Source organism: Neobacillus driksii (assembly GCF_013409995.1).
Taxonomy (GTDB): Bacteria; Bacillota; Bacilli; order Bacillales; family Cytobacillaceae; genus Neobacillus; species Neobacillus driksii.
The window spans coordinates 230686-288356 of record NZ_JACCBX010000007.1 but is presented as its reverse complement, the minus strand read 5'-3'; the positions used below and the strand labels follow the sequence as shown (position 1 = coordinate 288356).

General features: G+C 39.3%; 57 protein-coding genes, 1 pseudogene and 3 riboswitches (2 of these 61 only partly in view). Of the genes and pseudogenes, 11 read left to right on the top strand and 47 right to left on the bottom strand.

The genetic code is table 11. From position 1 onward, the window contains the following. The 3 genes from F4694_RS17570 to F4694_RS32275 all read right to left on the bottom strand — a co-directional run. Positions 1-262: the 5' end (the start) of a transglycosylase domain-containing protein gene (locus F4694_RS17570; RefSeq protein WP_218895728.1), read on the bottom strand. Its footprint begins 1829 nt before the window's first position; 262 of the gene's 2091 nt are visible here — the first part of the coding sequence; its start codon is at positions 260-262; its stop codon lies off the left edge, out of view. 194 nt (positions 263-456) lie between these two features. After that, positions 457-2163, bottom strand: a complete 1707-nt coding sequence (locus F4694_RS32850) for a carbohydrate-binding domain-containing protein (RefSeq protein WP_308806364.1) — start codon at positions 2161-2163, stop codon at positions 457-459. After that, entirely contained in the window at positions 2154-2435 is a 282-nt protein-coding gene (locus F4694_RS32275; protein WP_257029283.1) for a hypothetical protein, read from the bottom strand. Before F4694_RS32275 ends, F4694_RS32850 begins: the two co-directional genes overlap by 10 nt. 199 nt (positions 2436-2634) lie before the next feature. On the opposite strand from F4694_RS32275, the gene F4694_RS17560 reads away from it, so the two are divergent. Then, complete coding sequence (locus tag F4694_RS17560; protein WP_179600288.1) at positions 2635-3645, top strand: DUF3231 family protein; 1011 nt, start codon at positions 2635-2637, stop codon at positions 3643-3645. A 64-nt stretch (positions 3646-3709) separates the two neighbouring features. On the opposite strand, the gene F4694_RS17555 is transcribed toward F4694_RS17560, so the two are convergent. Next, on the bottom strand, positions 3710-3910 hold the full coding sequence (locus F4694_RS17555) for a Fur-regulated basic protein FbpA (protein ID WP_179600286.1): 201 nt from the start codon (positions 3908-3910) through the stop codon (positions 3710-3712). Between the two features lie 183 nt (positions 3911-4093). On the opposite strand from F4694_RS17555, the pseudogene F4694_RS17550 reads away from it, so the two are divergent. After that, positions 4094-5210: pseudogene (locus tag F4694_RS17550) on the top strand (AbrB family transcriptional regulator). A 21-nt stretch (positions 5211-5231) separates the two neighbouring features. Here F4694_RS17550 and queE read toward each other — a convergent pair. The 3 genes from queE to queC are packed head-to-tail and all read right to left on the bottom strand — an operon-like array spanning position 5232 to position 7117. Further along, positions 5232-5960 carry a 7-carboxy-7-deazaguanine synthase QueE gene (queE, locus tag F4694_RS17545; RefSeq protein WP_179600284.1) on the bottom strand — a complete coding sequence of 243 codons (729 nt, stop codon included), beginning with the start codon at positions 5958-5960 and terminating at the stop codon, positions 5232-5234. Continuing rightward, positions 5957-6436: a 6-carboxytetrahydropterin synthase QueD gene (queD, locus tag F4694_RS17540; protein WP_179600282.1), complete on the bottom strand. Its 480-nt coding sequence runs from the start codon at positions 6434-6436 to the stop codon at positions 5957-5959. The genes queE and queD overlap by 4 nt, the downstream gene beginning before the upstream one ends. A gap of 3 nt (positions 6437-6439) precedes the next feature. After that, complete coding sequence (gene queC / locus F4694_RS17535) at positions 6440-7117, bottom strand: 7-cyano-7-deazaguanine synthase QueC (protein ID WP_374757432.1); 678 nt, start codon at positions 7115-7117, stop codon at positions 6440-6442. A gap of 217 nt (positions 7118-7334) precedes the next feature. Next, positions 7335-7381, top strand: a riboswitch (PreQ1 riboswitch). A gap of 115 nt (positions 7382-7496) precedes the next feature. On the opposite strand from queC, the gene queF reads away from it, so the two are divergent. Then, positions 7497-7997, top strand: coding sequence for a preQ(1) synthase (gene queF, locus F4694_RS17530; RefSeq protein ID WP_179600278.1), 501 nt, complete (start codon positions 7497-7499; stop codon positions 7995-7997). Positions 7998-8104: 107 nt separating this feature from the next. Then, positions 8105-8635, top strand: coding sequence for a J domain-containing protein (locus F4694_RS17525; RefSeq protein WP_179600276.1), 531 nt, complete (start codon positions 8105-8107; stop codon positions 8633-8635). 169 nt (positions 8636-8804) lie between these two features. On the opposite strand, the gene F4694_RS17520 is transcribed toward F4694_RS17525, so the two are convergent. The 4 genes from F4694_RS17520 to F4694_RS17505 all read right to left on the bottom strand — a co-directional run bounded on the left by F4694_RS17520 (position 8805) and on the right by F4694_RS17505 (position 11893). After that, complete coding sequence (locus F4694_RS17520) at positions 8805-9230, bottom strand: OsmC family protein (RefSeq protein ID WP_179600274.1); 426 nt, start codon at positions 9228-9230, stop codon at positions 8805-8807. 92 nt (positions 9231-9322) lie between these two features. Then, positions 9323-10330 (bottom strand): aliphatic sulfonate ABC transporter substrate-binding protein, encoded by a 1008-nt coding sequence (locus F4694_RS17515; protein WP_179600272.1) that lies wholly within the window; start codon positions 10328-10330, stop codon positions 9323-9325. A gap of 26 nt (positions 10331-10356) precedes the next feature. After that, a complete protein-coding gene (locus F4694_RS17510) occupies positions 10357-11118 on the bottom strand; it encodes an ABC transporter permease (protein ID WP_179600270.1) in 762 nt (253 codons plus the stop codon). Beyond that, entirely contained in the window at positions 11051-11893 is an 843-nt protein-coding gene (locus F4694_RS17505) for an ABC transporter ATP-binding protein (RefSeq protein WP_179600268.1), read from the bottom strand. The genes F4694_RS17510 and F4694_RS17505 overlap by 68 nt, the downstream gene beginning before the upstream one ends. A 345-nt stretch (positions 11894-12238) precedes the next feature. Here F4694_RS17505 and F4694_RS17500 point away from each other — a divergent pair, with 345 nt between their 5' ends. Then, on the top strand, positions 12239-12424 hold the full coding sequence (locus F4694_RS17500; RefSeq protein ID WP_063252427.1) for a hypothetical protein: 186 nt from the start codon (positions 12239-12241) through the stop codon (positions 12422-12424). Between the two features lie 76 nt (positions 12425-12500). Here F4694_RS17500 and F4694_RS17495 read toward each other — a convergent pair whose 3' ends face one another. From F4694_RS17495 to F4694_RS17380, 24 genes are all read right to left on the bottom strand, one after another. Then, positions 12501-12776, bottom strand: coding sequence for an aspartyl-phosphate phosphatase Spo0E family protein (locus F4694_RS17495; RefSeq protein ID WP_179600266.1), 276 nt, complete (start codon positions 12774-12776; stop codon positions 12501-12503). Between the two features lie 385 nt (positions 12777-13161). After that, entirely contained in the window at positions 13162-14877 is a 1716-nt protein-coding gene (cysI, locus tag F4694_RS17490; RefSeq protein WP_179600264.1) for an assimilatory sulfite reductase (NADPH) hemoprotein subunit, read from the bottom strand. Between the two features lie 28 nt (positions 14878-14905). After that, positions 14906-16711: an assimilatory sulfite reductase (NADPH) flavoprotein subunit gene (locus F4694_RS17485; protein WP_179600262.1), complete on the bottom strand. Its 1806-nt coding sequence runs from the start codon at positions 16709-16711 to the stop codon at positions 14906-14908. 107 nt (positions 16712-16818) lie between these two features. Continuing rightward, the gene (locus F4694_RS17480; RefSeq protein WP_179600260.1) at positions 16819-17568 is read right to left on the bottom strand and encodes a sirohydrochlorin chelatase; all 750 of its coding nucleotides are present in this window, start codon (positions 17566-17568) and stop codon (positions 16819-16821) included. A 21-nt stretch (positions 17569-17589) separates the two neighbouring features. After that, on the bottom strand, positions 17590-18366 hold the full coding sequence (gene cobA / locus F4694_RS17475; protein WP_179600258.1) for a uroporphyrinogen-III C-methyltransferase: 777 nt from the start codon (positions 18364-18366) through the stop codon (positions 17590-17592). Positions 18367-18396: 30 nt separating this feature from the next. Further along, complete coding sequence (gene cysC / locus F4694_RS17470) at positions 18397-18996, bottom strand: adenylyl-sulfate kinase (protein ID WP_179600256.1); 600 nt, start codon at positions 18994-18996, stop codon at positions 18397-18399. A gap of 13 nt (positions 18997-19009) precedes the next feature. Then, positions 19010-20182, bottom strand: a complete 1173-nt coding sequence (gene sat, locus F4694_RS17465) for a sulfate adenylyltransferase (RefSeq protein ID WP_179600254.1) — start codon at positions 20180-20182, stop codon at positions 19010-19012. A 101-nt stretch (positions 20183-20283) separates the two neighbouring features. Further along, positions 20284-21342, bottom strand: a complete 1059-nt coding sequence (locus tag F4694_RS17460; RefSeq protein WP_179600252.1) for an inorganic phosphate transporter — start codon at positions 21340-21342, stop codon at positions 20284-20286. Between the two features lie 15 nt (positions 21343-21357). After that, entirely contained in the window at positions 21358-22074 is a 717-nt protein-coding gene (locus F4694_RS17455; RefSeq protein WP_179600250.1) for a phosphoadenylyl-sulfate reductase, read from the bottom strand. A 70-nt stretch (positions 22075-22144) separates the two neighbouring features. Then, positions 22145-22246, bottom strand: a riboswitch (SAM riboswitch). Between the two features lie 145 nt (positions 22247-22391). Continuing rightward, positions 22392-23438: an anthranilate phosphoribosyltransferase gene (locus F4694_RS17450; protein WP_179600248.1), complete on the bottom strand. Its 1047-nt coding sequence runs from the start codon at positions 23436-23438 to the stop codon at positions 22392-22394. Continuing rightward, complete coding sequence (cobA, locus tag F4694_RS17445) at positions 23422-24195, bottom strand: uroporphyrinogen-III C-methyltransferase (RefSeq protein WP_179600246.1); 774 nt, start codon at positions 24193-24195, stop codon at positions 23422-23424. Before cobA (F4694_RS17445) ends, F4694_RS17450 begins: the two co-directional genes overlap by 17 nt. Before the next feature lie 15 nt (positions 24196-24210). Next, positions 24211-25056, bottom strand: coding sequence for a formate/nitrite transporter family protein (locus tag F4694_RS17440; protein ID WP_179600244.1), 846 nt, complete (start codon positions 25054-25056; stop codon positions 24211-24213). Positions 25057-25175: 119 nt separating this feature from the next. Next, positions 25176-25499 carry a nitrite reductase small subunit NirD gene (gene nirD, locus F4694_RS17435; RefSeq protein WP_179600485.1) on the bottom strand — a complete coding sequence of 108 codons (324 nt, stop codon included), beginning with the start codon at positions 25497-25499 and terminating at the stop codon, positions 25176-25178. A 15-nt stretch (positions 25500-25514) separates the two neighbouring features. Next, complete coding sequence (nirB, locus tag F4694_RS17430; RefSeq protein WP_218895712.1) at positions 25515-27923, bottom strand: nitrite reductase large subunit NirB; 2409 nt, start codon at positions 27921-27923, stop codon at positions 25515-25517. 218 nt (positions 27924-28141) lie between these two features. Next, the gene (locus F4694_RS17425; RefSeq protein WP_179600243.1) at positions 28142-28342 is read right to left on the bottom strand and encodes a CLC_0170 family protein; all 201 of its coding nucleotides are present in this window, start codon (positions 28340-28342) and stop codon (positions 28142-28144) included. Positions 28343-28352: 10 nt separating this feature from the next. After that, a complete protein-coding gene (locus tag F4694_RS17420; RefSeq protein ID WP_179600241.1) occupies positions 28353-29570 on the bottom strand; it encodes a Ger(x)C family spore germination protein in 1218 nt (405 codons plus the stop codon). Then, complete coding sequence (locus F4694_RS17415; protein WP_179600239.1) at positions 29551-30663, bottom strand: GerAB/ArcD/ProY family transporter; 1113 nt, start codon at positions 30661-30663, stop codon at positions 29551-29553. The genes F4694_RS17420 and F4694_RS17415 overlap by 20 nt, the downstream gene beginning before the upstream one ends. Continuing rightward, positions 30611-32278 (bottom strand): spore germination protein, encoded by a 1668-nt coding sequence (locus tag F4694_RS17410; RefSeq protein ID WP_179600237.1) that lies wholly within the window; start codon positions 32276-32278, stop codon positions 30611-30613. Before F4694_RS17410 ends, F4694_RS17415 begins: the two co-directional genes overlap by 53 nt. Before the next feature lie 270 nt (positions 32279-32548). Next, positions 32549-33811 carry a Ger(x)C family spore germination protein gene (locus F4694_RS17405; protein WP_179600235.1) on the bottom strand — a complete coding sequence of 421 codons (1263 nt, stop codon included), beginning with the start codon at positions 33809-33811 and terminating at the stop codon, positions 32549-32551. Further along, complete coding sequence (locus F4694_RS17400) at positions 33808-34920, bottom strand: GerAB/ArcD/ProY family transporter (protein WP_308806363.1); 1113 nt, start codon at positions 34918-34920, stop codon at positions 33808-33810. Before F4694_RS17400 ends, F4694_RS17405 begins: the two co-directional genes overlap by 4 nt. Next, the gene (locus F4694_RS17395) at positions 34917-36455 is read right to left on the bottom strand and encodes a spore germination protein (RefSeq protein WP_179600231.1); all 1539 of its coding nucleotides are present in this window, start codon (positions 36453-36455) and stop codon (positions 34917-34919) included. Before F4694_RS17395 ends, F4694_RS17400 begins: the two co-directional genes overlap by 4 nt. A 201-nt stretch (positions 36456-36656) precedes the next feature. Beyond that, entirely contained in the window at positions 36657-37211 is a 555-nt protein-coding gene (locus F4694_RS17390; protein WP_179600229.1) for a competence protein ComK, read from the bottom strand. Between the two features lie 521 nt (positions 37212-37732). Next, positions 37733-38590, bottom strand: coding sequence for a gamma-glutamylcyclotransferase (locus F4694_RS32845; RefSeq protein ID WP_179600227.1), 858 nt, complete (start codon positions 38588-38590; stop codon positions 37733-37735). A gap of 182 nt (positions 38591-38772) precedes the next feature. After that, positions 38773-40143: an MATE family efflux transporter gene (locus F4694_RS17380; RefSeq protein WP_179600225.1), complete on the bottom strand. Its 1371-nt coding sequence runs from the start codon at positions 40141-40143 to the stop codon at positions 38773-38775. A gap of 196 nt (positions 40144-40339) precedes the next feature. On the opposite strand from F4694_RS17380, the gene F4694_RS17375 reads away from it, so the two are divergent. Next, complete coding sequence (locus F4694_RS17375) at positions 40340-41554, top strand: MFS transporter (RefSeq protein ID WP_179600223.1); 1215 nt, start codon at positions 40340-40342, stop codon at positions 41552-41554. Positions 41555-41626: 72 nt separating this feature from the next. After that, on the top strand, positions 41627-41821 hold the full coding sequence (locus F4694_RS17370; RefSeq protein WP_179600221.1) for a hypothetical protein: 195 nt from the start codon (positions 41627-41629) through the stop codon (positions 41819-41821). Positions 41822-41895: 74 nt separating this feature from the next. Here the strand turns inward: F4694_RS17370 and F4694_RS17365 are convergent, their stop codons facing one another. Next, entirely contained in the window at positions 41896-42702 is an 807-nt protein-coding gene (locus F4694_RS17365; protein WP_179600482.1) for a histidinol-phosphatase, read from the bottom strand. A 182-nt stretch (positions 42703-42884) separates the two neighbouring features. Between F4694_RS17365 and F4694_RS17360 the strand changes: the two genes are divergently transcribed. Further along, positions 42885-43319 (top strand): hypothetical protein, encoded by a 435-nt coding sequence (locus F4694_RS17360; protein ID WP_179600219.1) that lies wholly within the window; start codon positions 42885-42887, stop codon positions 43317-43319. Positions 43320-43349: 30 nt separating this feature from the next. Here F4694_RS17360 and F4694_RS17355 read toward each other — a convergent pair whose 3' ends face one another. Beyond that, entirely contained in the window at positions 43350-45176 is a 1827-nt protein-coding gene (locus F4694_RS17355; protein WP_179600217.1) for an APC family permease, read from the bottom strand. 138 nt (positions 45177-45314) lie between these two features. Next, positions 45315-45456: riboswitch (cyclic di-AMP (ydaO/yuaA leader) on the bottom strand. Between the two features lie 82 nt (positions 45457-45538). Between F4694_RS17355 and F4694_RS17350 the strand changes: the two genes are divergently transcribed. Beyond that, positions 45539-45667 (top strand): hypothetical protein, encoded by a 129-nt coding sequence (locus tag F4694_RS17350; protein ID WP_179600215.1) that lies wholly within the window; start codon positions 45539-45541, stop codon positions 45665-45667. 130 nt (positions 45668-45797) lie between these two features. Continuing rightward, positions 45798-47117, top strand: coding sequence for a YheC/YheD family protein (locus F4694_RS17345; RefSeq protein WP_179600213.1), 1320 nt, complete (start codon positions 45798-45800; stop codon positions 47115-47117). Positions 47118-47180: 63 nt separating this feature from the next. Here the strand turns inward: F4694_RS17345 and F4694_RS17340 are convergent, their stop codons facing one another. The 10 genes from F4694_RS17340 to F4694_RS17295 form a co-directional block, all read right to left on the bottom strand. Beyond that, a complete protein-coding gene (locus F4694_RS17340) occupies positions 47181-47387 on the bottom strand; it encodes an IS3 family transposase (RefSeq protein WP_179600211.1) in 207 nt (68 codons plus the stop codon). A gap of 63 nt (positions 47388-47450) precedes the next feature. Next, positions 47451-48092 (bottom strand): IS3 family transposase, encoded by a 642-nt coding sequence (locus F4694_RS17335; protein WP_179600480.1) that lies wholly within the window; start codon positions 48090-48092, stop codon positions 47451-47453. Beyond that, positions 47993-48529 carry a helix-turn-helix domain-containing protein gene (locus F4694_RS17330; RefSeq protein WP_257029282.1) on the bottom strand — a complete coding sequence of 179 codons (537 nt, stop codon included), beginning with the start codon at positions 48527-48529 and terminating at the stop codon, positions 47993-47995. Before F4694_RS17330 ends, F4694_RS17335 begins: the two co-directional genes overlap by 100 nt. A gap of 86 nt (positions 48530-48615) precedes the next feature. Beyond that, complete coding sequence (locus F4694_RS17325; protein WP_179600207.1) at positions 48616-48858, bottom strand: glutaredoxin family protein; 243 nt, start codon at positions 48856-48858, stop codon at positions 48616-48618. A 32-nt stretch (positions 48859-48890) separates the two neighbouring features. Next, the gene (locus tag F4694_RS17320; protein WP_179600205.1) at positions 48891-49376 is read right to left on the bottom strand and encodes a metallophosphoesterase family protein; all 486 of its coding nucleotides are present in this window, start codon (positions 49374-49376) and stop codon (positions 48891-48893) included. Between the two features lie 643 nt (positions 49377-50019). Beyond that, positions 50020-51357: a YjiH family protein gene (locus tag F4694_RS17315; RefSeq protein ID WP_179600203.1), complete on the bottom strand. Its 1338-nt coding sequence runs from the start codon at positions 51355-51357 to the stop codon at positions 50020-50022. Positions 51358-51497: 140 nt separating this feature from the next. After that, positions 51498-52505 (bottom strand): agmatinase family protein, encoded by a 1008-nt coding sequence (locus F4694_RS17310; protein ID WP_179600201.1) that lies wholly within the window; start codon positions 52503-52505, stop codon positions 51498-51500. After that, positions 52477-53775 (bottom strand): imidazolonepropionase, encoded by a 1299-nt coding sequence (gene hutI / locus F4694_RS17305; protein WP_179600199.1) that lies wholly within the window; start codon positions 53773-53775, stop codon positions 52477-52479. The genes F4694_RS17310 and hutI overlap by 29 nt, the downstream gene beginning before the upstream one ends. 13 nt (positions 53776-53788) lie before the next feature. Continuing rightward, positions 53789-55462: a urocanate hydratase gene (hutU, locus tag F4694_RS17300; RefSeq protein WP_179600197.1), complete on the bottom strand. Its 1674-nt coding sequence runs from the start codon at positions 55460-55462 to the stop codon at positions 53789-53791. Between the two features lie 199 nt (positions 55463-55661). Further along, entirely contained in the window at positions 55662-57143 is a 1482-nt protein-coding gene (locus F4694_RS17295) for a helix-turn-helix domain-containing protein (RefSeq protein ID WP_179600195.1), read from the bottom strand. Between the two features lie 185 nt (positions 57144-57328). Between F4694_RS17295 and F4694_RS17290 the strand changes: the two genes are divergently transcribed. Next, positions 57329-57671, top strand: the 5' portion of a protein-coding gene (locus F4694_RS17290) for a VWA-like domain-containing protein (RefSeq protein ID WP_179600193.1). 68 nt of this gene lie beyond the right edge of the window; the window shows 343 of its 411 coding nt (coding positions 1-343); the start codon lies at positions 57329-57331; the stop codon falls past the right edge of the window.

Below are 57671 nucleotides of genomic sequence, written 5' to 3'. Positions count from 1 at the left end.
TTTGCTTAATTCCTACACCTTCAAAACTCGAGTTGGAAATTTTGCTGGCTATCTCGCCATTTTGATCGTAAATAATCGTTGGCAGTGGTGCCGGCTTATTTAATTTACTAACATCACTCGTCCAGATAAAGATATTGACGACAAGTAAACCACATAAGGCAACTATGATTCCTGCTATAATCAATTTCTTAACTAAACTCTTATTTAAAAACTGGCTCCAATCCCGTTGTTTAGACGCCTTTCTTTGCTGTCTTTGTTCCATTCGTCCCACGTCTTTGACCACCTTTAATTCTACTAACTGCATTTATCTTTTTACATATTGCTCTATTTTAAAACGAAATTTATGAAAGTTAATGAGAAATAAGCCTTACATTCTGGTAGGACTAAAATATCATTATCAATAAAAAAAAGAGCATACCAATTATTATTGGCATGATCTTTTTTCGTTACCTTATGTTATTGATTAGTGGTTGGTGGTGTCTGGCTGCCATCTGGCGCTTCTCCTGTAGGAGGTGTTTGTCCACGATCAGGTCTTTGACCACCGCCTCTCATGCCTCCGCCTCCAGGACCGCCGCTGCTGCCGGTTGTCACACCGGATTCATTAAGCCACGTTACAGAGTCCAAAATCATAAATTCTACTACTTTGGTACCGCCAGTGTAATCTCCATCACTGTAAAGACCATCTGCCTCTTTACCTGTTGATGTTCCCCCTGAATAAAGCGTATAATCCTTATCCTTTTCGAGGTTTGGTGAGCTGATAAATACTGCTTGATAATCTTTCTCCGGTGCAAACGTTGCTACTGTGTTTCCATCGCTGTCTCCAAGATGAAGGAGTGTACCTGCTGCTTGTGTTTCAGGATAGGTCATAACCATAGCATTCTGGATTGATTGTTCTGAAGTAGCCTGTAACACCCCTGCACTACCTGCAGCAATCAAGAAACCACCCGCCATTTCAAAACTTTGATCGTAATCAAGTGAACCATTGCCATTGTCTGTCGGACCATTAACTAAAACCGTACCAGCAGTCATTTGGATTGAACCATTGGAATCGAGTCCATCACCTGCTGAGTTAACGGTAACAGTTCCACCTGAAATCGATAATAAATTGTCATCCGTTTCAGTGGATTGGAAGTCCATACCTGAACCGTCAATTCCGCCGCCAACATTGATCCCATCGTCGCTTGGAGTAACGTCAATTTCACCATCGGCTATACTTATGACTTTACTCTCAATTCCTTCATAGCTTTTGGTAATGTTTATTTTTCCACCTTTTGTAAGAACAGCTGTATCTCCATGTATACCATCATCTCCTGATGCCATCGTCATTTCACCGCCTGCAATGGTGACGCTATTGTTGCTGTGTATCGCATCATCAGAAGAATCAATCTTAAAGCGTCCCCCACCGATAGCCACATCTACCGTTGCTTTTAATCCTTTTGCACTTTCAGTTTCTGTTACTGGAGTGGTTGCCGTTGTGGTTTCATTACCAGTCGGTCTCATATCATATCCTTTCGTTGCTACCGTTTCTGGGCTGCCGCCACCAGAAGAAATGGTATAGTCTCCATCAGCAATTAATAAAGAGCTTTCAGCTTGGATTCCATCACTACTTGCTGTGATATCATACCTACAACCCTCAAGGGCTATATTTCCTTTCGACGAATCTTTATTATTTGAAGACTTGATTCCATCTCCGCCGGCCTCAATGGTAATCGTTCCTTCCTTAACTCCCACCACATCTCGGCCCATTAATCCATCATCTACTGAATCAATCTCAATGGTACCGCCTGTGATTCTTAATTCGTCTTTACTCGTTATTCCATTATTGTAATTTCCATGGACCGTTAGTTTACAAGTACCATTAATCGTTAGGTTGTCCTTACTATAAAGGGCTGCATTCGGCTTATCAGATGAATCCTCTAGCACATATTCGGTTCCATCCGATAGCGTATTATCCGTACCTTCCGGAAGAGATACAACGGTTTTTCCTGCATTTTTCACATAAATCGGAGCTTGATTGCTACTGTTTATTGAGGCACCATTTAATACGAGCTTAACAGTTCCCTTATCTTCTGCATCAACAATGATTTGACCGTCATCTAGATTACCGCTAATAACATATACTCCTGCAGCCCTTAGGGTAACAACATTATTCGTTACGAACACTGCTCATTAAAGCTAGCACTAGCTCCATTTAATTCAATATAAGTTGGATTTTCATTTTCCCAATCCGTGTAAAAATCGTCATCGCTATAGGAAATAGTTTCACCTATAACTGCACTAACCTCTTTATCTCCAATTGTACTTAACTCCTCCGTATTTACAGCTGCAATTGTACTAGATTCGTTCGTGGAATCTGTAGCTTTACTGCAGGAAAACAAAAGTGTTGAGCATAAAATGATTGAACCTGCTTTTAATAACATTGATTTTTTCTTCATCCTATTGTCTCCTTTTTTCATTTCTAACAAATCCGGGGTTTTGGTATCTCATGACCATGGATTCATTTTATAAAGGAAACCTTAAACAAACCCTAACAATAGAGCCCGATCAATGAGTAGGATTAAGTAAATTACTATACATATTTTTATTATTAAAGGAAATGATGGAAATAGGTATCCGCTAATTGGAGGTTATATAATGGAAGTAGACAAGAAAGTAATGATTACATCTGCAGAACTTGCTCAGCTTTGGTCTCAATACATGAATGACAGCGGCAGCGCTTGTGTTCTTACATTTTTTTTGGAAAAGGTGGAAGACCCAGAAATAAAACCTATTATTGAATTTGCATTACAATTATCTAAAAAACATATTGAAAAACTAACGGTCTTTTTTAATGAAGAGGATTATCCTGTCCCTTATGGTTTTAATGTAAATGAGGATGTTGATTTAGCCGCTCCGAAGTTATATTCAGACAGCTATGTTCTTCAATTTATCCACCAAATGTCAAAGATTGGTCTTACCACATATTCAGCCAGCGTGGCATCAGCGGTACGATCCGACATTACAGATTATTACATAGAATGTCTTTCTGAAACGATGCAATTGTACAAAGTTTCAAAGGATCTATTATTGGAGAAAGGCCTGTATGTAAGGTCGCCACATTTACCAATGGAGAAGGTGGAATTTGTCAATAAACAGGCCTTTCTTTGGGATGCAATCGGTGAAAAAAGACCATTAATCGTCGCAGAAGTAGGCAATCTATATGCAAACGTTCAGCGAAATATTCTAGGTGAAGCCACTCTAATTGGATTTAGCCAGGTGGCGAAGGACAAGGAAGTTATTCAATTTTTTCTAAGAGGGATTGACATTGGTAAGAAACATATAAAATTGTTTGGGAAAAAGTTGGCGGAATGTAATCTCCCCGTTCCGGCTAGCTTAGCTGCAGAAGTAACAACAAGTACATCCTATACATTTTCTGATAAATTGATGATGTTTTTTACGAGCGGGTTGATTGGATTAAGTATCGGTTATTACGGTACTGGTGTCGCTCAAAGTCCCCGGCTGGATTTGGGGGTCATGTATAACAGATTATCGTTAGAAATTCAATTGTATTCAGAGGATGGCGCTAATATCATGATCAATCATAAATGGATGGAACAACCGCCGATGGCTGCAGATCGTGGTGAGTTAGGGACCGAAAAAAAGTGAAATTGTATGTAAAAGGCCGGTCATGTAACCGGCCTTTCTTGTGTTTACCTAAGTATTTATGACTTTACTGTTGTAGTTGGTTATCTTGGTCCATCTTTCCTTTTGCAAGGCTGCTGGTTTCAATATATTTGTACTCTTCCTCTAAGTCACTTAAGGTCCATTCATACAGATGTCGATCTTCTTTTTTAAACACACCGACTTTAAGCAATTTATCTATAAGAAATTGCCTTCTTTGCTGGACTGCGGTTCGAAGAATGTTCTTCATACCATGTCACCTCCAGTTTTTTTAATGCTCCTAAGTTACCTATCCGATTGTAAACTTTTCCTGGGTGGGTGTGTGTCGATTTTTAGCATCTTTACCTACTCTTAAATTAAACTTCATCTTAACTTAATAAAAGATAATAAACTGTATTTTTATTAATGGTCTACGGTTTAGCCAATTTTTGATATGATAAATAAAAAGAAGTTAGCGGGGATGTTTTTGATAAGTCTTAATAAGAAAATAAATCGCTTTTACATAACACTGTTTATTGCCTCTCTTGGAGGTATTTTCTTTTCGCTTTTAGGAATCCCTATTCCTTGGATGCTCGGGCCGATGACAGCTGTTTTGATTTCTTCCAAATCAAGAGGATTTCAAGGATTGTGGCCAAGACAGATTCGGGACGCAGGCTTGGTGCTATTAGGGTATTCGATAGGATTATCACTTACAAAAACGGCTTTGATCCAAATTTTTGGAAAACTGCCCTTAATGCTTTTATTAACCATCATTCTTATAGCCTTTTGTTCTGGGATTGCTTTTTTTGTTTCTAAGCTTTCAGGTATTGGTTACCCTACCGTCCTCACTGGCAGTATTCCAGGAGGACTTTCTCAAATGATTACTTTTGCAGAAGAGGCAAAGGGGATTGATCTGACTGTTGTTACTTTTCTACAAGTAACACGTGTAATTATCATTATTTTCTCGGTTCCTTTTTTAATTAGTAGCCCAATATTTGATCATCTTTCAGGTAAACCCACTCTTGACCTTGCTGAAAACACTGGATTGTTTTTTCCTAACATCCTTCTATTTGTGGTAATATGTGTGATTTTTGCTTTCATAGGAAAAGCTGAATTTCCCTACACCATTTTTATTAGGACCAATTGTTGGAACTGGTATCTTGACCATTTCTGGTTTCCACGGTCCGGAACTGCCAACCATCCTATTAGATTTATCTCAATTCATGATTGGGAGCTACATTGGCTTAATGTTAAAACCAGAAAAGCTTGAGAATAAAACAAAAATCCTCTCACTGGCGATCGTTAGCGGAATTGTAATGGTTTTGGAATCATTAGGGATGAGCATGCTTCTTGTCCATTTTTACGATATCACACCTTCGACAAGCTTTTTAAGTTTAACTCCTGGAGGTGCAGATCAAATGGCTATTCTCGCACATGAAGTCCAAGCGGATTTATCCATGGTGGCGGGCTTTCAATTATTCCGGCTTCTATTTATCTTTTTTGCTGTACCTCCATTGCTAAGATGGATTTTTAAAAAGAATTTGTTAAAAAAAGAGGAAAAGCCCACCTAATCAATTAGGTGGGCTTTTCGATTATACACCGCGCTTATTACCCCAAAGCAGGGCATGTAGTTGAGGCAGTACTCTGACATTGTTTAGCTGACTGTCTTCGACTACCCGATTGACGAGCCACTCATATTTATTAAGCAGCTTTTGGATTAGTTCTTGATTATTACCATTCATAATATCGTCATTCCCTACCTGCAAATAAAAAGGTATGCCTTCATAACGCTTATGGACCATTCTTGCATATTCGAGATCAGTTTCATCGAAAATAACGACTTTTAAACTAACATTATTCTCAAACTGGTTTTCATCTAAATTTATAAAAATTGAATCTAATATTTCAAAATTTGTTTCCATGTTCGAGCTTGGAGGTTTTGGCGAGATAGTTAGTTCATCAATTTTTAAAAACCAATCCTGCCATCTGCTTCCCTGTGTTTCAATTCCAATCTTAATCTCATTTTCTGTTAATAAATCAATCAGTGAATCTAGATTTTTTAAAAGTGCAGGATTCCCCCCTGAGATGGTAACAAATGAGAAATTGTCCCCGCCAAGGGCTTTTAATTCTGTCCAAATTTCTTCTGCAGTCATCTGCCTAATATCATCTTTGGCGCTGCCATCCCACGTGAAGGCTGAATCACACCAGCTGCAGGAGTAATCGCAGCCGGCTGTTCGAACAAACATTGTTTTTTGTCCAACGACCATTCCTTCTCCTTGAATCGTTGGGCCAAAAATCTCTAATACGGGAATTCTGTTCATTCCTCCATCCACTCCCTTCTCGCTTCTGCATAGCTGGTAGGCGTTTCAAAAAGACGGACAAATTCTACTCTAGCTCCAATATAATGATCCTTGTTTTCCTCTTTAGCTAATGATTCTTGCATTTTTTCATAAATCCAGACGACGATATTTTCGGCAGTAGTATTCATAGGAGGAAGGGTTTCGTTTAAATAACGGTGATCAAGGTGAATTTCAATTTCATTTTTCCATATCTCCTTGATATCGCCAAAATCCATCATTAATCCTCTGTCATCTACATAGCCGCTAATCCCAAAGACCACTTTATAGGTATGTCCGTGAAGATTCTTGCATTTACCTTCATAGCAGTGCAGGTGATGGGACGCATCAAAAGTAAATTCCTTGCTGACTAATACGCGCTTATTATGATACTTGAGTTCTTTTCGCTGGATATCCTCATCTATTTTTTGCAATTTATCGACGATTCTAAAGCCGTACATCTCTTAAAACCTCCCACTTAGAAAGTCATCAAGTCCGCGTTTTCTTAACACACATGCCGGACATTCGCCGCAGCCGTCAGAAATAACACCATTATAGCAGGTTAATGTTTTCTCACGTACAAAATTAAATGCATCTAATTCATCCGCTAATGCCCATGTTTCCGCTTTATTCAGCCACATTAATGGGGTGTGGATTACAAAGTTATCATCCATGGAAAGATTTAAGGTTACATTTAATGATTTAATAAAAATATCGCGGCAATCTGGGTAGCCGCTGAAATCTGTTTCACAAACACCTGTGACTAAATGCTTGGCACCAACCTGACGGGCTAATACTCCTGCAAAGGTAAGGAACAATAGATTTCTTCCTGGAACAAACGTTGAAGGCAGTTCACCTTCTCCTCCTTCTTTCACTTCAATATCTGAGCGTGTTAATGCATTCGGTGCAAGCTGATTTAATAAAGACATATCTAAAATATGGTGTTTTACACCTAGTTCATTAGCTATATTTTTGGCACATTCAATTTCTAAACTATGCCGTTGATTGTAGTCGAAAGTGACGGCTTCCACCTCTTTAAATTGTTGTAATGCCCAAAATAAACAAGTAGTACTGTCCTGCCCGCCGCTAAATACGACAATGGCTTTTTCATCTTTTAACATGAGTAATGAAACTCCTTCCAAAATAGAAGAAGCAGTACCCCAAGATAGAAGTACTGCTTCTTCTTAGTTTTTTTAACGAGGGGTGCTAGAACCTCTGTTGTTTTCTGTTAGTATGATACCATAATAAAAGTAAAAGATTAATCTTTTAAATATTGGGATTATTTATTGTCCAATATTTTTCAATTGACGTTTGGCTGAGTGTCCTTTATCATATGGAGAAGATAATACCCGTACTTATACGGGAGAGGTTCATAGCTGATACCCTCTATAAAAAACTATGGATTCATGACTCTATGCCATGTCCATATGCGGACATGGCTTTTTGTTTTTATCCAACTAGTTTGTAATAGAATGATTGCTTGGGCTTTCTGAATATACATTTTGACTTGGAGGTTTTTTTATGTCAGGCCGCAGCCACGAAGAAGGATTAAAAGATTTAACACTACTAGGAAATCAAAATACACAATACTCATTTGAATATGCACCTGAGGTTTTGGAGGCAGTCGATAATCTTCACCCAGAGCGTGATTATTTCGTAAAATTTAATTGCCCGGAATTCACTAGTCTTTGTCCGCTTACCCATCAGCCCGATTTTGCAACGATGTATATCTCATACATTCCAGATAAAAAGATAGTTGAGAGTAAATCTCTAAAACTTTATTTATTCAGCTTCAGAAACCATGGTGATTTCCATGAGGATTGCGTTAATATTATTATGAACGATTTAATTAAACTTTTGGATCCCCGCTATATTGAGGTTTGGGGTAAGTTCACGCCACGTGGCGGTATTTCTATTGATCCATGGTGCAACTATGGCAAGCCAGGTACCAAGTTCGAAGAAATGGCCACTTTCCGTTTAATGAACCATGACCTTTATCCGGAAAAAGTCGATAATCGTTAATGAAAACTTTTTGCAACAAAAATTAAATAGTCTTGTAAACCTGTAACATTTTCCATGTGATACATTAGTTTAGTAGTTACTAGACGAATGTAGAATGAGTTGATTTCATGTTAAATGTCAAAGAGGTTACAGAACAGCTTCGAGCTGAGGGGATTACGGATAGTGAACAGGTTGTCATTCGTTGGATTCTCGATGGGAAAATTAAAGCCAGAAGAACAAAGCACCTAAATCTCGAATACTCCATAACTCCCGTTGATTTAGCGTCTTTTATTTTGGAAAAAAAGATAGAGAACAAAACCAAGCAGTTCGGAGTAGATTTTCTCAATTGGGAAAAAACGTTTCGTGACAATCAAAAATTGAAAGAAGAAATTGACCAGTTAAAAACGACAATTCGGATCGAACAAGCAAAAAATCGATCCTTAAAAAGAATGCTAAAAGCAGAATATGAGCTTACCGATACTCCGCCGTTGACCCTAACCTCGATATTAGGATTAGATCCTGGTGCAGATATGGATGTTGTTAGGAAAGAATACAAAAAATTATTAAAAGCCCTTCACCCTGACCGAGGCGGAGATGAACGGCTATTTAAAGTGTTTTATGAACATTATGAAAAGGTAAAGGATTCAGCAAAAAGCTGAATCCTTTTTTCATGAGTACCACTTTTTCTTTTTTATCCTTGATATGAGCTTCATGAACACTTTATGAGGTCCACTTTTTCTTTTTATCATTAATTTGGACCTCATAAACTCTTTATGAGGTCCATTATTATCCTGATTCGTGCTTCTTGAAATAACTAATATTAAAAACCTATAAGACTTGATTACTTTTGACTCCGTTAATCGAATAGCTTGCGACTATGTTTGCACTTAATGAATGGGACACGGAGCAGTATTTGTCTTTTGACAATTGGATGGCGCGGACTACCTTTTCTTCTGGCAGGTCCCCTTCTACTGAATAGTGAATATGAAAGTCGGTAAATTTCTTCGGTTCTGTATCCGCACGTGTTCCCTCTACTTCCATGGAAAAACCAGTTAACTCTAAACGCATTTTCTTCAAAATCATCACGATGTCAATTCCTGTGCAGCCTGCAAGCGAATAAAGGAGTAGCTCTGTCGGTCTAGGTCCACTATTTTGACCACCAACTTCTGGTGCAGCGTCCATTCTTAATTCGTGTCCTGAAGGTGTCGTTCCAGTGAAAGACATATCCCCTGTCCATGTAATTGTTGATTTCATTTCTACCATCCCTTTCCTCTATGTATTGCCACCCTTATTTTACCTTAAAAAAAGGTTTTGAACCCATAACCTGAGTCCAAAACCTTCCATTATTACTTCAATAATGATAAGTCGATTAAACCTTTAATGTCACTGCTTGGAATATATCCAGCTTCTTTGCTGATATCTGCCATTTCCTGAATGACTTTTTCGTTAACGTCTGTTGTGACAGCTAAACGTGAGAATGCTGCGTCTACTTCATCTTTATTTAACTCTTTACCTGTAAGATTTTTTAAGTGCTTCATGACAACTTCTTTGCTCTCTTCAGGATTGTCCTGAATAAATTTCACCGCTTTTTTATGAGCGTCTAAATATTGCTTTGCTAAGTCTTTGTTTTCCAAAAAGTCTGCTCTAGCAGCAACGACTGTATTGGTAGATTCCTTACCCCATGCAAATTTGTCCCAGTCTAAAAGGAGTTTACCATTTGCTTGGTTTTCAAGTACATATCCCCAAGGCTCTTGTGTAGCAGCTGCGTCAACTTGTTTTTGGATGAAAAGAGATGCTGTGTCAGCAGGAGCTGCTGCAAATAAATCAACTGTACCGCCGCTTGTTTTCGCTTTTAAATCTGCGTCTTTTAATGCTTTACGTAACATTACATCCTGCGTGCTTCCAATAACCGGAATCGCTACTTTTTTTCCATCTAAATCTTCTAATTTTTCAACTCCGCTGCCTTCTGCAGCCACTAGAACCGCTCCACCATTTACCGCACCTGAGATGAGGTGGTATTCTTTGTTTTTTACATAGAAGTTAAGTAATGGCCCTGGACCTACTGTACCAACATCTATTGCCTTAGTCGCCATAGCTTCCATAAATAATCCGCCATTTGCAACCGTTTTTGTTTCAATTTTTACATCTTTACCGAAAGCTTCCTCAAAATAGCCTTTTTCAAGTGCGACAATTGTTGCGATATGAGTTAGGTTCGGAAAATAACCAATCTTAACCGTTTTCGCCTCTCCGCTATTGCTTTTGCCTTCACCTTCGTTGGATGATTGGGCACAGCCGCTTAAAAGTCCAATAAATAAGATCGTGATAAATAGATAAAGCATCGATTTTTTTAACATTTTTTTCTCTCCTGGCTATTTTTTTATTAAACTCTTTTTCGAATACCCCATTTTATTTCTACATTACGTTCAAGTCTGGAAAAAACAACATTATCGACAATAGTCCCGATGATGGCAATGATAATCATGACAGAGATAACTAAATCCATTTGACCGAGAGAACGACCCATTTCAAGCAGCTGTCCAAGTCCTCCGCCGCCGCCAAGCAGTTCACCTGCCATTAAGGCGCGCCATGAAAATGCCCATGCAATCCGCAGCCCTGAAATGATTTGCGGTACAGATGCTGGAAGGATAACAGTTCGAAGGAAATGAAAACCACTGGAACCATAGACCTTTGCCACCCGCTGATAAAGCTGAGGGACATTCTTGAAACCGCTCGTTGCGTTAACCGTCATGGTCCACGTTGCTCCGATTGTAACAATAAAAAGAATCGAAAAATCATTTAAACCAAACCAGATAATCGCTAGTGGGAACCAAACAATACTTGGAATTGATTGAAGCGCCGTTACGACAAATCCCAATGTGTCTTCGACCAGTTTATATCGCCAAATGAAGTACCCTAATATTAATCCCACAACTATGGCTATCGTAAACCCAAGGAGGATACGCCCCATACTTTTACCGATTGCCAGCGTAATTTGACCACTCATTAAGCCGTTGAAAAGTGTTTCCAAAACCTGACTCAGGCTGGGAAACATAAAATCCGGAAGGCTGGAAAATCTAGATGTGACTTCCCATATCACCGCTATCGCCGCGATGAAGATGATCCGTCTTAAAGCTGTAGTCATCACCGATTTCCTCCTTCAAAACTTTTTCAATTTCTTCTTGCAATATAGACAAGATTCGTTGTTCAGTATTTAACGTCACACTATCAGGTGTAACCCCATCCTTCATGGTTGGAACAGGAATAATTTCCTTGATCCTTCCGGGACGTGTGGCAAAAACCACGACTTCTTCTGAAAGAAGGACCGCTTCTCTAATATTGTGGGTGATAAAAAAGATGGTAACTTTGGTCTTTCTCCAAATATCAAGCAGCTCTTTATGAAGTACCATTCTCGTTTGTTCATCTAATGCTGAAAAAGGCTCATCCATTAACAGGATGTCAGGCTCCATCACTAATGCTCTAGCGATGGAAACCCTTTGCTTCATGCCGCCAGATAATTCGTGTGGATAGGAATTTACATACTTACTGAGGTGAACCATTTTTAATACATCAAGAGCCTTCGCTTTTGCCTCTTCCTTTGGCATTTTTTTTAAATTTAGCCCATAGGTTACATTTTCTAAGACAGTCAGCCAAGGAAATAAACCTGCTTCTTGGAACACTACCACTCTTTCACGACCAGGTTTCGTTACCAAGTCTCCATTAACGCGAATTTCGCCGCTATCTGCTTTATCAAGTCCCGCCACAAGGTAGAGCAATGTAGACTTCCCACATCCAGATGGTCCAACAATTGAAACAAAACTTCCTTTTTTAACATTCAAATTTATTCCATCAAGTACTTTTACGTTTTCTTTTCTATCATTTACAAAACTCTTTTGAATCTTTTCTATCGTTAAGTACATCTATATTTCACCTCTTTTTTAAATCCCCAGTAAAACCATTGGTTTTATTATATTACAAACAGTTGTTAAGTCAACTATTATTCTTTCATTATGCTATTTATTTATTCCAGTATCAGTTCTATATATATTAACTGAATTTTCTTTAAATATTTTTCTACAAAGGTCTAACAACCCTAATGGATTCCCGTCGTTATTTGCTAGAACATTGCTTTTTCTAATAGATTCTGGTGATTCATGTAGACAAGTTTTTTATAGTCATGGCAGGAGAAACACTCTTCTACCTCAAACTATTAGAGTAGACGAAAAAAAATAGTCTATTGAATAAGTTGAAAGGTGGTCATAGCTATGAGCCAAGATATTACCCTACAACAAATTGCTGAAGGAGTACCAAAGACACTTTTAAATGCATCTGATAGAGACATTGAAGGCATTCAAAGAATTATTGAAGAAACAATCAAACTAAGAGAAGCGCATAGAAACCTGCAAAAAATGGTAAAAAGTTTTTCAACTTCTACGATTCAGCGAACCTAAACATAATAATCAAAAAAAAGACCCATCTTTTTAAATGGGTGGGTCTAAAATTACCTACTAAGGCATACATATGAACTTAAGAGAATCTATTACTTTTGTAAGGAAGCAACAGTCTATCAGGTCTCATTATCAATCTTTGAAAGTGAAAAATAAAGGTTAAAAGATCTTCTTGAAATGAGGTAGCTTTAAATCGGCCCTGCCTCGCTGTTAATTTTCTATGGTCATTAAGCAATTTGTCAAGCTCTTGGCTGCATACTATTGTTTCCTCACAAGACAGTCCTTTTTCCATACCTAATTCTATCATTTTAGCCCTTTTCTCATTTATTGCTTCTTCTAAATCTACTATACTCATAACAAAAACACACCTCTAAACAATATTAATTATCTAGTTGCTTTTATATGTTAGTCATGGAAAGTATTATAGCATGTATTTAAATCTATTAAATCATTTCGCTAAAACAAGTTAAATTATGACAAAACTAGACGATATTTAAAATTTCTGAATATTTTTACGAAAGGCCGCGTTCAATAAGTCTGTTGATTTGTGCTCCAGGCGCTTCGCTTTCCGCAGGCGGTTCGGGAAGCCTCCTCGGCGCTAAAGCGCCTGCGGGGTCTCCCCTGTCCCGTCCTCCTGCAGGAGTCTCGCTCCCTCCGCACAAATCAACAAGTTCTAAAATCATCATTTTCCTCGGACACAGCACAAAAAAAGAGACAGGATTTCTGTCTCTTTTCCGATATTACGCATGAAAATTTGTGCCATCTGTCGTAGCTTGGACGATTCCTGCACGAATAACGAAATCACCGAAGTGCTCGTCTTGGTTGCGTTCTTTCGCATATCGGGAAAGAACCACACGCAACTCACTTAAAATTTCTTCTTCACCAATGTTTTCTCGGTACATTTTACTTAAGCGGCTGCCATCATGGGCTGCTCCTAAGTACATATTGTATTTGCCTGGTGCCTTACCGATAAAGCCTATTTCTCCGAGTGCATGACGTGCACAGCCGTTCGGACATCCTGTCATCCGAATGGTTATCTCTTTATCTCGAAGACCGTTCTCATCCACAATATCTTCGATTTTGTCGATAAGACGTGGCAAATAACGTTCTGCTTCTGCCATTGCTAAACCGCATGTCGGCAGGGCAACACAGGCAATCGAGCTGCGACGGAGCGCTGAATAATGCTCACCATCTGTTAGACCATATTGTTCAATCAATTCATTAATCTTCTTCTTTTTCTGTGCTGATACATTGGCAATGATTATATTTTGATTGGATGTCAGACGGATATCACCTGTATGTATCTTGGCAATTTCCCGTAAGCCTGTCTTTAGCTTATAATCATCAAAATCTGCGACACGTCCACCTTCAACGAACAATGTTAAATGCCATTTTCCGCCAATGCCCTTTACCCAGCCATAACGATCGCCATTGTTATCAAAATGATAAGGTCTTGCTTCACCAAGACTCCAGCCTAGGCGTTCTTCTAGTTCTTCCTTTACTGTTTCAAGTCCTAAACGGTCGACAGTATACTTGAAACGAGCGTTTTTACGTTCTGAACGGTTTCCGTAATCACGTTGAATCGTAATCACTTTTTCTGCCACATCGTAGATTTGTTCTGGTTTAACGAAGCCTATTACCTTGGCAAGCTGCGGGTAGGTCTCTTTGTCTCCGTGAGTCATTCCCATTCCGCCGCCAATTGCTACGTTAAAGCCGACAAGCCTTTCGTTTTCAACAATCGCAATTAAACCTAGGTCCTGTGAGAAAACGTCAATATCATTTGATGGCGGTACTGCAATACCGATTTTAAATTTACGCGGCAGGTAAAGCGGTCCGTACATTGGTTCTTCTTCTACTTCCGGTGTTCCAGCGACTTTTTCCTCATCAAGCCAAATTTCATGATAAGCTCTTGTCCGTGGCAATAGGTCATTACTTAATTTTTTCGACCATTCATACACTTCTGAGTGAACCTCAGACTGATAAGGATTAGATGCACACATCACATTACGGTTTACATCACCGCAAGCGGCAATGGTGTCTAGAAGAGCAGCATGAATTTCCTGAATAGTGCTTTTCATATTCCATTTTAAGATGCCATGCATTTGAAATGTTTCACGAGTAGTTAACTTTAAGGTACCATTGCCATATTTTTCAGCTAAGTCATCCATGACAAGCCACTGCTCTGGAGTTGCTACACCACCAGGCATACGAACACGAAGCATAAACTGGTAAGCAGGCTCTAACTTTTGCTTTTGTCGCTCGTTGCGGAGGTCACGGTCATCCTGCAAGTAGCTGCCATGGTGCTTCATTAGGCGGTTATCATCGTCTGGAATTCCTGCACTGATTCGGTCGAGCATTACTTCCTTTAGTGTTCCGCGTAAAAAGTTACTTTCTCTTTTTATACGCTCTACATCACTTGGCGCGCCTTCAGGTGCCTTTAATTTTTGCTTCACCATTTAAGAAAAATCTCCTTCCACTACTGTATCAATATACATCGCGCTGGTATCGTTTTTGCTGCTGCATATCTGCTAAGTAGGCTTCTGCCTCTTCTCGGCTCAAGCTTCCTTCTTTTTCGATTATTCCAATAAGTGTTTGATGGACGTCATGTGCCATATGTTTCTCATCACCGCAAATGTATACGTGAGCACCCTCTTGAAGCCATTGGAACAATTCTTTGCTTTGTTCAAGCATACGGTGCTGAACATAAACTTTTTCAGCTGTATCACGTGAAAAAGCAACATCCATCCTAGTTAATACACCGTCTTTCAACCATTTTTGCCACTCTGTTTGATAAAGGAAATCTGTCACGAAATGCTGGTCTCCGAAGAACATCCAAGACTTACCTTCTGCTCCAGTTTCCTCGCGCTCTTGCATAAAGGAGCGGAATGGTGCTACACCTGTACCTGGTCCTACCATAATGATTGGTGTAACAGGATTCGCCGGGAGCTTAAAGTTTTCGTTATGTTGAATGTAGACTGGTACCGTGTCTCCTGGCTGTAATCGTTCTGCTGTAAAAATGGAGCAGACACCTTTGCGGTCACGACCATGAGCATTGTAACGGACAGCACCTATTGTTAAATGAACTTCATCTGGATTTGCATTTAAGCTGCTTGCAATTGAATATAAGCGTGCAGGCATTTTCCTAAGTATTGAAACAAACTCTTGAGGAGAGCTATTTACTGGTCCAAACTCACGAACTACATCAAGTAAATCATGTCCTTCAAGAAAGGATTTTACTTTTTCACTATCATTTAGAAGTTCCTGTAGTTCATTGTTTGCGGTAAGTTTTGCTGCTTTTTCAAGAAGCGGTTTTGTTAATGTTGTAATCTCATAATATGTTGTCAGCGCGTCTTTTAACGAAAGAACTTCGCCTTGTTTATTAATAGTTACACTTTCTTCTGGGCTCCATTTTAATTCTTCTAGAAGAAGGTCAACTAGTTCAGAATCATTTTCTGGATAGATTCCAAGCGCATCCCCTGGTTCGAAACTAAGGCCAGACCCTTCTAGCGATAACTCGAGATGGCGTGTTTCTTTATTTGATCCGCGGCCGTTTAAGTTGAGATTATCAAGCACTTCTGCTCTGAATGGGTTGGTTCTTGAAAAGGTCGATTCAACTGTTTGAGTTGCCGTACCCTGAGTTAGTGCAGGAATTCCACCCTTTGCTTCACCAAGGCTGCTGATGACTCCTTCCAGCCATTCTGCTGCTGGTTCATCGTAATCAAGATCACAGTCGAAACGTGGATAAAGTCTGGTTCCACCCAGTTCCTCTAGTCGAGCATCAAATTGTTTACCTGTTTGACAGAAGAATTCATATGAGCTATCTCCAAGCGATAACACTGAAAAGTTTAAGTCTTCAAGCTTCGGAGCTCTTTTGCCATGTAGAAACTCATGGAATGTCAGGGCATTATCCGGTGGATCGCCTTCTCCGTGGGTACTTACGATAATAAGTAGATTTTTTACTTTCTTAATATTGTTTGGCTTAAAATCACTCATGGCGGAAACAGTTACTTGGAATCCTTTTCCTTCAAGTGTCGTGCTTGCCTTTTTTGCTAAGCCTCGTGCATTACCTGTTTGTGATCCGTAAAGAATGGTCACTTCTTTTGAAGCTGTCCCCTCTGTAGTTCCCTGCTGGCTTGGCACCCCGAGGACTGAAGCCAATGGCGCAGATGCTGCACCCGCAAGATACCCACTCAACCAAACTTTTTGAGATTCAGTAAAAGTAGGTAAGAGACGATTTAGGAGTTCCGCCTGCTCCTGATTAAACGGACTGTTCATTACCTGAAGTTGCAACGTTATCCACCTCACTATGGAATATAAACTTTATCATACAGTAATTTTTTAGAGGCTGTTAGATTTAAATTAGTCTTTTTAATGACCCAGTTCTCTATTTATATGTTTTAGTTACCTAAATTCTTTTGTTTCTGCTCACCAACCGCACGTTCGATTACAATATCTTCTATTACGGTATGGTTGCTTAAAGCTGGAGTACAAAGAATCTCTTGACCTTCTTTTTGACGAGATCGCACGATTTTGTTCAATTCTGCAAGAAGGAGACCGGTAAATAGCATATAAGGAGCGACAATTACTCGGCCTTTAGCTCCTTCCGATATCGTCTCTAATCCCTCACTCAGCTTCGGTTCAGTGGCTGCAAAATAGCAAACAGTTACCTTTTCAGGTCCAAGCCGCCCCCCGATGCCATCTGCAATCTTAGCAAAGTTCACATGAACATCAGGGTCACTGCTGCCCACACCGACAATCAATAACCTGTCAGCGGGAAGCACTTCACCTGCTGAATCCTTAATTAACTCAGCGACCGCATCCAAAATAACTTCCTGCACGCCAAATGGATTCTTTATTTTGACCGGAATAGTAGGATATTTAGCCATTAAAGGTGACAAGGCTTCAGGGATATCCCGTTTTATGTGTCCCGCTGCCAAAAGAAACAGAGGAACGACATCGATTTCCGTTGCACCTTGTTCAACACATGTTTCAAAGCCTTCTTCAATCAGCGGCTCTGTCAACTCAAGGAAACTGACTTCCTGAATTGGTACATCAATTCGCTCCTTAACCTTGTTAATAAAGGCTTTAATTTCGACCGCACCTTTTTTTGAGCGCGTACCGTGGCCGATATAAAGAATTGCTTTCATACAATGTGCTCCCTTCAGTTGTTACCGGTTAGCTACTGGAATATTTGGTACAATTTCTTCTTGGAACCAATTTAATTTTTTGTGCAAACTAACAACCTCGCCAATTACGATCATACTCGGATTGGTAATTTGCTCTCTTTCCACCACTTCTTCAATATTTTCAAGTGTTCCTACCACAATCCTCTGGTCACGTAATGTCCCCCAATGAATCAGAGCAATTGGAGTCTGTGGTGATTTACCGTTTACGATTAAGTGTTTGGTTATCATCGGAAGATGGGCTATACCCATATACACACAGATCGTATCTACACCCTTCGCCAAATGTTCCCACTGATGTTCGGCACAGGCATCACCAGCCTGATGTCCGGTAATAAATGCGAAGCTTTTACTCAAGGAACGATGGGTAACAGGAATTCCTGCATATGCAGAAGCAGCAATTCCAGCTGTAATACCTGGAACGATTTCAAACGGAATATTATGCTTCGCACATTCCTCCGCTTCTTCGCCGCCACGTCCGAAAACAAAAGGGTCTCCTCCTTTTAAGCGAACAACCTGATACCCCTTTTTGGCATATTTCACTAGGAAACGATTAATGGTTTCCTGTTTCATTGTATGATAATGTGGAAGCTTGCCGCAATAGACAAGTTGTGCTCCCTCTTTTGCATTCTCCAAAAGTTCAGGATTTACCAGCCGATCATAGAGGATGACATCAGCTTGCTTGAGGCAGCGTAATCCTTTTACTGTAATTAAATCTGGATCTCCAGGACCCGCACCTACTAAATAAACCTTGCCAACCATTGATCAGCCATCCTTTCTTAGCGACTCATGTTAGAGAATGTTCTTTTCTTGGAGGTAACTTAAAATTTGATTCACTGCCTCTTCCACTGTTAAAAGGTCAGAACGAACTGTAATTTCCGGAAATTCCGGTGCTTCATAAGGGGAATCGATCCCCGTGAAATCCTTTATTTCCCCGCGGCGAGCCTTTGCATAAAGCTGCTTTGGATCACGCTTTTCACATTCTTCAATTGGACAGTCAACAAAAACTTCGATAAACTCGCCTTCTTGGAAAATCTCCCGAACTTGGTCGCGGTCGGAACGGAATGGCGAGATAAATGCCGTCGTTACAACGGCACCGCTATCTACAAACAATTTGGCAACTTCGCCAATTCTTCTGATATTCTCTGTCCGATCATGGTCTGAAAAACCAAGGTCTTTATTTAATCCATGGCGGATATTATCACCATCTAAAACATATTCATTAATACCCTGACGGTACAATGCGCTTGATACGGCGTTTGCAATCGTGGATTTACCAGAACCAGAAAGTCCTGTAAACCATAGTACACAGCTTCCATGACCATTTTGAGCATGACGGTCGGATTTTGAAACGGTACTTGCATGCCAAGTGATATTCGTTGCTTTTGTCATTTGTTTCTCCTCCTTAGACCGTCGCCTTTTCTTCTTTCATTCCTTCAATCAACACTTCGACAACCTCTTTACGGCTGAAAGTGGATGGTGGAAGCTGGCCTGCGCGAAGCAATTCTCTTACCTTTGTTCCAGAAAGGATCACTCTGTCTTCATTGCTATGCGGGCAAGTTTTATCAGAAGCCATTCCTTCACACTTTGTGCAATAGAAGCTATGTTCAAAGAATAATGGTTTAATACCAAGTTCCCCTTCAGGGAATTCATTAAAAATTAATTGAGCATCGTACGTACCATAATAATTACCTACACCTGCGTGGTCACGGCCAACGATAAAATGCGTGCAGCCAAAGTTTTTACGGGCAATTGCATGGAAAATCGCTTCTCTTGGTCCTGCATATCTCATTGCCGCTGGGTAGACACCAAGCTGTACACGTTCCGCTGGGTAATAGTTTTCAAGAAGGACACGATAGCTTTTTAGACGAACATCCGCTGGGATATCGTCAGACTTTGTTTCGCCAACAAGTGGATTCACGAAAAGTCCATCAACAGTTTCAAGTGCTGCTTTTTGAATGTACTCATGTGCACGGTGAATAGGATTTCTTGTTTGGAAACCGACAACTGTTTTCCAGCCTTTTTCTTCAAACAATGCACGTGTTTCTTTCGGCTCAAACCAAACGTCGCCAAAGATTCCTTTTTCCGGCTTTTTAACTAACACTACTTCACCAGCCACATAGACAGGTCCTCTTTCATACAGACGCTTTACTCCTGGATGAGCAGTTTCAAGTGTTCTATAGACCTCTACGGCTTCCTTGTCTAAATTCGGTTCATACCACTCTGAAACAGTAATAACTCCATATACCTCTTTATTGTAAACTAGCTTGATTTTCTCCCCAACTTCAAGTGTTGCTGCTGTTTCATAAGAAACTGGAAGTGTAACAGGAATTGACCAAATCGTATTGTCACTAAGGCGCATGTTCTCTACAACATTTTCATAATCTGCTTTTCCAAGGAAACCGGTTAAGGGACTAAATAACCCAACACCGATCAACTCAAGGTCACTTAAGGCAATAGCGTCGATTTCTAGGTCTTTTTCGATAGATGTAACATCATAGTTTGGATCAAATGCTTGGATTAGTTTACCTCCATGAGGTGCTGGTAAAAATGACAACAGAATCAAACCTTTCTTCATTGAATTTACGTTTTTTTTATAAAAAGCCTCTAAATTAGAGATTTATATCAGCGATAAAGAATTTATCGTTGAAATCAAAATGTTTTAGTGAAGCTATCAAACTACTTTTCTGCCGTTTCTATGACTGGTTGATTTGACCTTTTCATCAATGACGACACTCCAAATACGGAGATTAAAACGCCTGCCATTGCTACAATCGGATAAAAGTTATGTTCAATCAGCAATTGGATAAGTGTATAAGAAAGCACCATGGATAAAACAGGTGACACAATCCAAACCGTAAGTAGCTGAACCACTATACCCTTTTTTAAGACAGACTTGCCATGCTTGGCAAAGCCGATGCCAATTATTGACGATGTCGTGATTTGTGTCAGTGGTACAGGAATACCGAAGACAGAGGCTACAGTAACTATTGCTGCTCCAGTTCCAGAAATGACACAGCCCTCTTCCAATCGAAGTTTGGTTATTTTTTTACCATTTGTTTCGAGAACACGATGACCTAACAGAATGGCACCAGCGGCGACAAAAAGTCCGCCCCAGAAAATCCCAGAACTTGTCGACATGATGTCCGCCCCGACTAGTGGTCCAACCGCATTGGCGACATTGTTCATTCCCGCTGAGAAAGCTTCAAATAACCCCATACATACGACAAGTACGGATAGGATAGGAATGGCTTTCGGCGCCTCCATCCATCGTTTCAATGTTTTAATTTTTAATAGCTTCGCAGCTAGGATGGCAATCACAAATGCTGCGAAAGGAGTAAGCAGCCAAAAGACCATAATCCATGCTAGATTGCTAACAAACACAGATTGATAAACAATACCGGCCCCTACCACTGACCCAACTGCTACTTCACTTGTGGAAAGTGGTATCCCAAATATATTCGCCAAGAATAACGATAGTGCTGCTGAAGCTAACACGATAAGAGCAATAGGTACGGTAAACGTGCTGTTCGGAACTATTCCGCTGCCAATGGTTTTGACTACTTCGCCGCCTCCTAGCCATGCGCCAAAGAATACGGTAACACCGCACATTAACAATGCCAGCCTTTTCTTTACTACACCCGCTCCATAAGAAATCCCCATCGAAGCAGCGGCACCGCTAGCACCAATATTGACTGCAAAAAATAAACCTATTATTACTGCTATAACTGTGAGCAAACTAAAAGCCCCCTTTTAGGATGTGTGTAAGCCACACTCCGTCTTGCCGCTTCCCACCCAGCGTCCTGCACGTGAATCACCATCTTCCGTAACAGGCTGTGTACAAGGAAAACAGCCGATACTAGGATAATTTTGATCATGTAAAGGATTGTAAGGGAGATCTTTTTCCTTGATATAGGCCCAAACTTCGTCCCATGTCCAGTGAATAAGCGGACAGATTTTAATGTTTTGAAACTTATCATCTTTATTTAAAAATTGAGTGTTAGCTCTAGTGGGTGATTGTTCTCGGCGCAGCCCTGAAATCCACGCTTGTTTAGCCGTCAGTGTTTCCCTTAATGGAATGACTTTACGGATATTACAGCATTGATTAGGCTCCCTCTTCCATAGTGCTGACCCATATTGCTCGCGTTGCTCATCTAATGTTAGCTTTGGCAGTTTTCGTTCAATCCTTAATGAAGGAAAACGCTCTTCGATTTTGTTAATAACCTCATATGTTTCCGGAAAGTGTAAGCCAGTATCTAAGAAAACAATATGCGCGTCTGGCTTGACCTGTTGGATGAGGTCGATTAACACAATCGCTTCAGCACCAAAACTGGATGCATAGACAATTTGGTCTTCTGGATAAGAGTTGTATGCCCACTCCAATACCGATTTTGCTCCCTTTGTTTTATCCTCAATAGAGAATTGATCGGATATCTCATTCCAGTTTTCATATGTTACCGTTATAGTCATTACTATAAACCTCCTCTGTTTATCAAAAAAGCCTTTCCCGAAAAGGAAAGGCATCTCACGAAAGTTAAACGCCTTATCTCCCAAAATGAAGATCATTTTGCTGGAATTAGCACCTTGCACAGCAGGTTGCCGGGCTTCATAGGACCAGTCCCTCAGCCTCTCTTGATAAGTATTTGTAATTGATGAAATTAATCCTACCATACCAATAGGTTTTATGTAAATGAAAAAATACAAAATTAAGAAAAATTAATTTGTCTACATTTTTAGCCTTATAAAAAATAAGCGTCCTAGACAGATATTCGTCCAGAACGCTTATATTACGAAGTACTATTCTCAGGCTGACTTACCTTCCATTTTTCTAATTGCCTTAAACCACGTTGTTCATTTAGTTGTTGTTTAGCTACCTCTATACCTTCTCCGATATCATTGACTACACCAAACAGGTAATAGCGAATGCCGGTATTAAAAAGTACCTGATTGTAAAAGGGCTGTAATGATTTGGATTGATCCCCGCTGAGAATCGCAAGCGTAATGTCAGACTGTTCTCGTGCAGATAGCTTGGCATCTTTATCAAACTCCTGCACCAACAGCCCATATTCCTCTGGTTTTACAATCGATGATTCGATATTATTGTCTGTTATTTTATAAATAAAGCTATTGCGGTGAACAGGCAAATCCTCAGAACCTTCCATCCCTTGAACCACATAAACATTTTTAAAGGAAAGTTCTTTAAAAATGGGTGCAATTTTGTTAATCGCTGTCCGGTGATAAGCTCCCATCATCAGTGATTCTGCATTGGCTAGATTTAATAACTTCTCTACTGTATTAAAAAGAGTTCTTACCCCCAACTCTTTGCGAATCCTCCGGAGTTTTCCTAAACTAGGGCAATATTCTTCTGTGTTTGCAAAAGCAATTCCTGCTTCTTGAATTGTTTTTGTCAATCTTTGCGGCGGTTGAGAAACATTTAGACCTAATTGTAAAAGAATTTCCTTGAGCGCTGTTCCATATTTCGGCGGCAGTGAATCACTGCCATGTAAAAACACTGGAAACCCGTATTCCGCCATCAAAATAGCAGTAGGAATAGTCCCAGTAAAGGAATTTCTTCCATTATACGGACTGGCTAGATCAATAATCGACTGGTTTGACACTTCAAATTTATTCGTAACATCCTGATAGGCATGCACAAACGCCAGCAATTCCTCCGGAGATTCCGTTTTTAATCGGAGTGCAACCAGATAGGCTGCAATTTGGGCATCTGTCGCCTTGCCGCTAATAATCGTTTGAGCGACTTCTTTTGTTTGTTGATAATCTAAATCTTTTGACCCTCTTTTTCCTCTTGCGACTTCTTTAAGCCATTGTTGCATAGCTTTCAGCCTTCCCCTCTGCTTCTAGTAAACTTATTTTATCACGGAAGGTGACAACTTCTCCAACAATTACCATAGCAGGATTTTGAATACCTTCTTTTTTAACGACGCTGACAATGGAGCTAAGTGTTCCTGTAACCGTTCGCTGTGCCAGTGTTGTTCCTTGCTGAATGATCGCAACAGGGGTATTTTCATTTTTTCCATGTTTCATTAATTCCTCGCATATATACGAGAGGTTGGTTATTCCCATGTAAATAGCCAGTGTGTCAACTGCAGTTGCGAGACTTTTCCAATTAATATCGGTTGGCTCCCCCTTCGGCTTATGCCCCGTGACGACAGCAAAAGAGCTTCCTAATTCTCGATGTGTAATGGGGATTCCAGCATAGGCTGGAGCGGCTATTCCTGCTGTTATGCCTGGAACCACTTCAACTTGAAGCCCCTTTGCCACCAAAGCTTCGACCTCCTCTGCTCCGCGTCCAAATACAAAGGGATCACCGCCTTTTAAGCGGACAACGGTTTTCCCTTGTTTGGTGTACTTGACTAGCAGATGGTTGATCGTTTCTTGCTGTAATGTATGATAATTTGGTTGTTTCCCACAATAAATCAGCTGGCAATCCCTATTTGCTTCCTTTAACAGTTCTGGATTAACCAGACGGTCATAAAGAATAACATCTGCATTCTGGATACATCTTAATGCCTTTACCGTTATTAATTCCGGGTCACCCGGGCCTGCTCCAACAATATACGCTTTCCCCATAACCATCGCTCCTTCTTATCGCTGTGTACTCGATACAGCTGCTTTTGTTCTGGGCATTTCCAAAACCATTCTCGATTCTTGTTTCCCGTGTGTGTAATAAAGCGCAAATCCGGTAAAAAGAACCCCACTGACTAAATTCCCAATTAGCACAGGTATTTGATTCCACAGCCACCAATCAGCTATGCTAATATCTGCGCCAAGAATCATGCCTGCTGGGATGACAAACATATTGACAACTGCGTGCTCAAAGCCTTGGGCAAAGAAAATTACTATTGGCAGCCACATTGCCGCAATTTTTCCAATTACGGACTTTGTCGTCATTGCCATTACAACACCAAGTGTCACCATCCAATTACAGAGCATCGCTTTTACAAATACGACGAGCAACCCTTCTGGACCGAGACTTTTGTACCCCAGCGTTTTTGTTTCCGCCACTGCAAGGATCTTTGCAGTAACTGCATGATTGGTGACCTGACCGAGCTGTGTAACAGCTACTATATATAAAATGGCGTAAAAAACAGTTCCAATTACATGACCAACAATGACCCAAAACCAATTCTTTAACATCTCGGTTCCTGTTGCTTTTTTCGCCATTACTGCAACGGGAATGAGAGCAAAACTTCCTGTAACTAATTCCAATCCAAGGAGAATAATAATGACAAATGCAGCAGGAAAAAGTAATGCCCCGACAATCCCTAGTCCTGTTTGGATCTCAGCTGTAAAAGCCAATGTCGTGCCAAATCCGAGCAAGGCTCCACCTAGTGCACCCCTGATGAGCAGATCCTTAACAGGTAATTTTGCCTTTACTTTTCCTGCTTGAATCATACTTTCCACTACTTGATTTGGACTTATTCTCGACATCTTTTTCACCCCCAAAATTTTATGAACTTGTTTCATTTTTTCATAGTGACCGAAACCACGTTCGCTGCCCTGACTCGATCACTATGAACCTATTGAACGAACGAGACCGACATCCCCATCTATTCTCTGATTAAGACATAGACTTGACCGCTCTTAACCTCCACTGGGTAAGTCTGAACGCAACCTACATCTGGCGCCTGGACATTGCCGTCTTTAACACTTATTTTCCAATCATGCATGGGGCAAAATACATATTCCCCACTGAGTATACCTTCTGCAAGGACGCCGCCTTTATGGGGACAGCGGTTCTCAATGGCTCGGATATCGCCATTTTCCGTTTTAAAAACGGCGATTTCCTTATTGCCAACGATGACTGTTTTTCCCAACTTTTGCGGTAATTCTGCTACTTCCCCGATGAAGACGCTGCGTAATGTTTTTTCCATAAGATCCACTCCCCATTATTTCGTTTCTACAGGTACCTTTACATTTTGATATAAGTCTCTTAAAAGGTTTTTATTATTAATCGCTTCTTTCCATGGATCTTGAACCACAGACAGTGCCTCATCGATTCGATTATTGTATTCCTTGACCATTAATTCATCCGATAGCACCTCTCTAATATGGTCGATCCCTAAGCGCTCCACCCATGCTGAAGTCCTTTCTAGGTATTTAGCACTTTCGCGATAATATTGAAGGAATGCCCCAATCATCTCGACCAACTCATCACCTGATTTGAACTTAAACAATAAATCCGCTTCACGTAGATGAGTCCCGCCATTGCCGCCTACATACATTTCCCAAGCACCTTCCACACCGACCACACCTACATCTTTAATTCCGCTTTCTGCACAATTACGGGGACAGGCTGACACAGCCATTTTCACTTTATGCGGAGTGTTTAGACCTTCGAACTTCCTTTCTAGTCTGATTCCCATTCCAATTGAATCCTGCGTTCCAAACCGGCAGAAATTTTCACCTACACAGGTTTTTACAGTGCGAAGTCCTTTAGAATATGCTGACCCAGATGGCATATCAAGTTCTGCCCAAATCTTTGGCAGGTCTTCTTTGTATACACCGAGTAAATCAATACGTTGACCGCCCGTAACCTTTATCATGCCAACCTTATATTTATCGGCAACATCGGCAATTTTCCTTAGGTCTTCGGAGGTTGTAACGCCGCCATACATTCTTGGAACAACGGAGTAGGTACCATCCTTTTGGATATTCGCATGCATTCTTTCATTAACATATCTGGCTTCGTGCTCGTCTTGATATTTCAGTGGATTGATCATTCCTAAGTAATAATTTAAAGCTGGTTTACATTTTGAACAGCCATCAGACTCCCACTCCAACACGTTCATTACTTCGCGAATATGAGTGAGACCTTTTTCACGAATTTCCGCAAGGACTTCATCCCTTGATAATGTGGTACAGCCACAAATTGCTTCCTTTTGGTCCGCTTGATAGTGTTCTCCAAGTGTACATGCAAGTAAATCAGAAACAAGAGATTTGCAGCCCCCACATGAGCGGGAAGCGTTCGTACAGCCTGTCACCTGATCAACGGTCGTTAATCCATTTGCTTTAATTGCCTCGACAATACTTCCTTTTGTGACACCATTACAGCCGCAAATAATCTCCTCATCAGACATGCTTGCTACTAAATTAACCTCAGAATTAGCACTTTGAGATGACTCTAAATACTCCTCAATCAGTGCCCCTTTTTTAATAAAGTCGAATAACTTATTTCCATCCTTTGTATCACCGAACAGGACAGCACCTGCAATTTTTCCGTCTTCAATGAGTACTTTCTTATAAGTCCCATTCCAATCGTCGTACATTTTATATACTTTGGTACTCTCATCTTCGTTTATTTTTCCTGCCGAGAAAACATCGACACCAGACACCTTTAATTGGGTTGATAACACAGAACCTTGGTAGCCATTATCTCGCACGCCACAGAGTCTTTTCGCTAATACTTGTCCTTGCTGATATAGAGGAGCCACTAATCCGTAGGCAATTCCGCGGTGCTCGGCACATTCTCCTACCGCAAACACATTTGGGATGTCTGTCTCTAAATAATCATTTACAAGAATACCTCGGTTAACAGGTATACCCGCTTCTTGTGCCAACGCGACATTGGGTTTAATCCCGACCGCCATCACGACCAAATCTGCTTTAATTCTGCTTCCATCCGAAAATTTTAGTCCTGTGACATGTTTTCTGCCGGTAATTTCTGCAGTATTTTTTTGTAAAATAAAATTCATTCCCTGTTTTTCTAGTTCTGCTTGCAGTAATTTCCCTGCGGTTCGATCTAACTGACGCTCCATTAAGTAATCGAAAATATGAATGACATCTACCTCCATTCCGAGGTTAAGAAGTCCTCTTGCCGCTTCCAATCCCAGCAGGCCTCCGCCAATGACCGCCGCTTTTTTGTGTTTTTTCGAATATTCAATCATCTCTTCGCAGTCTTTTATATTCCGAAACGCCTTAACTCCTTCCTTATCGGCGCCTGGTAATGGAAGCATGAATGGGTTGGAGCCAGTAGCAATGATTAATTGATCATAGGATTCTGTTCGCCCTTTATCAGTACTGACCGTTTTTGTTTTTGTATTAATGGCTGTAACTGTCTCTCCTGGATAAAAGCGAATCATGTTATCTTGATACCATTCCCAGTCATTTAAGGTAATGTCACTCACTGAAGTACCACCCTGCAACACCTTTGATAATTGAATTCGATTATAATTTGGATATGGTTCTGTACCAAAAATTGTAACTTCAAATCCATCTGGGTTTATTTTCAACACTTCTTCAATCGCTCTGACTCCTGCCATTCCATTCCCTATGAGAACTAGCTTTTGTTTTATCATGTGAACACCTTCCTTATTCGTTTTGAATTATCTGAATTATTTATAACATCATGACAGCTTTATTTACATGACTTTGGAAGGTTATCTAACACATTATTTCACTACTTTAACCGGATAAAGTATCGTAAAAACCTTTATTTTATCAAGGTGATAACGGATACATTTACCCTCAAAATTCATAAAAAAATTGGACCTCAGAATGAAGTCCAAAAACCAAATCACCACATGAAATGTGAAAATATGAAATCTCCAGCAATTAACCCAAAGCCAATTGAAATATTTACCAATCCTAAAAATTTTGACACCTTCTGTTCTTTTTTGAGCGAAGCATTTTTATAAGCTTTTACATCGGTAAGTAGGATTAATCCCCCTGTTACCCAGCAGAGTACGATTACATAATTTAAATATCCGATATACATAAAAAACTCCTTATTTAGATTTCATGCCAACTCGGTGAATATGGGAATCAACCTTTACATCAAAAGTAAGATTCTGGTAAATTCCATCCCACTTTTCTTTTGTTTTTACGTTTCGGTTCCAATATTGCGGTAATTTGGCCCGAAAATGTTCACCAAACCCAAAAATATCAGATTTTGTTTTCTGCGTTGTAGCTATTAATTTTTCAATCGACCTTTTGGCATCTTTAGAAGTTGCTTTTTCAATTTTTTTCAATATAGCTGAATCCGATAGCTGTATTGCTGCACTTTCCTTTTCATCTATTTCACTTTCATACTGGATCTTAATTGAGACATGCGGTTTACCATTTTTAATACCGACTTTCGTTCTTGTATTTCGGCTGACTGTCCTTACTAAGACGGATTCATCCTTGCCAGGTACTTCGGCAAATGCACCATAACCGCCTCTGCCTATTCCCCTTACGGACATAAAAACACCTATTTCCAGTGGATTTGTCTTACCGACCATCTTATCACCATGAAAATAAGCTAGACCGTTTAGTTGTATGGCAGACTTTCCTTTTAATTCTAAGTATGGAAGGTAAGGATCCTGGCCCTTACTAGAGTAAATGGTCCAAAAAAGGCCAATGAAGCTGGGTGGAAATTTTCCTAATGCCGTTAAATTATCAACCAGTTCTGCTAAATATAGGGATGGAATACGTTCCAGCTCTGGGGTTATGTTCATATATTTTGATGCTGGTTCCTTTGACACCACTAGTGAGGCAGTTCTGCGAATCTCGGGATTACGTCTTAGAAAATCATTAAAACGGCTTGTTCCTGATCTTGCTATATCCTCACTAAAGACAATTATCCGTAAATGACCTAAAAACAATTCATTCGCAACTTCCTGCTGCAGATTTAGCATCGCATCCTGAAAGGAATGGCCAACCACCTCTACAACCAATACTGGCTTTGCAGAACCACCAGGCTGCTGTGGACCTAGTGGTATTTCTCCAGGGACAGCAATTTGGGCAGTAACCTTAATCATCTCTTCATCAGGAGTCGGAAATTCTTTGCTCAAATGAGAGATCTCATCTTCCTTTTTTCGATCCTCTTCACTCGCTATATCAACTCCAATTGCCAAAACATTTGCTCTTTTCTCGATTTCCCTACTATCCCAGCAGCCAGATAGGAATAATGGTATGAGAATAGAAAACATAATAATTATTAACTTACGATGGTTTAGCCACATTTTTTTTCCTCCTCCAGCTCCTGAGGAAATCGATTAGTAAAAGGAAAGCAGGATAGATAATTGTAATAAGTAAACCTGCTCTTCCAATTAATTGGATAATCTCATACATGTGTAAAACGTTTTGCGGTGCCATCGCCAAAAAAAACACAAATGGCAGAATAAAATAAGAGAGTACTTTATGGTCTTTCAGTCTGAAAAGCTCTTTAATAGAATGGATGGTAAAGTAGTAACTTGAGAATAAGGTAGTAAAAACAGCCAAAACCCATACCGCCAAAAAGATGATATCGAGCCTTTGTAGGATATTACCTGGAATTGCTGTTGTCCGAGCCAGTTCTAACGTGGGCCAAAAGATTTGTTTAATTTCTTCTGGTCCAAAAATAGCCACCGTAGCAATCACAATTAATAAGTATAGTCCTCCTGAAATCAGGATTCCCCATAAACTAGCCTTCATTGCTTTTTTGGGCGTTTTCATGGCAGGAATAATCATCGTAATAATGAAGGACCCCTGAAATAGCGCTGAAACGGTGAGCATCCCTCCAGCCATATTCCAAAGATCATTTCCTAAAAAAATTGGACGTAAATATAAGAGATTGGCATTCTTCAATGAAAAGGCAACGACAATTAAAACGGGTGCTAATATCATAGGGACATACAGATTGTGGATATAGGCAAAAACATTGATATTGTTCCGACAGCTAATCGCTGCCAATAAAAGCATAACAATAACCGTTACTTCTAAGGGTGTTTCTCTTAGCACTGCCGTTACCACAACAGCACCGAACTCTCGTGCTGTCAGACTACTTAATATTAAAAAAAAGAAGATAACAACTATGCTAAAAATCTTCCCCAGCCATTTCCCAATGATATCTTGACTATAAGTAATAATGGTTTTATGAGGATGGCGAATCCCAAGATAAGTTAGGATCATTAATCCAATAGCTGCCAAAAAAACTCCAGTCAGGGTGACGAATGGAGCACTCGTTTCCCCTGCTCTGACAGCAAACAAAGGCAATGGGAGAACACCTACCCCAATAATCGTACTAATTAAGATCGTTGTGGCTTGAAGTGCTGTTATTTCCTTCGGATCCCCCATCAGTTGTTCCCTCCCGCTGATCATTTCCTAGTTTGCTATGCTCTAACATCTTATTTTCATTTTCTGAAAGTCTAGATTGGTTAGATGGATGAAGAAAGTCCGGTCTTTTCGGCATCCACCATAACGGACTCCGTACCACTACATCTTTCATCCCTTCATAGTCAGAGGGAGAAACAGGTGCCATATATGGGACACCAAAAGATTTTAAAGAGAGCATATGATTGAAAATAAAGATAACACCTACCATCACGCCGTATAGTCCGAAAATCCCAGCCAAAATCATGATAGGAAATCTCAGCATCCTTAGCGCAAACGCTGCTGTATAGGTGGGTGTGGCAAACGAACCAATTGTTGTTAAGGCAATAACCACTACTGTTATCGGGCTGGATAAACCTGCTTCAACAGCAGCCTGTCCGATTACCAGCACCCCAACAATGGATAAGGCTCCGCCTACTTGTTTGGGAAGCCGGACCGTCGCTTCACGCAATATTTCCATAGAAACTTCAATAATTAGAACCTCAATTACCGCTGGATAAGGAACCCCTGCCCGGCCGCCAGCAACAGCTACTGCAAATTCTGTCGGCAGTAATTCAGGATTAAAGGAAATAAGGGATACATAGAGTGACGGAAAAATAAGTGAAAACACTAATGCCAATATCCGCGCCAGTCTAACAAAACTTCCCATTAAGAACCTTGACGAATAATCCTCTGTTGTTTGGTAAAATTGATTAAAAACAACCGGTACCAATAAAGAAAATGGTGAGCCATCAACTAGAATAGCCACTCGTCCCTCTATTAAATTTGCCACGGTTTTATCTGGTCGTTCTGTGGATTGGGTCTGAGGAAATGGTGAGAAAGGATTATCTTCAATAAATTGTTCTAGATATCCCACATCTAGGATGGCATCAATATCAATCTCCGAAAGCCTCTTTTCCACTTCTTTGATCACTGTCTCATTTGCAATTCCTTTAAGGTAACAAATGGCCACCGTTGATTTTGTCAGCCGGCCGATTTTCATGGTTTTTACTTGGAAGTCTGGTGTTGGAAGTCTGTATCTTAATAAGGCAATATTCGTAGCGATGCTTTCAATGAAACCCTCCCTTGGTCCTAAAATGACTTGTTCGGTTTGAGGCTGGTCAATCGCTCTTTTTTCCACTTTTCGTGTTCCAATATGAATGGCTTCCTTGATGCCATCAATAAAAATCACCGTTTCACCGCGAAGCATCAATTGAATTAATTGATCAATGCTATCTCCAACCTTTGCCTCACTATGATAAATCGTTTCTGTTAGGATCATGTCGATCAATTGGGTAAGTGGTTTTTCCTTTCCCATTAAATGATCAGGTTCATACATGAGAGACTTCAGTATATCCTTATTAAGAGAATCTTTATCAACTAAGCTAGAAAAATATACGCAAGCTGCTGAGAATTGGCCAAAAATCTTAAAATGTTTTATTTTTAAATCTTCGTTATTACCGAGAATATCTTTGATTTGTTTCTCAGTCTCCGTTAATGAGCTAGAAGTTGGTGTGTTTTCCTTTTGTGAAACCAATTTACTCGGAGTTAATAATTGTGGTTTTTTAACGGTTCGTTTCTTCTTTCGAAAAAAGGACACACTCCCACCTCCTAACTAATAATTTTTACCAGTTCACCAATTTTATTCCTCCTTGACCATTGGTTATTGAGATAAAAAAACAGAAATCTAGAAAGACCTCTATTTTCCTGTATTACTTTAATCTAATGAAAAAGGGACACACGCAAATGACCAAGCCAATTAAGATAATGCCGAAAGCACCTAGTTTATTTTTATCCTTAAGAAGGAAATAAGCATGTGCGAAACTATAAAGTCCACCAAATAGCACTACCATCCATAGAATGATCTTCACTAATCCCTCACCTTTTCCATTTCAGATTCTTTCATCTGCTTACCGAATCCGACAATTTCTACATCTATCTTTATATTCACCGTTGCAAAAGGGTAATTTTTATTGGTCCAGTCCCACTTCTCGTACTCTTTCGTTGAACTAAATAACGGCCGAGCATATAAAGACCAATAAAAAGGTTCTGATTTGAATTCTTCTTGGGTTCTTTTTACTAGTGCAACTAAATTTTCTTTTAACTCACTTTCTATCTTCTTTTTTAAGATTGACTGTTTCGCTAAGTCTTCAGCGTAATTTTCCATACTTGGGGTAGATAATACTTCAATTTCAATAGGTACCGTGACATTAATTAATGGCGGTCCCTTTCGTAATTTAACTTTTACCTTGGTGGCCGTTTTTTTCTTAACTCTGCATGCTACCATATATTTTTCGTTCAATGGATCTTGATAACTGACATACATATCTTCAATCCTCGATGTATTATCAAGTAGAAGAGCACCTCGGGTCTCTTCTCCTGTTAATTTACCAATCATTTTTCCTTCTTTAAACACCGCAGAACCGATTAACTGAACCATATTCCCGCCTTTTTTCGGAACACTTCCAGCTAAATATTGGTCTTCCTCTTTAAAAGTATCACCATTGTTTTTTTTACCAACTGAGCCATTCATCGCTAAAAATAAGTCTGCGTCTCCATCTGTAATCGCTAGTAGCCGATTAATCGTTGACTCTGGTACTAAACCTGTTTCAATCGATCGATCGATAATAAACTGGTAAAACTTGTGTACCCGTATTTGTGATTCCGGTTTGTTTTTCTTAATAAACTCTGATGCCTTCTCGTTTGTTACAATGATATTCGTTTCTCTACGGACCTCTCTTTCCTTCAGTGCAGAACCAATAAAACGATAAAAATGATCCGTTCGGGCGAGTTCCTCCGAAACCACGATTACTTTCGCGTGACTAAACGATATTTGTCTTGTTACAAAAGAGTTTGCCATATTCTTCGCGGTGACAAAATCTGGTGCAGTCAAGGTAACAATATTTCTCTCCGGATCTTCCTCTTGACCTGGGGCTCCTTTAATATTAAGTTTTGGATTAGCAAATTGGAAGGTGACATCCACTGCTTGTTTCTCATTTAAATCGATATGATCAGGTATATCTAATCCAATTGCAATGGTATATGACATCTGCTCTAATTCTTTACGATCCCAGCAGCCAGCAAGCAAACAGACGATTCCCATACATAAAAGTAGCAATTTTATTGCTCTCATCCATTCCTTACCGCCTTTACTTTGAGGATTAGCCAAAGAAATGGAGGAAGGAGTAAGAAAATGTACTTCGAGAACATCATAATTTTTTCTTTAAAAATAAAGATATTATCTATTTGGTTTGTGGGAATCATTCCAAGTAACAGGACCAGTATCGTTATCGGTATTAGTGTATGCTCAAACTCCTTTATATTAAAAACGAAGCCAAACAGCATACTGACCAAATATAAATAAACAGCAAACTTGACAATAATCACCAATAACCAAAAAGTTAAAAAAAAGGTTTCTATATTGGTGATGACTCTTCCTATTGTCACTAGTCTAGTTGCTTCGTTAAAAGGGTAGGTAATTTTCCCAACACTCCGGTAATCAAAAACTAACGTGTAGCAAAGATATAGGATCATCATCATCAGAACAGTATACCCCAACGAGCCAAAAAGCCCTCTTGTATAGGTTTTATGATCTTTGACAAAGGGATACAACATAGCGATGTAAAATGCTTCTGCATAAATAGTGACATAGTTAAAACTTGCCTTCGCCACCTCCCATTTTCCCGATCCAAACAAAGGAAATATCCGATTCAAATATGCATCTTTCGCAAGAAGAAAAACCAATATTCCTAAAGCAATTGTAACGTAAGGGAAGATCATCCATGCCACAGAACCTAGAGACTCCCATCCCTTTTTAGCCCCCCATAAACAAAATAATAAAAACGCAAAGTAAAGGATGAATAACGGAGTTTTAGGAAAATTCATGGTAATAAGTTGGTCTGCATAACTCCTGCTTTCCACTGATGTATTAACTAACAAGAATAAAAACAGAATGAACCCAATTCCAAAGGCTACTTGCCTCCCCATCGCTAATTGCAGGATTTCGAGGAGATTTTTCGTTTGATGTTTTTTTAGGACAAGATTTAAAACAATGATAGAAGGAAGAATGATGACAAAGGACCCAATGATAACCATCCAGGCAGCATTAAAAGTATCTTCGAAAAGTTTTGTTGTCGTCATATCTGTCGCCTTTGTACTAATCATAAAAACAATAACGGAAAAAAACTCCTTTATACCTATTAAATCCTTCTCAACCTTAACCAAACTACCACCTATTTTCACTCATTTTGAACAGGCTCTTTTGTTAAATCCTTCGTTTTTACAAAGGCGGGTCTAAATTTTTCATTCTTTAATACTCTCCGAAATAATGTATCTTTTGAAGACTTGTATTTCGGTGTCAATGGCGCCAAATAAGGGACACCAAACGTTTTAACAACCGATAAATAAAATAATCCGATCATAAAGATACCCACCATGCCAAAAATACCAAATAAACTAGCAGATAAAAGAAAGCCAAATCGAGCTATCCTTATGGCATAATTTAAATTCACATCACTTATCGCAAAGGACGAGAGCCCCGTTAACGCCACAACGATCACCACGATGGGACTAACCACATTTGCCTCAACTGCAGCCTGACCTAAAATTAATGCTCCAACAATGCCAATGGTTGGACCAATCGGAGTTGGTACTCGAATCCCTGCTTCCCGTATTAATTCAAATGCCATTTCCATCATAAGTAATTCTAAAATAGCTGGGAATGGGACCATCTCACGTGCACCAGCGATCGCTAAAAGTAAATCCGCAGGCAGCATTTCAATGTGATAATTTGTTATTGCGATATAAATAGAAGGTGTAAACAAGGTAATAAACATCGCTGTCATCCGCAGTAACCTTGTAAAGTTACCATATATAAATCTTAAATAATGATCGTCGGCAGAATGATAAAAGGACCAAAAAGTTGCTGGTGTTACGAGCGCAAACGGGGAGTTGTTCATCACGACAATAACATGACCATCTTCGATAAAAGAGGCTGCTCTGTCAGGTCGTTCCGTTTGTAAAATGGTCGGAAATAAGCTGGTGGATCGATCTTCTATATGTTGAATCAGGAGACCGAGATTTTGGACCGCATCTTTTTGGACTGCCCCAATTCTTGATTTCACTTCAGCTAAGACTTTTTCACCGGCTAATTCTTTGTTGTAAATGATATAGACTTCATTCTTGGAACGACCGCCAATGATCATTTTTTCAACAGTAAAATCTTCAGAGCGAATTTTTTTCCGAATCAGCGAAATATTTTGGTCTGCTCTTTCCACGAAAGATTCTTTTGGCCCTAATAACGTAGTTTCATTTTGCGGTTTCTCAACACTACGCCCTGCTGAAGATGATGTATTTAACACATATATCACATTCAGGCCATCCACAAGTAACAAAGTGGCGCCTGTGTTTAATTCACTTACAGCTGCGGATATCAACTTCTCTTCTTTTATTGAACTAATACTTATTGCAGAAGGAATATCAATAATTTCTTTGGCTGCTAAGATTAGTGGCTTTATGATCTCCTCATCAATTAACTTCGTTTCAGTCATAGATGGAATAAAAAATAAAACGGCCTTCCTGCCCATCATATGAATCGTGAATTCTCTCACTTTAAAGTCTATATTTTTCGGATAAGAGTAAAGCTCCTTTATTTTAGGTATATCAAGCAGGAGATTTCCAGAAATGTAGTCGTTTTTGACGCTTTCATCACTTTGTAACAACTCTTCACTGATTTCTAATTGATTTGTTTTTATTTTTTTAAACAATGGACGTCTCATGTACGTTACCACTCCTACTGGCTTCACTTGTTGTTTCAAGAGAGTGTCCTAATGTGATAAATTCCGTTAAAAAGACACAATAATCTTCCTATATTATCATTGTTTATTCTTATCTAAACTATTCCACTATTTGGTACAAAGCGAAGGATTCGCCTCCACCTAAAAAGAGCAGCCTCCGTTAATGGACGCAGCTCTCTTTCGTTATTTTTTCTCTAGGGAATAATTATTTTCTTTTGGACTTTTACTTATATAAAATCCCTTCTTTGGTTCGACATAGAAATTTAAGGGGCAATTTAGATTATGGGTAATGGCTTCTTGAAGCTGAACTGCCTTTTGCCGCTTGTTGTTAAAGGCTCTTTCCGACATATCGATTAAGATTGTATGACCAAAGCTCGTTAGAACTTCAATTTGATTGATTCCAACAGGGTTTATTGTTTTAACATGAATAAGTGAAAACCATATATTGCAATGACACTTTATATTCTTTGTAGGAAACAATAGAATGCCCATTTGCGGATTCACACTTATAGGGTGCATCCTTGTTGGCGTTAGCAGATATTTTGCACTGCGCCTGGCTCCAAGGAAATTGGATCCCAAGTGTAATAAGGTTTCCTCGATAACCGTTATTGGACTTTTCCGAATGAGGAAAGTTTCTTCCCCTTCAATCACTCTTGACCATAATTCTCCTCGATCATTGTACTCACCAGTTAGTAAGACCGTCTTTTCATTAATTAGGTGTCTACTTCTTACGTCCATAAATTAATAACCCTCTTTTCTTGTAATAGAGTTGATTATTTTAAGAATAAGAGTATACTAACCATAAAGTTGTATACTCAACTTGCATTGCCCTTGGGGTTTCGTTCCGCTAAGATCATAACCTGAGGGTGATCCTTTTTCACGTTTCCGTTAACATTTCCACAAAATTCCTCCTCAAAAATAGTATATTTTACTAGAATATATAAAGTAAACGTTATCTACAAATAATTTTCAGGTCACTCACACCTACCTTTTCAACGCTAATTCACCATATTGACGAACGTTATATTTGAACGTATAATAAATATTTTTTATTCCTGAATAATGCTTTTATTTACAAAGACATGGTTCGACATTTATTTTAACCCCCAAAAAATTCTATTTTTAGCACGTTATTAGCCATTATAATGAACTTTTTAGCCTGTTAACTGAAAATTCATAAATGCACATAAAATACATATTTGCCTTTTTCTCTGAGAAATAGAAAAATCTTACCCTTTCATCGAGTAAGATTTTTTGTTTTATCTTTGTTTACATAATATATTTATGTGATTCTTCAATTTTTCAAGATAGGCTTCACTTAAGAATCCTGTCCCGCCTCTAATGATTTCATCAGAATAATGTTCGGGCGGCGCTGTTTCTGCTTCCTTATTGACAACGGTAAAGGTCAACACATCTTTGTATACGCTTCCATTTATGAAAAGATCCACAAATGTTGTCCGATATAGGCGTGAACCTACCCCTTCTCTCCTATAAAGGTATGGAACACAATCGGTGGGAATCTCATATACCTTCCCTTCTACCACGCCGCCTTCCTCGACAATGTCAGCACGACCGCCATCAGGCATTTTTACTGAGTATCGTAATGTATAACCGTTTAGGATGCCGGCGCCTGTCACCTTTTGAAAATATTGGTCCACTTTTGCTAGTTTAAATCGTGCATGATCCATGCAGCTTCCATAGGCAAAATAAAGGATTGGGTCTTGTTTACGTAGATGATATTCCTTCCAATCACCACTCTTGATCGGCGTTTTCAACATATGACTATTGTGTTTTGCAATGGTATAAATATAGGCTTTGGTTATACCAGTATCATGAGAGATCAGTTGTATATTACGATTATATAAGTTATCTCGCGCCTTCACACTATAACCTTCCAGCTCATCTAATCTATGAAGCTGGTACTCCGTAACGAGATACAGTTCACCATAGACCACATCCGCAGCCGACTCCTGGAGAGCGGGATAGCCAAAACCCGTATCAAATAACTTCCCCTCCGTCCAAGCCTGCTCTGCAACAAGCTCCGCATCCTTTAATAAATAATGATTTCGCTCATGCCTCCTAAGCGTCCCATAAACAAAAACAAAATACCTCGTCACCCTAACCTCTTCCTTCCCTTAAGAATAAATACATTATCACATAATCACGATGACAACACTGTCATTTGGTGCCGTCATTTGGTGCCTGTCACCACTCGTGGACACTGTCCACCTCAGGCGGACAGTAGGTTGAGAAAAGTCCCCATCACCTTTCCAGAGTGATGAGGACTTTTGGCTGCATGTTATACGACTTCTAATTTTTGTGTGTCGATGAATTTTCGTTTTTGGATGTAGATTAGTCTCCATGATAAGGCGATTCCGGCCGCTAATAATCCTGCTGTAAGACCAAGCCAATATCCTGTCGCACCCAGTCCTGTATAGTTTGCAAGTACGTAGCCTACTGGAAGGCAGATTAACCAGTACGCGATTAACGTCATGACAAAGGCAAGATTAACATCCTTATATCCCCGTAAGGCAGCTTGTGCCGTTACTTGGATGGCATCACTGATTTGGAAGAACAACGCAAAAATTAAGAAATGCGCCGTTAGGTTAATGACTTCAGTTTCATTCGAGTAAAATCCAGCCACTTGGTAACGGAATAAAACCACCAACACCCCAGTAATAAGAGCGATTAAGATAGCAAGATAAATACCTAACCAGCTGTAACTCTTTGCGTCCTTATATCTTCGTGCCCCTACTTCATAACTTACTAGGACCGTTTGCGCCATCGATATGCTTATCGGAATCATGTATAGGAAAGAAACGATGTTTAAAGCTGATTGATAGGCTGCAATCGTAGTGACATTAAATTTACTTAATAGAATGGTTACAACAGCAAACATACTGGTTTCAAAGAACGTTGATAGTCCCATAGGTACACCGATTTTCAGTATTTCCTTACACTCTGCTAATGAGAATTTCTTCAAATTCTCAAACACAGCAAAGCCTGAAAATGGTTCCTGTGTTTTTACAATGTACACTGTCATTCCCGTTATCAGCCATTCCGTGATGGAGGTGGCATATCCTGCACCTGCTCCGCCAAGTTCCGGGAAACCCCAATATCCAAAGATCAGCACAAAATTCAGAAAGAAATTGATTGGTAAAGACAGAAGCAAGATATACATTACTATCCTTGTTTTTCCTAATGCATAGATAAATGACCTAAGCACGTTAAAGATAAAAAGCGGAAGAATTCCGTAGCTAAGACCAACCAAATAGTCAAAGGCAGTTTCCTGTACGTCACTTGGAAGGTTCATTTTATCTAAAAGTGGATCTAAAAAGAATACACCAAGCAGAATGACCACAATCGTAATCATAACGGAAATGTAGAGTCCATGTCTTACAACCGAAGCCACTTCCTTGCCTCGCTTTTCCCCAAAGCGTTGAGCTGCTATGGGAGAAACCGCCAGCAGAATTCCGCTTATCCCTGTAAATATCGGGCTCCAAATTGACGAACCAATGGCAACAGCGGCCAGGTCTGAGGAGCTATATTTTCCCGACATAATATTGTTAAAAAACACCATCGAAAACATACCGAGCTGAGTGATTAAAATAGGTATTATCATGATAAAAATTTGTTTTGTCTTTTCTTTTAATGTAAACGTCTGATTCATATAAAAAACTCCTAGGAAAAATGAATTATCAAAGCCAAATTTTTATTATACTGGATTTTGGCTGACTTGAGTATGATTTGTTGCTCTACCCAGTCTATTTTTTTGTTAAATAATTTTCAAAAGTATTATATAGAAATTTCGGATACCGTAGTATAATATTATCGTTATTGATTAATAGAGAAACTGGTGAAGCATCGTGCGTACATATAATGAAAAGATTAGTATCTATCATGGAATGGTTTCTATCATTGCTATTAACCTTGCAGGCAACTTTTATCCCATCTTTGCTATCTCGATTCTTGGAGCTACCAATTATCAAGTTGGATTAATTAGTTCCCTTCCACCCTTAATTGCCCTTTTGATGACCATTCCTGCTGCTGTTCTATTAAATCGTTTACAGACGCAGAAAAAAACGGTTGCCATGTCAGTATTAGGGGCTCGATTATTGTTTTTACTTCTCATCGGAGTTGTCTATATCTCTACCTCTTACCAAGCATGGGTATTTTTAATCATTATCGCATTTATGAATGTACCTGCCACCATTGCAAACATTGGCTGGCAAACATTAATTAGCGGCATGATAAAAGACGATCGTAGGGGTTCTTTTTTTAGTGATCGCAACCGATTATTAACGATTGCTGGCATGATCTCCACACTTATAATCGGGATTATTATGAAGAACCAATCAAATAATGCAACCGCCTACCAGTGGTTATTTTTCACAGCGTTACTTTTCGGAATACTTGAAGTGTTTTTCTTAATGAAACATAAAGAGACAGTTCAAGCCGTAACATCTACAAAAAAGTCGTCGATGGATTGGTCCATTTTTAAAGATCATGGGTACAAATGGTTCCTAATTGCGGCACTCTGTTTTAATTTCACCTGGCAGATGTCCTGGGGGATATTCAATATTTATCATGTTCGAATCGCAGAAGCCACCATTCTTTGGATAAGTATCTTTTCGGTAGCATGTCAGTTGGTGCAAATCTTTACTTTCCCTTTGTGGAAAAAATGGGCAGAGGCAAAATCTAATACGCTTATGCTCGTATGGGCTGCGCTCGGAATGGCGCTTGTTCCATTTCTAACCGTTATGTCTACCAATCTATTCTATTTAACTTGTATCCAGGCACTATCTGGATTTTTCATTTCTGGGGTTGTGCTCTTATTGTTTAACCTTTTGCTTGAACAATCGCCAGAAGCAACGAAAACATATTGTATCACTACCTATAATGTACTCCTTTCCTTTGTCGCCTTTATAGCCCCACAGATTGGGATTATGCTGTTAGAAGGACTAGGCATACAAAAATCAATGGAGTTGAATTCCTTTATGAGGATTGGAAGTGCCTTTGTATTTCTTCTCATGTATTCTCGTACTAGGAAATTCACAAAAACGTTGTTAGTAAAAAACTAGCAATTTTTATCTAGTAAATTGGCATTTTCTGTAGACTTTAGTTGATATACTAGTCATATGGAGGTGGTCCTTATGTCAAAAGAAAACCAGGAAACAAAGTCGCACTCGCATACCAACAATAAAAACACCGTACACGTAAACAACAACTTCAACCTAACCATAAACCTGGGAGACTCACTGAATCTACTAGCACTCATTGGCAGTATTTACCTCATTAGAACCCTAACCAAAAAACGCAAACAAACACCTAAACAAGAAAAAATGTAATGGATGTGGTTTCCATTACATTTTTTGTGCCTTTTTCGGTGCCTGTCACCATTTATTCATTTATTCGCATTTATTCATAATTTTACTGCATATCTCTTTCGTTCGTTAAAGTAGACCCAGTCTTTGAAGCCTATTTGTTTGAGGCGGGCTTGGACGATTTCGAATTCGTCGCCGACTCTCTCTGGGTCATGGGCGTCTGAGCCGAAGGTGACTTTTACTCCGTGATGGAGTGCCATTTCTAGAATGTCATCGGCTGGATACCAACCTCCCACGTATTTGGTTTTTCCGGAGGTGTTAATTTCAATTGCGACGTCGTATTCCGCTATGACCTTTAGCGTGTGTTCGACTGCTGCCGTTTGAATATTTGAAAATTCTGGGTAGAAGCCTTTCATCGCATCAATATGACCAAGAATTTGGTACATGCCGCTGCGCGCAGATTGTTCTATTAATGAATAATACGATTCTTTGGTCTGTATTTGTTCTTTTGAACTCAGCCCTTCCCAGCGCTCCGCTTTAAAAATGCTCACCCCATCTACGTGATGAACAGAGCCAATAATATAATCAAATGGATATCGGTCAAAGTGCGGACGGTATTTCTCTACATGTTCAGGAAAGAAATCAGCCTCAATTCCTAAAAGGACATCTATTTTTCCAGAATACTCTTGTTTTAACTTCAGGACTTCCTTTACATATTCAGGAAATTGACTTGTTGCCATCGTTATGTGAGGAAACGGATGGTCTTCTTTACTTGAAAAATACGGGGTATGGTCAGAGATTCCGATAATATTTAACCCCTTCTCGATACCTGCCTCGATATAATCTCGAATTCCTCCCCTTGCATGACCACACCGATCGTGATGGGTATGTAAATCAAATTTCAACATTGTTTATCACCTCGCCATATTTTCCCATACTATGGTACTTCCAATCAAACCACAACACCAAAAAGTCTTCCCTGATCATTAATAATATTTGTACATTTCCATTTTACTTTACTCTCTGTCCAATCCAAAAGACAAGCTGTCACATATATATAACTAATATTGTAAATGAGAGGTGTTTTATGGAAAGTTGTAATTGTCGTGCAACAGTAACCGCATCTGCTGTACCAGTCGAAACTTTAATCGATCGATTTTCATCTAGAGGCAAAATTACTATATCTGCACGAATTTGTGAAGTTGATTGTACAGCCAATAACAGTTTTATTTCCATTCTTTATGGTGACGATTTGAATCAAAATAACAGCTTTGTATTTAAATCCGCTGCACCTGGTATCCCCACTTGTGAACCCGTATCAGGCGGCGGTGTCGGTAAAATCTTAACAGCGGAAGGACAAGCCTCTGGAGTCAACTTTCATGACAATGCTATTCTTTTAAACATACATTTTCTACATGAGACCATTATTGGTAATGCCATCTGTTCCATCTCTTTAACCGCGAATGGTCGAACCTTCGAAGTTCCAGGCTGTATTTTCACTAATTCTGAAAACAAAAATTGAGCAGCTCCCAAAATGGAAGCTGCTCTTTGTTTATTTTTTTAGGTGATATGGGACGGTTGTGATAATCACATTTCTTCTGTATAACAGGTAGGCTTTAATTAATAAGCTTGATTGGTTGTGCAGAATATTGTGCCAGCCTTTTTTTGGTATAAATTGTGGAATGATCACGGTAACACGGTAATTCGCCTCACTAGCTTTATGCTGGACGGTATCAACAAATTTGGTAAGTGGCTGGATAATACTCCTATAATGAGAGTGCAGGGTGACAAGTCTTACATCTGGCTGCCACTTGTTCCATTTTTCTTCGAATTTCTTTTCATCGTCCCTTTCAAAGGAAACATAAACTGCAAGTACTTGATCCGCTCCAAGTGATTTTGCATAATTCAGAGAGTTTTCTACCACTTGGGTAATACCAGCTACAGGAACAATAATCACGTTTCCTTCAATAGGAACTGCAGGCTCCTCACAATTTAATCTTAACTGCTCTCCCACTGCTTCATAATGCTTTCTAATTCGGTAAAAGACATAAACAATCACTGGTAAGAATACCAACACAGGCCAAACCTGCGCAAACTTTGTTAAAAAGAACATAATCGTAACAACAAAGCAGATGATAGCACCCGTTGTATTAATGATAAGCTTCGACATCCAGCCCTGAGGCTTTTCACGAAGCCATTTTAACATCATTCCCGTTTGGGATAAAGTAAACGGAATGAAGACCCCAACCGCGTACAGTGGTATTAAGTGCTCCGTTTGTCCTTTGAAAAAAATAATTAATAAGATTGAAGCTAAACCTAATGTGAGAATTCCATTCGAATACCCTAATCGGTCACCTCTAATCTTAAACATCCTTGGAATAAACTTATCATTGGCGAGATTGACTGCCAGCAATGGAAACGCTGTGTATCCTGTGTTTGCCGCAAGAATTAAGATTAAAGCGGTTGTGCCTTGAATAAAGAAATACATAAAGTTGCGTCCAAATGTCTGCTCCGCAATTTGAGAAACCACGGTAACCTTTTCATTCGGCGTAATCCCATAGTAATAGGCTAACAATACAATTCCCGAAAATAATATCGCCAGTAATCCCCCCATTGCTGCCAACGTTTTAGCAGCATTATTTGGAGCTGGCGCTTTAAAGTTTGGAATCGCATTTGATATCGCCTCAACACCTGTAAGCGCAGAACTGCCTGAAGCAAATGCCCTCAAAAGAAGAAATAAAGATATCCCTGCAATCGGAGTTCCAACTGGTGTATGTAATTCTGCTGGAACTTGCCCTGTAAAAACATTAAAAAGTCCCACACCAATTAAAATAAATAAAGCAAGCACGAATAAATAGACGGGATATGCTAAAATAGAAGCAGACTCCGTTACACCTCTTAGGTTTAAAGTAGTAATAAATATGACAAAAATAATCGCAATACCCACATTATGGTCATGTAAAGCTGGAAAGGCAGATGTGATCGCATCAGTTCCTGCCGATACACTAACAGCTACTGTTAAAATATAGTCAACCAGTAAAGACCCACCCGATATAAGTCCATAATTGATACCTAAATTTTCCTTTGATACTACATAAGCTCCTCCCCCATGCGGGTAAGCAAAAATAATTTGTCGATAAGATAAAATTAATGCTGCTAATAAAACTAATACACCGATAGCAATCGGAATGGAATACCAAAATGCCGCTGCACTTACTGTTACGAGTACAATTAGGATTTGTTCTGGCCCATAGGCAACCGATGATAGGGCATCAGACGAAAGTATCGCCAATGCTTTTGTTTTATTGAGCTTCTGTTCCCCTAGTTCTGTTGATTTTAAAGGTCTGCCTATTAACAATCTTTTGATTGAAGAAACCATGGATTTCTGCACCACCGTGTTTTCTATAAAATTATTTGTTCTGTCTTATCATTATCATGCTTAAAAAGCACAAAAAAATGCCTGCAAGTCAAAGTTAATAGACCTGCAGACATGAATGAACTGTCTAACAAGCTCCACCTTCCTTCTCATTAACGCTTACGAGGTTAGCTGTCGGATTCGGGCCCTTGAGTAGCCCTACCTATTAAAGGATTCACCCCTTGGATATACTATCCATATGAATGGGTCCCCCGCACCAATTTGGTCTCAGCGATTTAGAAATATGAAACTGTGATTATCATACTCCTGTGTTTATCAAATGTAAATCAAAATTTTTAAAAAAAATAAAGATTGGAGAAATATATATGTCTAAAAAGAAAAAGCCGCTTTTAACAGATCAATTTTTAGATGAATTGGCTAATGAAATCAATGAGCTATACGGTCGTCCTGTTGAAAAAAACGAAGATAAAAACAATCATAAAGAAGACGATTAATCCACCGTATATATTTCACAATAACAATGGTACACTTGTCCAAATTGTAAGAAATCCCCCATTTTTAAGACAAACTTTGTTATTGGTACATATAATAACTTATCCAGTATTATGGTTGGGGGGAAACGGAATGGAAAATGTTATTCTGCTATCAAGAAACACCTCTAACAGAGGGATTTTAACGTTACATCCCAAGTTAGCAGAATCTATGGGAATTACTCAAATTACGGCTAGAAAAATCAGATTTGGTGCAAAAACCTATCAATCTATTGTAGACATTTCTGATGAATTGCCACTAAATGGGGCAAGCCTATCTGAAGATATTTTGGACATGCTGAATATACCACAGCATTGCAGTCTTGAAATCAAGCAGAATGGCAACGAATTACAAATTGGACCCTTTATCGGTTTACTTGCAGGTTATTATCAAAGCTCGATTAAGAAAAATCTCGATCATCTACGTGATTATGTGTTACTTTATCGTGAAATTAAGGGTGCCATCCTTGTTTTTTCTCTTGACCATGTTGATAAAGTCAACCAACTCGTCACAGGCTATCTTTATAATCCTCGAACAAAACAATGGGAAGAAGGAACATACCCATATCCTGCCTCTATTTTTGTGATGACTTCTTCTGTGAGCTCCGCATGGATACAGCATTTTAAATCCATCATTGGCAATGTAATTTTTAATGATTTCTTTCTAAATCGTTGGAGTATCCACAAGAAATTGGCAAGTTCCATCGGTGTAAAATGTTATCTTCCGGATACAAATCTGTATGGTTCACCTCAAGATCTATACTATTTTTTAAAGAAATTTCCTAATTTAACGGTGAAACCGCTAAACAGCGCTAATCGGCATGCCTATCGAGTCTTACTAAAGGATACAAACTCTCTCGTTATAACAAATTTATCAAATATGGAATCAAAGAATTATCGATTTAGTAATCGGGATCAGGCCTACTCTATCTTTAGTAAATATTTTAAAGAGGGAGAAAACATCATCCAAGAATCCATAGATGTAACCGGATATCGAACCATTACTGTACGGTTTGTTACGGTTAAAAACTATTCAGGTGAATGGCAGGTAATGGGGTCGTTTACGAGAGGCGACCAATCGATAAAGAATGATGGCAGATTACTGCCAATAGTCAAATTTGAAAAAGAAATGGTAAAAGAATTCTTGCATCAAAGCGATTTGCACGCTTCCTTGACTTATGAAGAATTGAACCATATAGCTGTTGATACGGTAAATGAATTAGAAGGTATGGGGGTGCATTTGGCAAATGCAGCGGTTGATATAACGGTTGGAGAATTAGGTGATATCTGGATTTCAGAGATTGACCACTGCAACCCCGCACACGATATTGCGTTAGTAGCTGGGGATCCGGACCTATACTATGAGATTTTAAAAACCAATATGCTTTATGGTAAAAAACTAGCAGGTTTTTAATATAACGAAAAGAGCTAACTTACAATGAGGTGCCCGCAAAAGTTAGAGTTTTAGCTTAAGCTGCTAATTGGCTGGTATGGAGACAACCGGACTCATGCCTGCCAATTTTTGCTTTATACGCTTATTATTATAATAACTGATATATTCTTCAATTCTCTTTTTTAATTCCTCAAATGGGCAAAGTGCTTCCCCATAATACATTTCTTGTTTTAGTAATCCAAAAAAGTTCTCCATGGGCGAATTATCTAAACAGTTTCCTTTTCGCGACATACTCTGGAACACCTTGTTTTTCTTCAGCGTTTTTACCCATTTATTATGTTGATAATGCCATCCTTAATCTGAATGTACAGTTGTTCTAAACTTTGAATCTTTTACAATTTCTAGAGCTTCCTCAAGAGGTTTGAGCGCTAATTCTAAGGTTGGGCGCATACTTATCCCGTAAGATAGAATTTCACGATTAAACATATCCATAATCGGGCTTAGATATAGCTTTACACCGTCTGAACACTTGAATTCTGTAATATCTGTCGTTAATTTTTGATGACACACATTTGTTTCAAAGCGGCGATTAATAAGGTTCTTGGCAACAGTTCCCGTCGATCCTTTGTAAGAGTTGTACTTACGTGATTTTAATCTGAACTTATCCCCCTTGAGCCCACGCTTATTCATGATGCGTTGAACCTTTTTATGATTCGCTTTGATTCCACGGTTTTTCAATTCTAAATGAACACGCCGATAACCGTAATTCCCCTTATGTTCTTCGAAAATGGACCGAATAATTCCCTCCAATTCCTGGTCTGGATTTTCCTTCTTCATGTTCTTAATATGATAATGGTAAGAGGATTCAGGAATGCCAACTACTTGTAAAACATCCTTTAATTTGAAGGTTTCTTTGAGTTCAAATGATAACGCTGCTTGTGCTTTTCGAGATAGCCCTCCGGATCCATCTGAAAAGCTCGTAACTTTTTTAAGTATTCTACCTCCAAACGAAGAAGTTCATTTTCTCTTTCCAATTTTTGTTCGTACGTCATTACTTTTTCAACTGCAGATTTTTTACTTTTTCTGTTCTTTGCTTTATCAGACATGGGAGGCCGTCCTTTCGGTTTATCCAGGGCCTCAGCACCACCCTCCAGATAAGCCTTCTTCCATGCAGCTATTATGGGAGGGTTTGTTAGCCCAAAGTGCAGGGCTGTTTCCGTTTCTGAAGAACCTGTTCTCTCCATGTATCTTAATACATCCAGCTTGAAATGAGTAGAATAAGTTTCCTTATGTTTCTTACTCATTAACCCTTCAGCTCCGAATTTCTCGTAAACTTTGACCCATCTCTTAATTTGGGCACTGCCTTTCATACCATACTTCTCGGCTAAAGGGTTATATCCCAATTTCCCCTCTTGATATTCTTTTACTAACATTAACTTAAATTTTTCACCATATTTTGCCATAAAAAAGCACCCCAAAAGTTAGATTTTAACTCTAACTTTTGGGGTGCAGTACACAATTAGCTCTTTTTTGCTGTTTCGATAATTTCCTTCAATTCATTCGTAAAACCCTTTACTGCTTTATTTCCTAACACTGTTACCGGAACACCTAAATAGCCGTACTTTTCAACTTCTAGTTGATATTCGGCGTTTTTTGATATATCTCTAACCTCGTAGGGAATCCCTTCCTCAGTAAGGACTTTTTTAACCATTGTGCACTCAATACAGTCGTTTGTCGTATAGACGATAACACCTTTTCCCATTGGTTCCTCTCCTTCCAACCATGCTACTCTTCTTAAAAATAAATATGTTCTGCCGTTATTTTATCACTTAAGCTGATTACCCCAAAGGAAAAAAACTTTTGTCTTCTCTTGTCGGTTGGCGAACCGGGGTTAAAAATTAATATATCCCCTTCATACCTCTTGACAGGAATATGAGAATGACCAAAAATTATACAATCTACTTTCTCCCCTTCAAATGCTGCAATGGCACGTTTCTCAGTTGTTTTTCCCTTACCATGCCCATGGGTAATACCGATGGTAAAACCGCCCGCTTTTACAATTTTTTTTGAAGGCAATAATCCAAGTATTTCTTCGTCATCCACATTTCCGTGGACACCTTCAACTCTTGCATACGTCTGCAACTCATGATAGACATCAATGGTCTGCCAGTCACCTCCATGGATAATCATATCAGCTTTCTGCAACTCCTTTATCAACCTAGCTGGTAAGCCCTTTTTTCTTTTTGGTAAATGAGTATCTGAAATTACGACAATTTTCATTCTAACCCCTCTTTATTTTCTGAAAAGAATTCAAATTTCATGTTTAGATTGTTCTTTAACGTGAAAACAACAACATTTTTTGACAAATTAAAAGCCGGATATGTCTATTCTTGCGCTTTCCCAAGAAATACTTTCTTAATTTCCTGAATATTTAAAAATTTAATTATATGTCCTTCTACAAAATGTACAATCAATCGATTCGATTCAGCAGAAGGTTTTGTAGGAATTTGATGTTTTACGTTATCAAAAAAGTTTAATTCGCTGCATGGCAATTTATTATTTAAGAGATTCGCATACCGATGAAAAGATTTATCTTTCTTCCCATAATCCAATAATATCGGATGTTTAATATCATCTAGCTGATCTGTACAATAATAATTTAAACTATATTAATAATATTCTTTAATATTTCTGACGTCACCTTTTACTGCTGCATGGTACATTGTTTTAAATGTCTCTTTTGAATCAGCATTACCGTAAGTAATCGCTTTAGCAAAAATCTCGCTTTGCGAGTACTGAACAGTCGCTAATTCGTCCTTACACTAATTTTAGCCATAAAAAAATGCACCCATAATTGTTAGATAGTGTCCAATAATTCGGGTGCAGTCTAATTATAAAAAGAACAGTTTTTTCAGCCTTTCAATTAAAGGAACAAGAAAGCAATTGGCGTTACTAAAATTAATGTTAATACTGTTCGTTCAAACCAAATTACGATTAACTTTGGAATACTTATTGGTATTTCAGTTGAAAGGATACTAGGAATAGATGCCGAAAAGAATAGAATGGATGAAATGGCAACCGTTGCGATGATAAACTTTGTTATTAAAGGAGCATCGACCACCAGTAGCGCAGGCAGGAACATCTCAGCAATTCCAACTGCAGAAGCTTTTGCTGCAAGGAAAGGTTCTGGAATTTGCAAAGCCCAAGTAAATGGATAAAAAATATAGCCTAGTATATCAAATACAGGTGTATATTCAGCCAAAACTAAACCAATAAGTCCGACAGATAAAATGGACGGTAGAATACCCATGGTCATAATAAACCCATCTCGTAGGTTTTCCCATAAATTCTTCCCAAGACTTAAGGAATTGTTTGCACCTTCCATTGCATGTTTCCATGCATGCTGCAAAAACTTTTCCTTAATCACTACTTCTGGGTCTGCTTTATCCGAAATATACACTTCGCTCATTTTATTTAGTGGCCAAAGTCTTGCGGTAAGTGCGGTAACTACATACGTGATCACTAATGAGACCCAAAAATACAAACCCCATATATTCATAATACCGAGTGTTTTTGCTACCACAATCATAAATGTTGCAGAAACGGTTGAAAACCCAGTTGCGATAATAGCCGCTTCCTTTGCCGTGTATTTTCCTTCTTTATAAAGACGGTTGGTCATTAATAATCCAAGAGAGTAACCACCTACTAAATCAGCTACCAAATCTACAGCTGAACGTCCAGGTGTTTTCCATATCGGTCTCATGATCGGTTGCATGAGTACCCCGATAAATTCTAGTAAACCGTATCCGATAAGGAGCCCCAAAAATAAAGAACCTATTGGAACAACTAGACCTACTGATATAACTAACTTTTCAAAAAGGAAAGGGCCCATATTTGGAGCCATCAACCATGCAGGTCCTACCTTGAAAAATATTAGAATGGCAACAAGAAATCCTAGTACTTTTAAGATAGAAAAAACCATCGTGACCTTGTCCTTTTTCCATGTTTTTGAAATAAAAGGATAAACAGCCCCTAATAAAATAACAATGAAAGCATAAACAGAAACATAAGAAGGGAAACTTTGTTTAATCCACGTCACCATATGATCAATAGGAATTGACGAAACATTATTTAAGGTAATAGGAATAAAAAACATAAAACTTCCTATTAGACTATAAATCACAAATTTCAGAATATTCCTTGCAGAATAAATTTGTTTAGCATTTGGTTCTACCTTTTTCTTAAGATTTGGTGCACCCATACCCATCCCCCTAGTATAAATTTACCTTCCTGTTTTCATCCAATTTGTCCACCTAAGGTGGACAAATTGGATGAAATGTCTTTTTGTGGTGCCTGTCACCACAACTATCTATCCGCTATCGCTTGATATCCACTTGCTATCTAGTTGCTAGCACATTGTCGAAGCATGACTCCTGTTAGGAAAGTAAGGAATACGTGTGTTCCTAGTTTAATGGTTGGCTGGACGAGTGTGTCCTTTAATGGATCGAGGCAGACAATGTCCATTGCTTTTACTTTTGGATGACGACCTGCTGCTAGTACCCCTTCTAGCAACTCTTCCGTTGTCATGCCCCCCGGGGTTGATGCTGGTACCCCTGGAGCATAGGAAATGTCTAATACATCCATATCTACTGTTAAATAAATGGTGTCAACCTTTGAAGATAGTTCTTCTAAGCATTGCTGAACGGTTTCTTCTATCCCCTTTTTTCGAGCTGTACGAAGTGTAAAATAATTAACCCCTTTTTCATCTGCATATTGTTTTAAGTCCTTCGTATTAAAAAAGCCATGCAGACCAATGTTGTACATATTACTGCCGTCAACTACTCCACTTTCAATTAAATTACGCATAGGTGTTCCATTTGATGGACCATTATCTGACATATCTCGCAAATCAAAATGAGTATCAAATTGTAAAATTCCAATTTTTTCAGAAGGCTTTGCCTGGTGCATTCCTTTCACCATCATCGCTGTGATTGAGTGATCTCCGCCAATCGCACACACCTTTGAATCTTGAAAATGGCTATGGACCAATGCGGCTGCTTGAATGATGTTGTCATGGCACTTTCTAATATCCGTGACATGCATGGGAACATCCCCGGCGTCAAGTGCAGTCATTTCTGCCAAATCAACATCCTCATCAAGATTGTAGGTTGCAAAGCTCCTCCATGAACGTCTAAAGGCTTCAGGAAATTCGGAAGCGCCTGATGCACTAATCGATGACCGAGATAAGGGAACACCGAGGATTACCACCTCGGCGTTCTTAGCCTCTTCTGGATTGGTCACATCTGTTATGGGCTGTATCCATTCATGAACTTTACTTATTACCCCATTTTCTGGCCGCAGCCACGTAAAACTGGGCGAATTAGTTTTTGGATAGAGAAAGCTCTTCAATTAATTGACCTCCCCTTAAAACTACTTTTCCGGACTTCACGACAGTATGCGTATGATTCACTCCATAGGAGTATTGAAGTTTCATATAATTATCCACATTAAAAATTGTAATATCTGCCTTTTTTCCAACCTCTAAACTGCCAATTTCCCGGCCTCGGTTGATTGCATGTGCTGCATTAATTGTTGCTGCGGTAATCACTTCTGCAGGTGTCATTCCCATTTTCAGACACCCTAAATTCATGATAAATGGCAATGAAACCGTTGGGGATGACCCAGGATTACAATCGGTGGACAAGGCAACAGGTACCCCAAGGTCAATCATTTTACGGCCATTGGCGGACTCCGCCATTAAAAAGTAAGCCGTCCCCGGCAGAAGTACTCCGACCACACCTTTTTCAGCCATCGCTTTCATGCCTTTTTCAGACGCCCTTAATAAATGATCAGCGGATATCGCTCCTACCTCGGCGGCTAGCTCTGCTCCTTCATAGGGTTCAATTTCATCCGCATGAATTTTCGGTATCAGTCCGTGTCTCTTACCCGCCTCAAGAATCCGCTTTGATTGCTCTGGAGTAAAAACACCATGCTCGCAAAAAACATCATTGAATTCGGCCAAACCCAGCTCCGCAACCTTTGGAATCATTTCATCAATCAACAGCTCCACAAAATCATCAGGATTGTCTTTATACTCTTTTGGAACGGCGTGAGCACCCATAAAGGTAGGAACAATATCAATATCATGCTTTTCATTGAGCATTTTAGCTACTTCAAGCTGCTTAAGCTCGGTTTCCCACTCCATCCCGTAACCACTTTTCGCCTCGACTGTTGTCACGCCGTGACGCAGGAATTGATTTAAGCGTTCAAAGCTTTCATTAAAAAGCTCTTCATGACTTGCTGACTTAGTCTTCTTTGTTGTTGCATGAATCCCGCCGCCACTGTTCATGATTTCCATGTAGGTGGCACCTTGTAGCCTCATATTAAACTCATTTTCTCTGCTTCCAGCAAAAACAAGATGAGTGTGAGGATCAACTAATCCTGGAGTAACAAGCTTTCCACTGGCATCCACTATCTCCGCTTCCCCAAGACGCTTTTCATATTTTACAAAAAGCTCCTCATCTAGTCCTACACCACAAATGACACCATTTTCTATCCAAACACTTCCATTTTTAACCAGACCCAACTCGGACATCGCTTCCTTTACAAGAGGAGCATGTGAACTCCCCTGTAAGGTCACGAGCTGTGAAGCATTCCTTATAAAAATTGGCTTACTCACCCGTACCACCTCTTTAGTCTTGTTTCAGCATTGGCATTTTGATGCCTTTTTCCTTTGCTGTCTTAATTGCTAGTTCATAGCCTGCGTCGGCATGACGGACCACACCCATCCCAGGGTCTGTTGTTAATACTCTTTGTAAACGGATTTCTGCATCCTTCGTACCGTCTGCAACTATGACCATTCCGGAATGTTGAGAATAACCCATTCCTACTCCACCGCCATGGTGAAGTGAAACCCAGCTGGCACCTCCGACTGCATTGATCATGGCATTGAGAATTGGCCAGTCAGAAACAGCGTCGCTTCCATCCTTCATTCCTTCTGTTTCCCGGTTAGGAGACGCAACAGAGCCTGCATCTAAGTGGTCACGGCCAATAACAATCGGCGCCGATACTTCACCTGAGGCTACAAGATCATTAATGATTTTTCCTAAGCGGGCACGATCACCGTATCCAAGCCAACATATACGAGCAGGAAGTCCTTGGAAGCTGATTTTTTCCTGAGCCATTCTCACCCATTTACAAAGGTGCTCATCATCCTTGAATTCACGAAGCAGGACTTCATCAATTTTTCCAATATCCTCAGGGTCCCCCGACAATGCCGCCCAGCGGAAAGGTCCTTTTCCTTCGCAGAATAACGGACGGATATATGCAGGTACAAAGCCTGGAAAGTGAAAGGCATTGTCTACTCCCTCATCCTTAGCCACCTGACGAATGTTGTTACCATAATCAAAGGTTATGGCCCCTTTTTGCTGCATCGTCAGCATTGCCTTTACATGGATTGCCATGCTTTGCTTTGATAGTTTTACATATTTAGCAGGATCTTCTTTCCTAAGAGAGGCTGCCTCTTCTAAACTAAAACCTATAGGAACATAACCGTTTAACGGATCATGGGCAGATGTTTGGTCGGTTAACACATCCGGGTTAAAACCTTTTTCAATCATAATCGGCAGCAGCTCAGCTGCGTTTCCTATAAGACCGATTGAGAGAGGCTTTCCTGCTTTCTTTGCTTCCTGTGCTAGATTAATAGCCTCTTCTAAATCGCTCGTTTTCACATCAAGGTAAGCGGTTTCAATCCGGCGATCAATTCTTGTTTCATCAACATCAATGGCTAGACAAACACCATCATTCATGGTTACCGCTAGCGGCTGAGCTCCACCCATTCCGCCAAGTCCGGCAGTTAAAGTAATCGTATGCTTTAAAGACCCGCTGAATTCCTGGCGAGCAAGCTCCGCAAACGTTTCATAAGTTCCTTGGACAATTCCCTGCGTTCCAATATAAATCCAACTGCCTGCTGTCATTTGTCCATACATCATTAATCCCTTTTTATCTAACTCGTGGAAATGCTCCCAGTTCGCCCAAGCCGGTACTAAATTGGAGTTTGCCAACAATACCCGGGGTGCGTCCTTATGTGATTTAAAAATTGCTACAGGTTTACCAGACTGAATTAACAGTGTTTCATCGTTTTCTAGTTCAAGCAGTGATTTGACAATCGCGTCATAAGCTTCCCAGTTCCGTGCAGCCTTACCAATTCCTCCATATACCACTAAATCCTCTGGGCGTTCAGCTACTTCTTGGTCAAGATTGTTCATTAGCATCCGAAGTGCAGCCTCTTGAATCCAGCCTTTTGCATGTAGTTCTGTTCCTTTATAATTTTTAATCACTCTTGATTTAGCTGTACTCGCTTCCATCCTATTCACTCCTCTATGTCCTTTTATCTCTCCTTTATTATAAAAATAAAATCTTCTGAAAAATACAAATCATTCCTTAGAAAAGTAGCATTATTTATTTGTATAACTCGTTTATTTTTAGCCTAAAACTTCACTATTTTTAGGAAATAGTAAATTTTTTATAAAAAATAAGATTCAGTTGTCACTGAATCTTATCTTCTTAACCCTTATTCATCCGAAATTCTCTCGGTGATACTCCGACTATTTCCTTAAACGTTCTGCTAAAGTAGTTCGGATTATGATAACCAATTAAGTGTGAAATTTCCTTTACTGGCTTGCTGGTCTCAAGCAGGTATCTTTTCGCTTCTTTTATTCTTATCCCTGTCAGGATTTCCGTAAAGCTTCGGCCAGTTTTTGAAATCAGCAAATGACTGAAATAGGATGAATTCCTATCGACGTATTTTGCCACATCTTCTAGCTTTAGTTCTTGATTTGTAAAATGAGACTCAATATAGGAAATACCGCGTTCAATTGGATCCTGTTTAACCATCTGTTGGCTGGAATCAACACCTAAAAATATCTTTTGAATAAACAAGATTAGATTTTGTACGGACCGATAGAGAACGCTATCATACAAAATCGAATGGAAGATATATCGATACTCGTTTTCGTAGCTTTGCTGTTCATCTAAATCATAAGTCTTCATGAATCGTCTAATTTGTGCCAGAATACTCGTTAGCCTAATTCTAACCAATCCCGGATCTGGATAGTGATCATCTAATTGGAGAAACTCATCGTATAACCATGATTTAATAGCTTCTATATCATGATTCGCCAGCATGTCCACCCAAGTCCTTTGTTCTGGAGGAGCCAAAAAAGGATCGATATGTACCCAGTCGGTTGTATACTCAAACTCAACCATTTGCTGATAACCATGATAATAGGTAAACTCTAGCATTTTTTGCGTTTCTATAAACTTTTCATGAAGACTTATGTGTGGTGATTTATTGCTTCTAATAACAACTGCAAGCGGTTCAGAGAATTCCTCTTCCCACTTTCTCATTGCCTTTTGACACTGCTCTTTACTATTTTGGCAAGTTTCCTTAAATAGAAGAACAACCCTATCGTTTAAAGGGAAAATACCATGAAGTGCCTTAAAAGGGTAATCTGATAAGAAGGAATATAGCGATCCAACTTTCTCACTATTTTCCACTTTAAGTACTGAGATGATATAGTCTTCTAAAACTACCGAATCGGAAATAAACAGTGACTCATAAGTTGAATCGCTGCGGAATTGGGCAATCGGTTTCTCTTTAGAATTATGTTTTTTATCTAGTGCTTTCGTTGCTTTTTGATAAGCCAATTTAACTTTAGTGGCAGAAAAAGGTTTAATCATCAGCTCCAAAGCTTGAAGGTCAATCGCCATTCGGGCCTTTTCAAAGGTAGCCTCTGCACTTGTTAACAGCAGAATAGGCTGATAAATCTGCATTAATTCTCGGAAGCTAGACCAATCCTCTCTGCTAACCATATCCAGTTCTAAAAAGATGACATCTGGGGTTTCTTTTTCAAAAGTAACGATAAATTCCTTAAAATTAGAGGATAATAGAATACTTGTTACAGGGATAGAAGATGATTTTAACAGCCATTTTAATCCTTCTCGTTCATTTAAATCGCGATCAGCAATCAGCCATTTTCCTTCCATGATACTCACCCCTATCTAAAAATAGTGCTACTAATATAATAAAAGTATACATCCTAAGTGGCAATCTACAAGTAAAATTCATTTTTAATTCTTATTCAAGAAATGCAATAATTTAAATAGAATTCATAGGTTCATTATGAGCATAATAATTTTTGTGACTATTGAAGAGAGGGGAAAATCAAGACATGAAATGGCACAAAAATTTGCTTAAAATCATACAGGACCGCCAAGGGAAAAAACTAGCTTTAGTCGTGGATACCTCAACAAATGAAACGAAAATTGACCTCATCGCAAATATTGTAACTTTTTTCAAAGAACTAACTCCGGAAACCACACTTGTTCAGGCTGATTTTAAAATCCGTAGCACAGAACCAATCACAGAAGGAACGGAAATCAAATATCACACACATGGGAAGGCTTCCTATACCCTTGCATTGGAATGGGCGGAAGAGGAGAATATCGAAACGGTTTTCTATATCACTGATTTGACTGGCTTTTTACCAGAAGACATGCAGGTACCTTATGAGG

Bases quoted from the DNA above. Each gene is read 5' to 3' on its own strand.
- F4694_RS17355 (WP_179600217.1), bottom strand. From the start codon at position 45,176: ATGGTTTCTTCAATCAAAAGATTGTTAATAGGCAGACCTTTAAAATCA.
- F4694_RS17500 (WP_063252427.1), top strand. From the start codon at position 12,239: ATGAGCCAAGATATTACCCTACAACAAATTGCTGAAGGAGTACCAAAG.
- F4694_RS17520 (WP_179600274.1), bottom strand. From the start codon at position 9,230: ATGAAATCAACAATTACATGGACAGGGGATATGTCTTTCACTGGAACG.
- F4694_RS17340 (WP_179600211.1), bottom strand. From the start codon at position 47,387: ATGTCGCGAAAAGGAAACTGTTTAGATAATTCGCCCATGGAGAACTTT.
- F4694_RS17425 (WP_179600243.1), bottom strand. From the start codon at position 28,342: ATGTATATCGGATATTTAAATTATGTAATCGTACTCTGCTGGGTAACA.
- F4694_RS17450 (WP_179600248.1), bottom strand. From the start codon at position 23,438: ATGCAACAATGGCTTAAAGAAGTCGCAAGAGGAAAAAGAGGGTCAAAA.
- sat (WP_179600254.1), bottom strand. From the start codon at position 20,182: ATGAAGAAAGGTTTGATTCTGTTGTCATTTTTACCAGCACCTCATGGA.
- F4694_RS17495 (WP_179600266.1), bottom strand. From the start codon at position 12,776: ATGAGTATAGTAGATTTAGAAGAAGCAATAAATGAGAAAAGGGCTAAA.
- F4694_RS17555 (WP_179600286.1), bottom strand. From the start codon at position 3,910: ATGAAGAACATTCTTCGAACCGCAGTCCAGCAAAGAAGGCAATTTCTT.
- F4694_RS17345 (WP_179600213.1), top strand. From the start codon at position 45,798: ATGGAAAATGTTATTCTGCTATCAAGAAACACCTCTAACAGAGGGATT.
- queE (WP_179600284.1), bottom strand. From the start codon at position 5,960: ATGAACAGAATTCCCGTATTAGAGATTTTTGGCCCAACGATTCAAGGA.
- F4694_RS17390 (WP_179600229.1), bottom strand. From the start codon at position 37,211: ATGGACGTAAGAAGTAGACACCTAATTAATGAAAAGACGGTCTTACTA.
- F4694_RS17325 (WP_179600207.1), bottom strand. From the start codon at position 48,858: ATGGGAAAAGGTGTTATCGTCTATACGACAAACGACTGTATTGAGTGC.
- hutU (WP_179600197.1), bottom strand. From the start codon at position 55,462: ATGGAAGCGAGTACAGCTAAATCAAGAGTGATTAAAAATTATAAAGGA.
- F4694_RS17320 (WP_179600205.1), bottom strand. From the start codon at position 49,376: ATGAAAATTGTCGTAATTTCAGATACTCATTTACCAAAAAGAAAAAAG.
- F4694_RS17330 (WP_257029282.1), bottom strand. From the start codon at position 48,529: ATGTTAGTAAAAGAATATCAAGAGGGGAAATTGGGATATAACCCTTTA.
- F4694_RS17455 (WP_179600250.1), bottom strand. From the start codon at position 22,074: ATGACTATAACGGTAACATATGAAAACTGGAATGAGATATCCGATCAA.
- F4694_RS17560 (WP_179600288.1), top strand. From the start codon at position 2,635: ATGGAAGTAGACAAGAAAGTAATGATTACATCTGCAGAACTTGCTCAG.
- F4694_RS17525 (WP_179600276.1), top strand. From the start codon at position 8,105: ATGTTAAATGTCAAAGAGGTTACAGAACAGCTTCGAGCTGAGGGGATT.
- F4694_RS17405 (WP_179600235.1), bottom strand. From the start codon at position 33,811: ATGAGAGCAATAAAATTGCTACTTTTATGTATGGGAATCGTCTGTTTG.
- F4694_RS32275 (WP_257029283.1), bottom strand. From the start codon at position 2,435: ATGAAGAAAAAATCAATGTTATTAAAAGCAGGTTCAATCATTTTATGC.
- queF (WP_179600278.1), top strand. From the start codon at position 7,497: ATGTCAGGCCGCAGCCACGAAGAAGGATTAAAAGATTTAACACTACTA.
- F4694_RS17295 (WP_179600195.1), bottom strand. From the start codon at position 57,143: ATGGAAGGAAAATGGCTGATTGCTGATCGCGATTTAAATGAACGAGAA.
- cysC (WP_179600256.1), bottom strand. From the start codon at position 18,996: ATGACAAAAGCAACGAATATCACTTGGCATGCAAGTACCGTTTCAAAA.
- F4694_RS17350 (WP_179600215.1), top strand. From the start codon at position 45,539: ATGTCTAAAAAGAAAAAGCCGCTTTTAACAGATCAATTTTTAGATGAA.
- F4694_RS17360 (WP_179600219.1), top strand. From the start codon at position 42,885: ATGGAAAGTTGTAATTGTCGTGCAACAGTAACCGCATCTGCTGTACCA.
- nirD (WP_179600485.1), bottom strand. From the start codon at position 25,499: ATGGAAAAAACATTACGCAGCGTCTTCATCGGGGAAGTAGCAGAATTA.
- F4694_RS17415 (WP_179600239.1), bottom strand. From the start codon at position 30,663: ATGGGGGATCCGAAGGAAATAACAGCACTTCAAGCCACAACGATCTTA.
- queD (WP_179600282.1), bottom strand. From the start codon at position 6,436: ATGTACGGCTTTAGAATCGTCGATAAATTGCAAAAAATAGATGAGGAT.
- F4694_RS17510 (WP_179600270.1), bottom strand. From the start codon at position 11,118: ATGACTACAGCTTTAAGACGGATCATCTTCATCGCGGCGATAGCGGTG.
- cobA (WP_179600246.1), bottom strand. From the start codon at position 24,195: ATGGGGAAAGCGTATATTGTTGGAGCAGGCCCGGGTGACCCGGAATTA.
- F4694_RS17380 (WP_179600225.1), bottom strand. From the start codon at position 40,143: ATGAATCAGACGTTTACATTAAAAGAAAAGACAAAACAAATTTTTATC.
- F4694_RS17480 (WP_179600260.1), bottom strand. From the start codon at position 17,568: ATGAAAGCAATTCTTTATATCGGCCACGGTACGCGCTCAAAAAAAGGT.
- F4694_RS17505 (WP_179600268.1), bottom strand. From the start codon at position 11,893: ATGTACTTAACGATAGAAAAGATTCAAAAGAGTTTTGTAAATGATAGA.
- F4694_RS17395 (WP_179600231.1), bottom strand. From the start codon at position 36,455: ATGAGACGTCCATTGTTTAAAAAAATAAAAACAAATCAATTAGAAATC.
- nirB (WP_218895712.1), bottom strand. From the start codon at position 27,923: ATGATAAAACAAAAGCTAGTTCTCATAGGGAATGGAATGGCAGGAGTC.
- F4694_RS17370 (WP_179600221.1), top strand. From the start codon at position 41,627: ATGTCAAAAGAAAACCAGGAAACAAAGTCGCACTCGCATACCAACAAT.
- F4694_RS17315 (WP_179600203.1), bottom strand. From the start codon at position 51,357: ATGGGTGCACCAAATCTTAAGAAAAAGGTAGAACCAAATGCTAAACAA.
- cysI (WP_179600264.1), bottom strand. From the start codon at position 14,877: ATGGTGAAGCAAAAATTAAAGGCACCTGAAGGCGCGCCAAGTGATGTA.
- F4694_RS17440 (WP_179600244.1), bottom strand. From the start codon at position 25,056: ATGTCGAGAATAAGTCCAAATCAAGTAGTGGAAAGTATGATTCAAGCA.
- F4694_RS17420 (WP_179600241.1), bottom strand. From the start codon at position 29,570: ATGTGGCTAAACCATCGTAAGTTAATAATTATTATGTTTTCTATTCTC.
- cobA (WP_179600258.1), bottom strand. From the start codon at position 18,366: ATGGTTGGCAAGGTTTATTTAGTAGGTGCGGGTCCTGGAGATCCAGAT.
- F4694_RS17515 (WP_179600272.1), bottom strand. From the start codon at position 10,330: ATGTTAAAAAAATCGATGCTTTATCTATTTATCACGATCTTATTTATT.